General features: G+C 71.2%; 47 protein-coding genes and 8 pseudogenes (2 of these 55 running past the window's edge). 33 read left to right on the forward strand and 22 right to left on the reverse strand.

Going from position 1 to position 57,054, the window contains the following annotated elements; all coding sequences use genetic code 11:
- Positions 1-70: the 3' end of a CBS domain-containing protein gene (locus tag ACIOC0_RS20155; protein ID WP_402156447.1), read on the forward strand. 557 nt of this gene lie to the left of the window's left edge; the window shows 70 of its 627 coding nt (coding positions 558-627); its start codon lies beyond the left edge, outside the window; it ends in the stop codon at positions 68-70.
- A 43-nt stretch (positions 71-113) separates the two neighbouring features.
- Here ACIOC0_RS20155 and ACIOC0_RS20160 read toward each other — a convergent pair whose 3' ends face one another.
- The 4 genes from ACIOC0_RS20160 to ACIOC0_RS20175 form a co-directional block, all read right to left on the reverse strand.
- Positions 114-2,759, reverse strand: a complete 2,646-nt coding sequence (locus ACIOC0_RS20160; protein ID WP_402156449.1) for a cation-translocating P-type ATPase — start codon at positions 2,757-2,759, stop codon at positions 114-116.
- 189 nt (positions 2,760-2,948) lie between these two features.
- Positions 2,949-3,824, reverse strand: a complete 876-nt coding sequence (locus ACIOC0_RS20165) for a potassium channel family protein (protein WP_402156451.1) — start codon at positions 3,822-3,824, stop codon at positions 2,949-2,951.
- Between the two features lie 229 nt (positions 3,825-4,053).
- Positions 4,054-6,453 (reverse strand): glycoside hydrolase family 65 protein, encoded by a 2,400-nt coding sequence (locus ACIOC0_RS20170; RefSeq protein WP_402156453.1) that lies wholly within the window; start codon positions 6,451-6,453, stop codon positions 4,054-4,056.
- 60 nt (positions 6,454-6,513) lie between these two features.
- Positions 6,514-7,389, reverse strand: coding sequence for a universal stress protein (locus tag ACIOC0_RS20175; protein ID WP_402156454.1), 876 nt, complete (start codon positions 7,387-7,389; stop codon positions 6,514-6,516).
- A 406-nt stretch (positions 7,390-7,795) separates the two neighbouring features.
- On the opposite strand from ACIOC0_RS20175, the gene ACIOC0_RS20180 reads away from it, so the two are divergent.
- The gene (locus ACIOC0_RS20180) at positions 7,796-8,197 is read left to right on the forward strand and encodes a Crp/Fnr family transcriptional regulator (RefSeq protein ID WP_402156590.1); all 402 of its coding nucleotides are present in this window, start codon (positions 7,796-7,798) and stop codon (positions 8,195-8,197) included.
- A 24-nt stretch (positions 8,198-8,221) separates the two neighbouring features.
- Positions 8,222-8,899, forward strand: coding sequence for a CBS domain-containing protein (locus ACIOC0_RS20185; protein WP_402156455.1), 678 nt, complete (start codon positions 8,222-8,224; stop codon positions 8,897-8,899).
- A 52-nt stretch (positions 8,900-8,951) separates the two neighbouring features.
- Here ACIOC0_RS20185 and ACIOC0_RS20190 read toward each other — a convergent pair whose 3' ends face one another.
- The gene (locus ACIOC0_RS20190; RefSeq protein WP_402156457.1) at positions 8,952-9,881 is read right to left on the reverse strand and encodes a pyridoxamine 5'-phosphate oxidase family protein; all 930 of its coding nucleotides are present in this window, start codon (positions 9,879-9,881) and stop codon (positions 8,952-8,954) included.
- 153 nt (positions 9,882-10,034) lie between these two features.
- On the opposite strand from ACIOC0_RS20190, the pseudogene ACIOC0_RS20195 reads away from it, so the two are divergent.
- Positions 10,035-10,364: pseudogene (locus ACIOC0_RS20195) on the forward strand (BON domain-containing protein); the annotation flags it as partial.
- 162 nt (positions 10,365-10,526) lie between these two features.
- On the opposite strand, the gene ACIOC0_RS20200 reads toward ACIOC0_RS20195, so the two are convergent.
- The 5 genes and pseudogenes from ACIOC0_RS20200 to ACIOC0_RS20220 form a co-directional block, all read right to left on the reverse strand.
- The gene (locus tag ACIOC0_RS20200; protein ID WP_402156458.1) at positions 10,527-10,991 is read right to left on the reverse strand and encodes an Hsp20/alpha crystallin family protein; all 465 of its coding nucleotides are present in this window, start codon (positions 10,989-10,991) and stop codon (positions 10,527-10,529) included.
- Positions 10,992-10,994: 3 nt separating this feature from the next.
- Positions 10,995-11,306: a DUF1876 domain-containing protein gene (locus tag ACIOC0_RS20205; protein ID WP_402156460.1), complete on the reverse strand. Its 312-nt coding sequence runs from the start codon at positions 11,304-11,306 to the stop codon at positions 10,995-10,997.
- 11 nt (positions 11,307-11,317) lie between these two features.
- Positions 11,318-12,718, reverse strand: coding sequence for a nicotinate phosphoribosyltransferase (locus ACIOC0_RS20210; RefSeq protein ID WP_402156461.1), 1,401 nt, complete (start codon positions 12,716-12,718; stop codon positions 11,318-11,320).
- 40 nt (positions 12,719-12,758) lie between these two features.
- Positions 12,759-13,178, reverse strand: a complete 420-nt coding sequence (locus ACIOC0_RS20215) for a hypothetical protein (RefSeq protein ID WP_402156462.1) — start codon at positions 13,176-13,178, stop codon at positions 12,759-12,761.
- A gap of 343 nt (positions 13,179-13,521) precedes the next feature.
- Positions 13,522-14,339, reverse strand: a pseudogene (locus ACIOC0_RS20220) (universal stress protein).
- Between the two features lie 258 nt (positions 14,340-14,597).
- Here ACIOC0_RS20220 and ACIOC0_RS20225 point away from each other — a divergent pair.
- From ACIOC0_RS20225 to ACIOC0_RS20295, 15 genes and pseudogenes are all read left to right on the forward strand, one after another.
- Positions 14,598-15,473: a universal stress protein gene (locus ACIOC0_RS20225; protein WP_402156463.1), complete on the forward strand. Its 876-nt coding sequence runs from the start codon at positions 14,598-14,600 to the stop codon at positions 15,471-15,473.
- A 78-nt stretch (positions 15,474-15,551) separates the two neighbouring features.
- Positions 15,552-15,758, forward strand: a pseudogene (locus ACIOC0_RS20230) (gluconate kinase); the annotation flags it as partial.
- Positions 15,759-15,853: 95 nt separating this feature from the next.
- Positions 15,854-16,452 (forward strand): annotated as a pseudogene (locus ACIOC0_RS20235) (zinc-binding dehydrogenase); the annotation flags it as partial.
- 276 nt (positions 16,453-16,728) lie between these two features.
- Positions 16,729-18,519 carry an acetate--CoA ligase gene (gene acsA, locus ACIOC0_RS20240; RefSeq protein WP_402156464.1) on the forward strand — a complete coding sequence of 597 codons (1,791 nt, stop codon included), beginning with the start codon at positions 16,729-16,731 and terminating at the stop codon, positions 18,517-18,519.
- Positions 18,516-19,610, forward strand: a complete 1,095-nt coding sequence (gene pdhA, locus ACIOC0_RS20245; protein WP_402156466.1) for a pyruvate dehydrogenase (acetyl-transferring) E1 component subunit alpha — start codon at positions 18,516-18,518, stop codon at positions 19,608-19,610. The genes acsA and pdhA overlap by 4 nt, the downstream gene beginning before the upstream one ends.
- A 2-nt stretch (positions 19,611-19,612) precedes the next feature.
- Complete coding sequence (locus ACIOC0_RS20250; protein WP_402156467.1) at positions 19,613-20,611, forward strand: alpha-ketoacid dehydrogenase subunit beta; 999 nt, start codon at positions 19,613-19,615, stop codon at positions 20,609-20,611.
- A gap of 2 nt (positions 20,612-20,613) precedes the next feature.
- Positions 20,614-22,026 carry a 2-oxo acid dehydrogenase subunit E2 gene (locus tag ACIOC0_RS20255; protein ID WP_402156468.1) on the forward strand — a complete coding sequence of 471 codons (1,413 nt, stop codon included), beginning with the start codon at positions 20,614-20,616 and terminating at the stop codon, positions 22,024-22,026.
- Positions 22,023-22,268, forward strand: coding sequence for an acyl carrier protein (locus ACIOC0_RS20260; protein WP_402156469.1), 246 nt, complete (start codon positions 22,023-22,025; stop codon positions 22,266-22,268). The genes ACIOC0_RS20255 and ACIOC0_RS20260 overlap by 4 nt, the downstream gene beginning before the upstream one ends.
- A 341-nt stretch (positions 22,269-22,609) precedes the next feature.
- Positions 22,610-24,073, forward strand: coding sequence for a PP2C family protein-serine/threonine phosphatase (locus tag ACIOC0_RS20265; protein ID WP_402156470.1), 1,464 nt, complete (start codon positions 22,610-22,612; stop codon positions 24,071-24,073).
- Positions 24,073-24,564 (forward strand): STAS domain-containing protein, encoded by a 492-nt coding sequence (locus tag ACIOC0_RS20270; protein WP_402156471.1) that lies wholly within the window; start codon positions 24,073-24,075, stop codon positions 24,562-24,564. The genes ACIOC0_RS20265 and ACIOC0_RS20270 overlap by 1 nt, the downstream gene beginning before the upstream one ends.
- Before the next feature lie 175 nt (positions 24,565-24,739).
- Positions 24,740-24,943: pseudogene (locus tag ACIOC0_RS20275) on the forward strand (malate synthase A); the annotation flags it as partial.
- Positions 24,940-25,062: pseudogene (locus tag ACIOC0_RS20280) on the forward strand (3-hydroxyacyl-CoA dehydrogenase NAD-binding domain-containing protein); the annotation flags it as partial. The pseudogenes ACIOC0_RS20275 and ACIOC0_RS20280, both read left to right, overlap by 4 nt.
- A 142-nt stretch (positions 25,063-25,204) precedes the next feature.
- Entirely contained in the window at positions 25,205-25,420 is a 216-nt protein-coding gene (locus tag ACIOC0_RS20285; protein WP_402156472.1) for a hypothetical protein, read from the forward strand.
- 161 nt (positions 25,421-25,581) lie between these two features.
- On the forward strand, positions 25,582-26,649 hold the full coding sequence (gene tsaD / locus ACIOC0_RS20290; protein ID WP_402156473.1) for a tRNA (adenosine(37)-N6)-threonylcarbamoyltransferase complex transferase subunit TsaD: 1,068 nt from the start codon (positions 25,582-25,584) through the stop codon (positions 26,647-26,649).
- Complete coding sequence (locus ACIOC0_RS20295; RefSeq protein WP_402156474.1) at positions 26,649-27,221, forward strand: GNAT family N-acetyltransferase; 573 nt, start codon at positions 26,649-26,651, stop codon at positions 27,219-27,221. The genes tsaD and ACIOC0_RS20295 overlap by 1 nt, the downstream gene beginning before the upstream one ends.
- A 70-nt stretch (positions 27,222-27,291) precedes the next feature.
- On the opposite strand, the pseudogene ACIOC0_RS20300 reads toward ACIOC0_RS20295, so the two are convergent.
- A pseudogene (locus ACIOC0_RS20300) lies at positions 27,292-27,426 on the reverse strand (hypothetical protein); the annotation flags it as partial.
- Positions 27,427-27,680: 254 nt separating this feature from the next.
- Here ACIOC0_RS20300 and ACIOC0_RS20305 point away from each other — a divergent pair.
- The 4 genes and pseudogenes from ACIOC0_RS20305 to ACIOC0_RS20320 form a co-directional block, all read left to right on the forward strand.
- Positions 27,681-27,962 (forward strand): annotated as a pseudogene (locus ACIOC0_RS20305) (GNAT family N-acetyltransferase); the annotation flags it as partial.
- An 84-nt stretch (positions 27,963-28,046) separates the two neighbouring features.
- Entirely contained in the window at positions 28,047-29,546 is a 1,500-nt protein-coding gene (locus tag ACIOC0_RS20310; RefSeq protein WP_402156476.1) for an ABC transporter substrate-binding protein, read from the forward strand.
- A 107-nt stretch (positions 29,547-29,653) separates the two neighbouring features.
- Positions 29,654-31,450 carry an ABC transporter permease subunit gene (locus ACIOC0_RS20315; RefSeq protein ID WP_402156478.1) on the forward strand — a complete coding sequence of 599 codons (1,797 nt, stop codon included), beginning with the start codon at positions 29,654-29,656 and terminating at the stop codon, positions 31,448-31,450.
- Positions 31,447-32,775 carry an MDR family MFS transporter gene (locus tag ACIOC0_RS20320; protein ID WP_402156479.1) on the forward strand — a complete coding sequence of 443 codons (1,329 nt, stop codon included), beginning with the start codon at positions 31,447-31,449 and terminating at the stop codon, positions 32,773-32,775. The genes ACIOC0_RS20315 and ACIOC0_RS20320 overlap by 4 nt, the downstream gene beginning before the upstream one ends.
- Positions 32,776-32,797: 22 nt before the next feature.
- Here ACIOC0_RS20320 and ACIOC0_RS20325 read toward each other — a convergent pair whose 3' ends face one another.
- From ACIOC0_RS20325 to ACIOC0_RS20340, 4 genes are all read right to left on the reverse strand, one after another.
- Positions 32,798-33,532 carry a DUF1775 domain-containing protein gene (locus ACIOC0_RS20325; protein WP_402156480.1) on the reverse strand — a complete coding sequence of 245 codons (735 nt, stop codon included), beginning with the start codon at positions 33,530-33,532 and terminating at the stop codon, positions 32,798-32,800.
- A 142-nt stretch (positions 33,533-33,674) separates the two neighbouring features.
- Positions 33,675-33,899 (reverse strand): heavy-metal-associated domain-containing protein, encoded by a 225-nt coding sequence (locus ACIOC0_RS20330; protein ID WP_402156482.1) that lies wholly within the window; start codon positions 33,897-33,899, stop codon positions 33,675-33,677.
- Between the two features lie 237 nt (positions 33,900-34,136).
- Positions 34,137-34,754, reverse strand: a complete 618-nt coding sequence (locus ACIOC0_RS20335) for a sigma-70 family RNA polymerase sigma factor (protein WP_402156483.1) — start codon at positions 34,752-34,754, stop codon at positions 34,137-34,139.
- Positions 34,755-34,940: 186 nt separating this feature from the next.
- The gene (locus tag ACIOC0_RS20340; RefSeq protein WP_402156484.1) at positions 34,941-35,672 is read right to left on the reverse strand and encodes a hypothetical protein; all 732 of its coding nucleotides are present in this window, start codon (positions 35,670-35,672) and stop codon (positions 34,941-34,943) included.
- 258 nt (positions 35,673-35,930) lie between these two features.
- Here ACIOC0_RS20340 and ACIOC0_RS20345 point away from each other — a divergent pair, with 258 nt between their 5' ends.
- Both ACIOC0_RS20345 and ACIOC0_RS20350 read left to right on the forward strand, forming a co-directional pair.
- Positions 35,931-37,073: an MFS transporter gene (locus ACIOC0_RS20345; RefSeq protein ID WP_402156591.1), complete on the forward strand. Its 1,143-nt coding sequence runs from the start codon at positions 35,931-35,933 to the stop codon at positions 37,071-37,073.
- Complete coding sequence (locus ACIOC0_RS20350) at positions 37,070-38,098, forward strand: sugar ABC transporter permease (RefSeq protein ID WP_402156485.1); 1,029 nt, start codon at positions 37,070-37,072, stop codon at positions 38,096-38,098. The genes ACIOC0_RS20345 and ACIOC0_RS20350 overlap by 4 nt, the downstream gene beginning before the upstream one ends.
- Before the next feature lie 213 nt (positions 38,099-38,311).
- On the opposite strand, the gene ACIOC0_RS20355 is transcribed toward ACIOC0_RS20350, so the two are convergent.
- A complete protein-coding gene (locus tag ACIOC0_RS20355) occupies positions 38,312-39,484 on the reverse strand; it encodes an acyl-CoA dehydrogenase family protein (RefSeq protein WP_402156487.1) in 1,173 nt (390 codons plus the stop codon).
- A 124-nt stretch (positions 39,485-39,608) separates the two neighbouring features.
- Here ACIOC0_RS20355 and ACIOC0_RS20360 point away from each other — a divergent pair, with 124 nt between their 5' ends.
- Both ACIOC0_RS20360 and ACIOC0_RS20365 read left to right on the forward strand, forming a co-directional pair.
- Entirely contained in the window at positions 39,609-41,348 is a 1,740-nt protein-coding gene (locus tag ACIOC0_RS20360) for a CoA transferase (RefSeq protein ID WP_402156488.1), read from the forward strand.
- Positions 41,345-43,012, forward strand: coding sequence for a class I adenylate-forming enzyme family protein (locus tag ACIOC0_RS20365; RefSeq protein ID WP_402156489.1), 1,668 nt, complete (start codon positions 41,345-41,347; stop codon positions 43,010-43,012). Before ACIOC0_RS20360 ends, ACIOC0_RS20365 begins: the two co-directional genes overlap by 4 nt.
- A gap of 504 nt (positions 43,013-43,516) precedes the next feature.
- Here the strand turns inward: ACIOC0_RS20365 and ACIOC0_RS20370 are convergent.
- The 6 genes from ACIOC0_RS20370 to ACIOC0_RS20395 form a co-directional block, all read right to left on the reverse strand.
- Positions 43,517-44,341: a metal ABC transporter solute-binding protein, Zn/Mn family gene (locus tag ACIOC0_RS20370; protein ID WP_402156490.1), complete on the reverse strand. Its 825-nt coding sequence runs from the start codon at positions 44,339-44,341 to the stop codon at positions 43,517-43,519.
- On the reverse strand, positions 44,290-45,168 hold the full coding sequence (locus ACIOC0_RS20375; protein WP_402156492.1) for a metal ABC transporter permease: 879 nt from the start codon (positions 45,166-45,168) through the stop codon (positions 44,290-44,292). Before ACIOC0_RS20375 ends, ACIOC0_RS20370 begins: the two co-directional genes overlap by 52 nt.
- Entirely contained in the window at positions 45,165-45,800 is a 636-nt protein-coding gene (locus ACIOC0_RS20380) for an ATP-binding cassette domain-containing protein (protein WP_402156493.1), read from the reverse strand. Before ACIOC0_RS20380 ends, ACIOC0_RS20375 begins: the two co-directional genes overlap by 4 nt.
- 370 nt (positions 45,801-46,170) lie before the next feature.
- Positions 46,171-46,689: a copper chaperone PCu(A)C gene (locus tag ACIOC0_RS20385; protein WP_402156494.1), complete on the reverse strand. Its 519-nt coding sequence runs from the start codon at positions 46,687-46,689 to the stop codon at positions 46,171-46,173.
- Between the two features lie 76 nt (positions 46,690-46,765).
- Positions 46,766-49,057: a heavy metal translocating P-type ATPase gene (locus ACIOC0_RS20390; protein WP_402156495.1), complete on the reverse strand. Its 2,292-nt coding sequence runs from the start codon at positions 49,055-49,057 to the stop codon at positions 46,766-46,768.
- Entirely contained in the window at positions 49,057-49,305 is a 249-nt protein-coding gene (locus ACIOC0_RS20395; protein WP_402156497.1) for a hypothetical protein, read from the reverse strand. The genes ACIOC0_RS20390 and ACIOC0_RS20395 overlap by 1 nt, the downstream gene beginning before the upstream one ends.
- A 541-nt stretch (positions 49,306-49,846) precedes the next feature.
- Between ACIOC0_RS20395 and ACIOC0_RS20400 the strand changes: the two genes are divergently transcribed.
- The 6 genes from ACIOC0_RS20400 to ACIOC0_RS20425 form a co-directional block, all read left to right on the forward strand.
- A complete protein-coding gene (locus ACIOC0_RS20400; protein ID WP_402156498.1) occupies positions 49,847-50,872 on the forward strand; it encodes a permease in 1,026 nt (341 codons plus the stop codon).
- Complete coding sequence (locus tag ACIOC0_RS20405; protein ID WP_402156499.1) at positions 50,869-51,591, forward strand: TIGR03943 family putative permease subunit; 723 nt, start codon at positions 50,869-50,871, stop codon at positions 51,589-51,591. Before ACIOC0_RS20400 ends, ACIOC0_RS20405 begins: the two co-directional genes overlap by 4 nt.
- Before the next feature lie 450 nt (positions 51,592-52,041).
- A complete protein-coding gene (locus ACIOC0_RS20410) occupies positions 52,042-53,442 on the forward strand; it encodes a YibE/F family protein (protein ID WP_402156500.1) in 1,401 nt (466 codons plus the stop codon).
- Positions 53,443-53,636: 194 nt separating this feature from the next.
- The gene (locus ACIOC0_RS20415) at positions 53,637-55,109 is read left to right on the forward strand and encodes a Y4yA family PLP-dependent enzyme (RefSeq protein ID WP_402156501.1); all 1,473 of its coding nucleotides are present in this window, start codon (positions 53,637-53,639) and stop codon (positions 55,107-55,109) included.
- A 7-nt stretch (positions 55,110-55,116) separates the two neighbouring features.
- Positions 55,117-56,436, forward strand: coding sequence for a pyridoxal-phosphate dependent enzyme (locus tag ACIOC0_RS20420; RefSeq protein ID WP_402156503.1), 1,320 nt, complete (start codon positions 55,117-55,119; stop codon positions 56,434-56,436).
- 5 nt (positions 56,437-56,441) lie between these two features.
- A protein-coding gene (locus ACIOC0_RS20425) for an aminotransferase class V-fold PLP-dependent enzyme (RefSeq protein ID WP_402156504.1) crosses the window boundary here: on the forward strand, positions 56,442-57,054 show its 5' portion. 605 nt of this gene lie beyond the right edge of the window; 613 of the gene's 1,218 nt are visible here — the first part of the coding sequence; its start codon is at positions 56,442-56,444; its stop codon lies off the right edge, out of view.

The following is a 57,054-nucleotide window of genomic DNA, read 5'->3' on the forward strand; positions in this document are numbered from 1 at the left end:
AAAGCTGCTCGAGGCAATCCGGGAGACCGACGACGTGGTCGACGTGGTCGACGACCTCAGCCCGAGTTGACCGGGGCTCAGCACAACCGCTCCGCCCAGGCAGAGCGGGAACATCAGCCCCCCGGGCCGCTGGGTTCCACCGAGGCGACGTGCCGTTGTCGCTCCGGCCACAGGCGCGTCTGGACACGCATTACCACATGGCCGAGGCCGGACAACGCGCAGGCGATCGCAAGGTCGGCGAGCGACAGCGGTTCCGTACCCAGCAGTTGCCGCAGCGCGGGCAGATAGACACCGGCCGCCTGCAGGCTCAGGGCCACGCCTACGGCGACCAGCAGGAACGGGTTGGCCAGACTCCCCGGGCGGGCGCGGGAACCGAGTGCCACGCCGAGCTGGGTCGCGCCGAGAACCAGGAAGATCATGGACTGCCAGGGTCGGCCCGTCTCCCGGGCCCACACCCCGGCCACCAGGGTCACCGTGGCGACGAAAGCGCCCATGAACAGGATCCGCGGCCACAGACCGGTGCCCAGCACGCTCTCCTCGGGAGGCCGGGGCGGGTGGCGCATCGCGTCCGGAGCGACAGGCTCCGCACCGAGCGCGACACCGGGCAGGCCGTGCGTGAGCAGGTTGATCCACAGGATCTGCGCGGGGAGCAGCGGCAGCGGCATCCCCAGGAAGGGGCCGAGGAGCATGACCAGGATCTCGGCAGTGCCCCCGGCGAGTGCGTAGAGCAGAAAACGGCGCACATTCGCGTAGACCCGGCGCCCCTCCTCCACAGCCGACACGATCGTGGCCGGGTTGTCGTCGGCCAGCACGAGATCGGCCGCCTGGCGTGCCACCTCGGTGCCGCGCCGCCCCATGGCGACACCGATGTCGGCCCGGCGCAGCGCCGGGCCGTCGTTGACGCCGTCCCCGGTCATCGCCACCACGTGCCCCGCACCGCGCCACGCCTGGACGATGTCCAGCTTCTGTTCGGGCGTGGTGCGGGCGTAGACGCGTACGCCGGTCAGCTCGCCCGCCGTGCCGTCCCGGATCCGCTCGCCGGTGGTGACCTCCTCGTCCCCGGAGGCGATGCCCAGGCGCTCGGCCACGGCCCGTGCGGTCAACGGGTGGTCGCCGGTGATGAGTACGAGAACGATGCCGGCCTCTTTGCAGGCGGCGATGGTCGTCCCCGACGCGCTGCGGGGCGGGTCGAGGATGCCGACGAGCCCGAGCAGCGACAGGCCCGACTCCCACGTCCCGGGCGGTTCCGCTGGTGCGTCATGGTCGGCCGAGGCGACAGCGAGCACTCGGTAACCGCCGCGTGCCAGCACCTCCGCCTGAGCCGCCGCTCGGGCGACCAGGTCCGGGCCGTCGGCCAGAATGTACGGCTTGAGCAGCGATTCCGGCGCTCCCTTGCAGGCGACCCGCACTCCGCCCTCCGGTCGGCGGTGCACGGTTGTCATGCGTTTGCGGCCGCTGTCGAACGGGATCTCCTCCATCCGTGGCAGTTCGCGGTCCAGCGTCGTCCGGTCCAGCCCCAGGCGGGCCCCGGCCGCGAGCAGGGCGGCCTCCGTGGGATCGCCCAGCGCGTGCCACTCCGTGGAGCGGTCCGACGGGGTTTCCAGCGCCGCGTCGTTGCACAGCATCGCGGCACGCAGCAACGCCGCCAGATCGGGCGCATCGCCTGCGGTGACTGGCTCACCGTCGCGGACGACCTGGCCCTCGGGTTCGTAGCCCGTACCCAGGACGGCGGCCTCTCCGCGCGGCGTCCACAGCCGTTCGGCGGCCATCCGGCCTTCGGTCAGGGTGCCGGTCTTGTCGGTGGCGATCACGGTCACGGAGCCCAGGGTCTCCACTGCGGGCAGCCGGCGGACGATGGCGTGCCGGTCCGCCATCCGTCGTGCTCCCAGTGCGAGAGCGAGCGTCACCACGGCGGGCAGGGACTCCGGTACGGCCGCGACGGCAAGGCTGATAGCCGCCACGATCATCGGCTCCACAGGCTGCCCGCGTACCAGCCCGAGTGCGAGGACCAGGGCACACAGCACCACGATGACGGCCGCCAGAACCCGGCCGAACCTCGCCAGCCGACGCTGCAACGGCGTCAGGCCGGGCGCCGCACCCATCAGGGACGCGATCCGCCCGAGCGCGCTGTCCGCCCCGGTGCCGGTGACCACAATGCGGCCCCGCCCCCGGACGATGACCGTCCCGGCCGACACCGTGCCACGCGACGCGTCAGGGTCAAGAGCCTTCTCCACCGGAACCGACTCGCCCGTCAGCGAGGACTCGTCCGCCAGCAGCAACGCGGCGGCCAGTACGTCTCCGTCCGCGGACACGATGTCGCCTTCGGTCACCAGGACCAGATCACCGGGCACCACATCGACAGCCGGGATGGAGCGTTCCTCTCCGTCCCGCACCACCCTGGCCGCAGGCGCACTCATGGCGGACAGGGCCAGGACCGCCTGCTCTGCCCTCACCTCCTGCACCACGCCGACCACGGTGTTCACCGTGATCACGAGCAGGATCACGGCGGCATCGGAGAGATCACCGGTGGCGATCGTCAGAGCGGCGGCCACCAGCAGCACCAGGATCAGCGGATCGCGCAACTGCTGCAGAACCCGCCGCCACACCGGGGCTCGCGGCTCCGGTGGGACCTCGTTGGGCCCGTAGCGTGTCAGCCGATGCGCGGCCTCGGCGGACGACAGCGCGGTCTCGGAACATGTCGTGCCCTGGACTTCGCCGGTGTCCGCGTCAGGCCCCCGGCTGTTCCGCTGCTCGCTCACGCGCCCAGCGGAGCTTGTCCGCTGTCTGCCATCAACCACTCCCGTCGTACGCAGAACCACCGACCCGGAAGACCGGTCTGCTCTTGTCAGAGTGCCACCGCGAAGGCCGACCATCGATGACTGGCGGACCGACGCGCTCACCGGAGCGGACGGAGGGGTGTCGCACAGCTACGGGCACCGGCAAGCTGCTCACTGCGTGAGGCTGCGCCCGTGGTCGGCGGCGTACGCGGCGAAGACTTCCGTCGGCGTTCCGCCGGTGTGCAGAAAACGCTGATCAAGGATGGTGGCAAGGTCGTCGAGCGCGCCGGCGAGCACGTCGCCCGTCAGACGCACATCCGGCCGCCGGGCAGCCTGCCCGCGCTGGGCGAGGTCAGAGGCATAGCCGACCGTGGCCGCCAGGGACGCGCGGTCCTCCCCGTCATGGAAGTAGTACGCCTCGGCGTACTGGGTGAAGTCGCTACGGACCCGCACCACCTCGGTGGCGAGGCTGTCCAGCATCAGAGCCCCTACAGCGCAGTCGAGCTGCCCGGTCGTCGGGTCCGACTGGCGGAGGAGAGCCAGCCGGATCGCCAGGACCCTTCTGCGCGTCAGGGCCGGGTAGATTTCGAGGACCCAGGAGACGGTGGCGGTCAGAAGGGCGAAACCGACGAGGGCTTCCAGCGGCGCAGCGATGCGGAGCCAGCCTTCGGCCGGCACGACGTCCCCCAGTCCGAGGGTGGCGACCGTGACGAGAGACAGGTAGAGGGCGTCGAGCAGGTCCAGCTGCTGCGATGGCTGCGAGCCGCCGGTGAAGGCGAACGCCTCCGGCATGTGGGGCCAGTACACGATGGCCCAGCCCAAGATGATCGTGGCAGCCCACATGCCGACCACCGTCACCATGGCGAGCGGCCCGACGAGCCCGGCCACGCGCCTGCGCGCCCGTAGATGATGGGACAGTCTCCACAGTGCAGTCATGACGAGTCGGCTCAGGCCGCCGTGGCGGGTGGGGTGCCAGAGGGTGTGGAACAGGTCTCGCAGGGCGGCCATGACCAGCCCGGCTCCTACCAGTGAGACCAACCAGTCCATGCATGTCTCCCACGGCCTGTTCCGTGGAGCGGCCTGCGCGGCGCCAGGAGCGAAGGCCACCGCCCTGCCGCCCGAGTCGGCCCTGCTCTCGGAGCCTAGGCCGAAGACCGATACCGCAGAACACCGACTCGCCGCGCTCCCGGGACTGGGTGAAGACGGTCATGGGCGACCTCCCGGCACCCACTCACACAAGACCTCCACGTCCGGCTCGTGTGGCGCGCCGGACGGCTCACCCCTCCGGCAGCAGGAGCGTGCAGGTCTCTCCCGGTGCGACGGTGACGGCCCGGTCGGGCAGGACCACACGGATCGGGGACTCCTCCGAGTCGGGCACACCGATCCCCAGCTGTCCGCTGCTCAGCCGGACGCTGACGCCCCAGTGGCCGCGGTAGCGCAGTGAGAACCCGTACTCCGACAGCGCGGGAAGCGGCACGGGGTCCAGCCGGAGAGCGTCCTCGCGGGTCTCCAGCCCGGTCAGGCCGCGCTGCACCAGATCCAGCGTCCCGGCCATGGCTCCGAGGTGGATGCCTTCACCGGTCGTGCCGCCCTGGAGGTCGGCGACGTCCTGTTCCAGGGCTTCCTGGCAGTACGTCCACGCCTCGGCCTGTCTGACCCGTGCGAGGACCCAGGCGTGGACCAGGCCGCTGAGGGTGGAACCGTGGCTGGTGCGCTTGAGGTAGTAGTCGACGGTCCTGCGCCAGAGCTCGTCGTCCACGTCGTAGCCGAGGCGGCGGAACAGGTCCCGCAGCTCGGCGGGCGAGAAGAGGTATCCGAGCATCAGCACGTCGGCTTGCTTGGAGGCTTGGTAGCGGTTGACGGCGTCGCCCTCGGCCTCGAGGATCCTGTCCAGCCGCCGGATGCTGTCGTAGCGTGCGCGGTAGGCGTCCCAGTCCAGCTCGGCGAGGTCGCCGTAGCCGTCGAACTGGCTGATGACGCCCTGGTGGAACGGAACCCGCAACCGCCGGGAGATCTCCTCCCATTCCGAAAGTTCGCCGCTGTCCAGCTGGATGCGCTCGAACAGTTCCTCTCGGCGCCATGCGGGCAGGCGCCGTACGAGGTCGAGGGCGCGGCCGAGGACCCAGGCGGCGGTGACGTTGGTGTACGCGTTGTCGTCCAGGCCCGGCCGCGCGGCGTCCGGGTAGCTGTCGTGGTATTCGTCGGGGCCGACCACGCCGCGGATGCGGTAGCGGCCGTGTTCGGGGGCGAACTCGGCGCTGTCCGCCCAGAAGCGGGCGATCTGCAGGAGCATCTCCGCGCCCTTGGTGTGAAGGTACTCGGTGTCGCCGGTCGCCTCGCAGTACTGCCACACGTTGTAGGCGACGGCCGAGCCCACGTGGTGCTGGAGACGGGAGTTGTCCGGCAGCCAGCGGCCCGAACGGGGGTTGAGATGCAGCTGCTGGGTCTCCTCACGCCCGTCACTGCCGGACTGCCACGGATACATGGCCCCGGCCCGGCCAGCCGCGCCGGCCGCCCGGCACGCCTGCGGCAGGCGGCGGTGACGGTAGTTCAGCAGCGCCCGCGAGACCTCCGGGAAGTGCAGGTTCAGATACGGCAGTACGAAGAGCTCGTCCCAGAAGACGTGGCCCCGGTACGCCTCGCCGTGCAGGCCCCGGGCCGGCACCCCCACGTCCAGCTCCGCGGTGTGTGGCGACAGTGTCTGCAGCAGGTGGAACAGGTGCAGGCGCAGGACACGGCCCGCTTCCCCGGGCACCTGGATGTCCGCGCGGCGCCACAGCCGCTGCCACGCCGCCACGTGGGAGTGCAGGAGCGCCGGGAAGTCCCCAGCTGTGGTCACCCGGTCGAGCGCCGCGCCGAGCGGGTCACCGATCGCCAGGTCATGTGCGGTGTGCAGGGCCACGGTCTTCTCCACCACGGCGGACCGGCCCGGATCGATCGGTAGCACCAACCGGTGGACGGCACGGTGGCGAGACGGCCGAAGCTCGGACAATGTGGGCACTTGCCCAACGACGACCGTACGCGCCGCCATGCTGATACCGATGTCGGAGCTGCTCGTCCGGCAACGCAGCCACGTCGTATCGGTCCCCGCCTCCCCCGTCCGTACCTGGCCCAGGTGGTTCCGGTTGAGGGACCGGTAACGGTAGACGTTGTTGTTGGTCACGTCGCCGTCGAGGACGGACTCGACCTCGACCTCGCCCGCCCACTCCTCGGACGTGAACACGGTCCGTAGCGCGGCCAGATGAGGATCTGCCATGTCCAGCAGGCGACTCTGCTCCACGCCCAGCATGCCTGCCTCGTCGTCCCGGTACCGGAACGTGCGCGTCAGTGTGGCACGGCGCAGATCCAGGGTGTGCTGGTAGTCGAACAGTTGCCGCGCGTCGGGAGAGAACCACGGGCCCACCGATCCGTCGGCGGAACGGAGACGGAACCGCAGGAGCAGCCAGTTGGGGAGATTCACCAGGTCCTCGTTGACCACCCGTCGCCCCGACACCGTTGACTCCAGGCGGTTGTAGACCCCGGACGCGTAGGTGGCCGGGTAGTGCACCAGGCCCGCCCTGCTCTCTGGCACCGCGCCGCGCGTGGCGAAGTAGCCGTTGCCGAGCGTGCACAGCGATTCGCGCAACCGCTCGGCAGCGGGGTGGTATCCCTCGTACTCCCAGGTCCACTCCGACATCAATCGCCCTCGCCTTCTCCCCTCACTAGATGTGCAGGAGCGTGCGACGCGCGCCGGAATTCAGATCCGTTGCGGGACGACGGCCACCGGGCACTCGGCGTGATGCAAGAGGGCGTGGGCGACCCTGCCGAGCTGCAGACCGACGTGACCGTACCGCCTCACCGCACCCACGACCACCAGGTCGGCGTCGGCCGACACGTCCAGGAGGACCTTGTGGGCGGGGCCTTCAAACGCTTGGCGCAGCACATCCACCTCTGGGTTGTTGCGCACGGCGTCACGCAACGCGTCGGTGAGGAGGGCGGAGGCCCGTTCCTCGTGAGCAACGGCGGAATCGTCCTCGATCAGGGGGCTGTCCACGTGTCTATGGGCGGGTCGGCGCCAGGCCCGTACCGCATGCAGAGCGCAGCCGCGCGCCTCGGCCTCGCGGAAGGCGAACCGCAGGGCGGCCGAGCCCTCGGTGGAGTCACCGACGCCGACCACCACCCGGCCGAAGGAGCCCTGCCGGTTCCGCTCCCCGCCACGGACCACGATGACCGGGCACACGGCGCGGGCTGCCACAGTGAGGCTGACCGACCCCAGCAGCAACCCGGCGACCTCGCCGCGGCCGCGAGAGCCCGTGACCAGGGCAGAGGATTCATGTGCCGCGTGCAGCAGCACAGACACGGCGTCGTCAGGCAGCACCTCGCTCGACACCTTCACCTCTGGATTGCGCAACAGGGCGCGTTCCGCGCAGGACGCGACGATGTGCTCGGCCATGACCTCCTCGGCCGGACGGTCGGTGCTGAAGGACGGGCGGCTTCCCTCGTACCGCTCCCACAGGGAGGCGTACACGAGCCGCAAGGGCAGCCCGAGGCGCGCCGCCTCGTCCACCGCCCAGTCCACGGCCTGCAGGCTGGAATCCGATCCGTCGACACCCACGACCAGCGGGAGCTCCATGGTCCACACCGCCTTCCTGCCCGGCCACCGCGAGAACCCCTGTGAATACCGTCGCACCGCCCCGGATCCATCGCGACACGTGGACGGGCTCTCGGAGGGAGGGCTCGGCCCGGGTTGCACCGTGCCGATTTGCGACGATCGTGGAGTCATGCGCCGGGAACACAGCCCTGGGTGCCACTCGGCATCGCCGCCACGGTCTTCGCACTGGCCTGGGTCCGTCGTCCTGTCGACCGGACGCGAGTCGGGACTCCCGCCGACGAGACCAGGCACCGCGTAGTGAGACGGCTGTGACGGGATACGAGCCCACCTCCGCTTCGAGATTCGAGGTCATGGAGAAGGGAAGGCCATTGTGGTTGCGAGGACCGGCGTCTTCGGCGCCCTGACCAAGGAGCATCGCGAGCAGCTCATGTCACTCGCTCGCGAGGTGTCCTTCGAGATCGACGAGCGCATCTTCAGCGAGGGCGCCACGGCCGACCGCTTCTGGATCATCCACACGGGCACCGTCGCTCTCGACGTGCACGTGCCCGGTCGCCGCGCAGCGGTCGTGGAAACCCTCAGGGCGGGGGATCTGCTGGGCTGGTCGTGGTTCGTCCCTCCCCACCACTGGCACCTGGGGGCCCAGGCCAGCAGCCCGGTGCGCGCCTACGAGTTCGACGCGGTTGCGGTCCGTGAGCTGTGCGGGAAATATCCGGAGCTGCAGCACGAACTGTGTACCTATGTCTCCGGAGTGATCGCGGGCCGGCTCAGGTCCGCCCGGGTGCGACTGCTCGACCTGTACGCGCCCCACGGCGCAGGCGAAGTGCCCTGACAAGGCGAGACGAGGAGGCCCGAAGTGACTGAGACCCCGCACATCGTGAGCGACGTGATGACGCATACGGTCGTGGCCGTCGGACGCCACGCACCCTTCAAGGAGATCGTGCAGACCATGGAGCAGTGGAAGGTCAGTGCCATGCCGGTGCTGGAGGGAGAAGGGCGCGTCATCGGCGTCGTCTCCGAGGCCGATCTGCTGCCCAAGGAGGAGTTCCGCGACAGCGACCCGAGCCTCTTCGAGCAACGCCGGCGCCTGTCCGATGTCGCCAAGGCGGGGGCCGTGACAGCCGGGGAGCTCATGAGCACCCCCGCGATCACGGTCCACCCCGACGCCACCTTGGCCCAAGCGGCCAGGATCATGGCCGTCAGGCACGTCAAGCGACTGCCCGTGGTCGACGACCTGGACATGCTCCAGGGCATCGTCAGCCGTGCCGATCTCCTGAAGGTCTTCCTGCGGTCGGACGAGGACATCGAGGAGGAGGTCCGACGCACCGTGGTGTCCTACCTCTTCCCGGCCTTCAGCCACGCCATCCACGTGAACGTCCACGAAGGCGTCGTCACCCTGCGCGGACACATCCGCGACACCTCGCTCATCTCCGTCGCCGTGCGCCTCGTACGCGCCATTGAGGGCGTCGTGGACGTCGATCCCCAGCTCACCAGCGAGTCCACCACTCCGGCCGGCCCTGGGGGCGGGCAGTAAGGTCGAACCCGGCACGCACGCGGAAGATGAGGAACCGACCAGTGCCCCTCCCTCACCGCTCGGCCGGAGTAATACGGCGCCCGGTGATGCGCGTTGGCTGGATCGACACCCACATCTCGCGTCCACCCCCTGACCATGGCTCGGTGTGGGCACGATCTACCAGCTTCCGCACCTCGTCAGGTTCGGTGACCACCTGCGCGGGTCCGACGACGAGCACGCTCCAGCCCTCGCTCATGGCCTCATCCACATGGTCGACCTCGAAGGCGACCTCCGATCCCACGGCCGCCGCCGGGACCGAGTCCGGCGCGGTCCGGAACGCGATCGCATCGTCGACAACCTCGTAGTTCACCGGCACCACCGCCGGGCCGCGCGGCGTCGACACCGCGACGCGCCCCACCCCGTGTGTGGAAAGCCGGGCACGGCATTCGTCGGGGCCGAGGTCCAGCAGATGAGGATGAAGGAGCGCCTGGCCCTGACCAGGTGGCAGATCGACGCCGCCGCCGCGCAGAGCGACGATAGTGGTGCCCAGCGCGTCGGCCAGGCTGATGAGACTGGCCGTGGTCGGGTTGGCCGGCCGTTCTTCGACATACGCCAGATATGCCGGTGCCATTCCCGCGCGGCGGGCCGTCTCCTCCCGGGTCAGTCCTTGGCGTGTGCGCTCGGTGGCGACGCGGCGCCCGATGTCACCGGGATTGGCCGGCCTGCCCAGCGGGGTTCCGCGGGCCTCGGCACTTCTCTGCCCGCCTGGCTGTTCCGTGCGTGGCCGGGAAGGCTCGTGTGCACTCCCGGGACCGTGCTCGATGTGATGGATGTGTGCGTCGGGCCCGGGAAAGACGAGGGTCACCTCATCCGTGTCCGACCAGCGCACATCGTAGGGAGGCGTTCCGTCCTCGTGGTGGAGTCCGACAATCTCGCCGTCGCGCCTGGTGACGCCGGTGGCAGGGCTCACGACCACGAGTTGATCGCCGAGTTGAGCTCGCATGATCGCCGCCGTTTCCTCAGAATGCTGCTGTAACCCAACGTCCCACGCGCGGCGTGCCGCCGCACGGGGACGAGAACCCTGTGATCCGGCTAGCCGGACGGCCAGTGCGCCGGCCTCATCCCCTCGCCACTGGCTGTCTCCGCCCGGAAGGGAAACGTCAAGCGACTGCCCGTGGTGGACGAGACGGACCGACTGCAGGGCATCGTCAGCCGCGGTGACCTGCTGAGGATCTTCCTGCGTCGTGACGATGCCATCCGCCACGAGATCACGGGGGACGTGCTGCGAGGGACCCTGGGGCCTGTCGCCTCGGACGTGACGGTCGAGGTTCGCGAAGGACGCGTGAACCTCGGTGGATCCGTCGAGGTCAGAACCCTGATCCCGGTGATCGAGCGGCTGTGCCGGAGCGTGGACGGCGTGGTCTCTGTCGCCGAGCACATCGCGTACCGAGCAGACGGCTCCCGGAGTTCCCCCACGGGCACGTGAGGGCAGCACAGGACCCCGGACTCGGAGCGACGAGGTCTCACGCCGGCCTGACCACGTCCCAAGGAGGGTGCCCGGCATCGCCCGGCTGCCCGTCGCGCCCGTAGCACCTGCTACGGAACAGACCCTGAACGCGCACAGCCTCTGACTGTTCCCGCCCCTGACTCAGCCGGCGATCTCGATACGATGCGCTTCGGCCTTCTCGGCCTTCGGAACGCGCACGGTGAGAACCCCGTTGGCCAGCTCGGCGCTGATGTGCTCGGTGTCCGAGTTCAGCGGCAGACTCGTGCGGTAGTCGAACTCCCCGATGTGGCGGGCGCGCCGCCGGGCCACGCCGGTGCGTTCCTTCTCCTTGATCTCGCCGTGGACATCGATCTCGGAGTCGGTGACCTCCACGGTGATGTCGTCCTTGTCCACCCCGGGAACCTCCAGCTCCACCAGGTACGCGTCCTCGGTGTCCTCGATGTCGGCCAGCGGCGCCCATGTCCCGACGGTGCCGAGTTCGGCGCCACCAGGAAAGGCGGACTGCATGAGCCGGTCCATGCGAGTGTGCAGGTCCTCAAGCTCGCGAGAGAGGTCCCATACCGGGAGAGCGCCCCTCCCATGGTGTTGGTGCGCAGGCAGCGTCATCGGTCATCCTCCTTGCATCTGATCCCGCAACGACCAGCCGGTCTCCGGGCGATCCCTCCGCTCGGTCGAGGCCGCGCCCATGCCCTCGATGTCACGCTCAGCAACGTCCACCAGCTGCCGGCCGAGGTCGTGCAGAGCCCTGCCCGCCGCCAGCTCGTCACCGATCTCCGGCACGTCCGTGTCCACGGGGTTCCGGTGCGCTTCCCCGTGCCCGGTGAGCTCCGTGGTCCCGGTGTCCAGCACCACACGTGCCTTGGTCGTTCCCTCCTCCTCGAAGAGGTAGAGGCGAACCTTCCATTCCACGGTATGCGGCATCACTGTCCTCCTCATCTCGGTACAGAGCGCTGTGATCCAGTTGCGCTCCGCTCGTGATTGCGCAGGTCGGCGGATGAGGCCAGGACCTCGTCTTCGATACGGCGCCGGACCTGATCGGCGAGGACGGTCAGCTGTCCGGAGATCGTCGCCCGTGGTGCGAGGGGCGCCCGCATGCGGCGTGCCGCGGGCGGGAGACCGGCCAGGTCGGCAGCGAACCTCTCCCCGCTCTCGTCCAGAGTGGGGCGCTCGACGGTGCGCCTCCCGTTCTGCATCACCGTCTCCAGCAGCGGTACGCCCGCCCCCGGCGGCTGCTCGTCACGGAGCCCGATCACGTCCGCATATCCGGGATGGCGGAACACCTGCTTCCGCCCGGGAGCGGTCACCTTGGCCGAGGAGAGCTTCATCACCGGCCGGCCGTCGTACTCGACCATCTTGTAGGCGGAGTCCAGGAACGGGGCGTCGGCCGACACCCCGACACGGGTGCCGACGGCGTAGACGTCGATCGGTGCTCCGGAGCGGACCAGTTCGTCCACGGCGTACTCGTCGAGACCGCCGCTGGCGATGATCCGTACGTCCGGCAGTCCCGCCGCGTCGAGGAGGGCGCGTGCACGCAGCGCCAGGGCTCCCAGGTCGCCGCTGTCCAGCCGTACGCCCGAACCGGGCCCACGGGCCGCGTCGTCGAGGTCTCGCAGCACGCGGGCCGCGACGTGGACCCCCTCCTCGGTGTCGTAGGTGTCCACCAGGAGCGTCACCGGGCCGGGGTGGGAGCGGGCGAAGGCCCGGAAGGCCGCCTCCTCCGTGCCGAACGCCTCGATGTACGAGTGGGCCATCGTGCCGACGGCCGACAGCCCTTCGGCGGTGGCCGCGGCGACATTGCTCGTCCCGGCGAATCCGACCATCGCACTCAACCGGGCTGCCTGCAAGCCGGCTTGGGGGCCGTGGGTGCGTCGCAGGGAGAAGTCCACGACCGGGTGTCCCGCCGCGGCCAGGACGCATCGTGCGGCCTTCGAGGCGATCGTCGTCTGGTGGTTGACCTGGTTGAGCACGTAGGTCTCCACCAGCTGGGCCTGCGGGAGCGGAGCGGTCACCTCCAGCAGCGGCTCTCCCGCGAGGACGATCCGCCCCTCCGGCACAGCCCGCACCTGACCGGTGAACTCCATGCCCAGCAGCGGGGCCAGATCGCGTGGAGGCCGGTGCAGTGCCGAGGCGAAGGCATCGACGTCCTCGGCGTCGACCCGGAAGCCGGACAGGAAGTCCAGCGACGACTCCAGGCCGGCGGCCACCAGGAAGCCGCGGTCGGGCGGCATCTCGCGGACGAACAGGCTGAACGTCGCCGGGCGCGTCATCCCCTCCCGCAGGTACGACATCGCCATCGTGACCTCGTACAAGTCGGTGGTCGTCGCATCGGACATCTGCGTCACCTCCTGGACGACGCCCCGGAGCCCGGGCCTGTCATCTGCGGAACCGCGTGGACCAGAGGGGCTCCACCCGATCCCATTCGGCGTCCCACTGCGCGTACCTCCTGTGGTCCAGCGCCAAGCGCACGCCTTTGCGCGCGACGACGTAGCCGGCGTACACGCCGACCGCTGTCATGCCGCCCATCAGCCAGCCGCTGGCATTCGCGTTGCTCGCGGACATCGGCGGGTCCTGAACGGTTCCTTCCCGGTCCACCCAGATCCGCACGGTCGAGCCTGCGGTCTTGTCCAGCGGTACGGGGGCGGTTCCCGTCTGCTGTCGGCCGTCCTCGCCGGTCCACCTGAGCTGTACCTTCTGCTTCTCGTCCGCGGCACTGCCCGGTGCTGCTTCGGGGGCCGAGGTCACCCGGGCGGTGACCTGGAACCGCTCTGCGGACTGGGCTTGAACGGTGCGCATTGTCGACTCATGGGCTGCCCGCCCCGCGCTCACCGAAGCCACGGGCACTCCGAGGACAAGGACCGCCAGCAGGAAACCGGAGCACCAGGTCTCGACCCGATCGGACGTGCGCCTCAGTGGGTTCGCGCCCTTGGGCGGGTGCTGCTCCTTGTGCGGTCGGTGGGGACCGGGTGCGTGCGGCGGATCCTGTGCGCTCATGGTCTGGCCTCCAGCTGTTGCTGGTGCGTTCCCCCACCTCGTCTGCTTCCCTCACCACCCTCCAACGGCGGCGGAGTCCGATCACGGGGCCGAAGGTCCCTGCCGACCGGCCACTCGACCCACCTGCTCGTCGCTCGTCACCGGTTCATACCTGCGGAACGACCGCGATCGGACACGGCGCGTGGTGCAGCACCGCGTGGTTCACCAGGCCCAGCTGCAGGCCGGCGTGCCCATGTCGCCTGCGGGCCCCGACTACGAGCAGATCAGCACCGGACGCGGCATCCAGGAGTGCCCGTCGCGCCGAGCTCTCGACCACCTCACTGTTCGCAGGAACGTCCTGGTACTGCTGCGCGGGGTCGCGCAGTGCGTCAGCCAGCACCTGGGCCGGCGGGCGCTGCAGGGCTTGGAGGGCGTATCCGGACACCCCCGGAGGCCCCGGGGTCCCGACTGGGAGGCTCCAGGCGTGCACGGCCACCAGCCGACAGCGCCGCACATGGGCCTCGCGGAACGCGAACCGCACGGCCGTACCGCTGCCCTCCCCGTCCTCGACTCCGACGACGACGCTCCCGGACCGGTCGGCACGGTGCTCCACCCCACCGCGCACGACGCGACCGGGCAGTCGGCATGAGCGGCCACGGCCAGGCTGACCGAGCCCAGGAGCAGTCCGGCGAGATCTCCGAGCCCTCGGGATCCGAGTACCAGCGCGAAGGAGTTGCGCCCTTTGCCGACCAGGGCGGACGCCGCGTCCTCGTGCAGCACCTCACTGGAGAGCCGCACGGTCGGCGCGCCCTTCCGGGCTCGCTCCGAGGCGACGGCGACCAGGTCGGGCACCTCGTCATCCGCTGCGGCCGCGTGCATGAGATGGAGCGGCACCTCGTGCCGGACTGCCTCGTCAGCAGCCCAGTCCACCGCCTCAAGGCTCGCCTCGGACCCGTCGATGCCCACCACCAGGGGAACCGCCACCGCTCCCACCTCCTTTGTTCCGGACTTCCCGCTCGTGCGAGCGCCGCCTCGCCGGGGACCACATGCGCCGCGAGGAGATCTGGGGTACTCCTCGATGCAGAAGCGCCGTGTTCTGTCGGTCGGCGCCGATGTTCGTGCGTCGCATCGAGCACGCCCCGCAGCCGGCCTGCCCGGCCACTGACGCACGGGGCGGCAGCAGCCCGGACAGTGACCACGCTCACCGTCCTTCCAGCTTTGTACGAGATGGAGGCAGTCGCCATGGAACGAGTGCTCACCGTGGGTCTCGACGGCTCACCCGAGAGCCTCGCCGCCGCTCGTTGGGCCGCCGACGAAGCCGAGCGGCGCAATCTCACCCTGCGCCTGCTGCACGCGTGGCCCCTGCTCGCGCCGGAACCGACCCGCATCCCTGCGGAAGTCGACCAGAACTACTGGGCGAAGCGGCTCATGCACAACGCCCAGGCGGAACTTCAGGCGCGCAACCCGGGCCTCACCGTCGTCGGCAACCTGGTCGCCGACGACGCCCAGAACGCGTTGCTCCAAGCGGCGTCGGAGTCCGAGATGCTCGTGCTCGGCTCGCGGGGCCTGACTCCCGTGGAGAGCTACTTCCTCGGCGACATCAGCATGTCCGTCGTGGCACGCGCCGAGCGGCCTGTGGTCTTGGTCCGCGCCGACCGGCGGGAAGAAGGCCACATCTCCGAATCAGGTGCACCAGGCGATGTGGTGGTGGCACTGAAACTACACGGCCCGTGCGACGAGCTGCTCGAATTCGCCTTCACCACCGCCGCGGCGCGGGGCGTACCCGTCCGCGCGGTCCATGGCCGCAGCCTGCCGATCCACGCGTACGCCCCCTGGGGCGTCGACCACACCGTGGCTCAAGAGGAAAGGCAGGACGCGCAGAAGAGCCTGAGCCAGGCCCTCCGCCCCTGGCGTGAGAAGTTCCCGGGCGTGGTTGTGGCTGACACCATCCGCCTCGACAGCCCCGCCAGGGCAGTCGTAGGAGCCGCCGCGGGCGCCGAGTTGCTGATCGTCGGCCGACGAAAGCACCACCCTCCCCTGGCACCACGCCTGGGCCCCGTCGCCCAGGCCGCCGCCCACCACGCACGCTGCCCTGTCGCCGTCGTCCCCCATGACTGAGCCGAGCCACCACGAGGAGCCGATGGCGCCGGTGCGGCGAGCCGCCGCCCCCGCGACCCGCACCTCCCGCGCGCGGAGGTGCGCGAGACCCACACTGCGGTGGTGCTCTTCGTCGGAGACCGCGCCTACAAGGTGAAGAAGCCGGTCGACCTGACGTTCCTGGACTACACGACGGTGACCGCCCGGCGGGCCGCCTGCGAGCGAGAAGTCGTCCTCAACCGCCGCTTCGCCCCCGACGTCCACCTCGGCGTCGGCGAATTCCGCAGCTCGGATCTGCCCTGTCCGACGGTTCTGAGGAGTCCGACAGTCCCAGTTGCCCCGACGTGCTGCGAGGGCGACGGTGGAGGAAGGCAGCCGAGGTAGCCAGGGAGCGGGTGACCATGCGAGCACTGGTCTACCACGGCCCCGAGCAGACCTCCTGGGACACAGTCACGGATCCCGCGATCGAGGACCCGACCCACGCCATCGTGCGCGTCGACGCCACGACCATCTGCGGCATTGATCTGCACATCCACGGAAATCTGATCAACGGGGCACAGGCCGAATTCGTACGGGTGCCCTTCGCCGACCACTCCACCCGACGACTGCCCGACGCCGTGACGCTGGAGGACGCCGTCCTGCTCGCCGAAGTCCTCCCCACCGCCTACGAGGTCGGCGTGCGCAACGGACACGTGAGCCCCGGGGACACCGTCGTCGTGGTGGGCGCCGGCCCCGTAGGGCTTGCCGTGGCCATCACCGCGCGGATCTACTCGCCGCGCAGAATCATCGCCGTGGACCGGTCCCCTTCCCGGCTCTAAGCCGCCACCCGCCTGGGGCCGACTCCGCCGAACTGCCGGGGCGGCTGATCGCCGATCTGGCCGAGGGTCCTGGCGCCGACGTGGCCATCGAAGCCGCCGGAGATCCGGACAGCTTCATCCTGTGCACAAGGGTCGTACGCCCGGGCGGGCATATCGCCAACATCGGCATGCACGGTAAGCCGGCTGTTCAACCGCGCACCGCGCAATCCGGGTCCGCGAGAAGCGGGCAGCCCTCGGCTCCACGATGCCGGAAGGCCGCTGCGGTCGGTCGGACCGGCGGGCTTACGGTGCCGAACGCCCGCACAGTCGCCATTGGCCTCCCCCGCCGGATCTGCACCTCTGTGAACCATCACCGCCCCCACCAAGTCGCGTCCGGGGCCGCTCGGCGTGGCTCGTAGTGCGGCCCGGCCAAGGCCGGGCGACTCTGGAGAGGGGCCGGCGTCGGGAGGAGCGCGCCCATGCACTGGGAGACAATCCCCGAGGACACCTCACCGGGCGTCCCGCCGAATCTCTCCGACTACGACCGGGCTCGTTCCGTGTTCACCTGGTCGCAGGCGCGTACCGAGCTGGCCGGATTGTCCGGCGGCGGGCTGAACATCGCGCACGAGGCGGTCGACCGGCATATGAGTGTGGGCCTCGGGGACAAGATCGCGCTGAGGTGCGTAACCCGTGACAACGCCGTCTCGACCGTCACATACGGCGAGCTGGCCCGCCGTACCGCCCGTTTCGCGAACGTCCTGCGGTCACTCGGCGTCGGCCATGGGGACCGGGTGTTCACTCTGCTCGGCCGCTGTCCCGAGCTCTACACCGCGGTGCTCGGCACGCTGAAGAACACCAGCGTCTTGTGCCCGCTCTTCTCCGCGTTCGGCCCCGACCCGGTGGAACAGCGGCTGCGGCTCGGCGACGCCCGCGTGCTGGTGACCACCGCGGCTCTGTACCGGCGCAAGGTCGCCGACCGGCGGGCGTCGCTACCCGTCCTCGAACATGTCCTCGTCGTCGGCCCCGGCGCCGAGGAGCTTCCCGGCACGCTCTCCTTCGACGAACTGATGTCCGCGGCCTCGGACAGCTTCACCATCCCGCCGACCTCGCCGGAGGACATGGCTCTGCTGCACTTCACCAGCGGAACCACCGGCACCCCCAAGGGCGCCGTCCACGTCCACGAAGCGGTCGTCGCCCACTACGCCACGGCCGCGTACGCGCTCGATCTGCACCCCGAGGACGTGTACTGGTGCACGGCCGACCCCGGCTGGGTCACCGGCATGTCGTACGGCATCGTCGCCCCGCTCGTGCACGGCGTGACAGTCGTCGTCGACGAGGGCGACTACGACGCCCGGCGCTGGTACCGGATCCTCGGCCAGCAGCGGGTCAGCGTCTGGTACACCGCGCCCACGGCCCTGCGCATGCTGATGCGCGCCACACCCCGCGAAGGCCCGTACGATCTGCCGCGCTCCTACGACCTGTCGGCCCTGCGGTTCATCGCCTCCGTCGGCGAGCCTCTCAACCCCGAGGCCGTGGTGTGGGGCCAGGAGGTGCTTGGCCTGCCGGTGCACGACAACTGGTGGCAGACCGAGACCGGCTGCATCATGATCGCGAACTTCGCGGCCTGCGAGATCCGGCCCGGCTCCATGGGGCGGCCGCTGCCGGGTGTCGAGGCGACCGTGCTGAAGCAGGGCGAGGACGGCCTGGCCCTGATCACCGACGGCAGGGTCACGGAGGTGGACGGCCCCGACGTGGAGGGCGAGTTGGCGCTGCGGCCGGGCTGGCCGTCCATGTTCCGCGGCTATCTGCACGACAAGGAGCGCTACGAAGCCGCGTTCGCCGACGACTGGTATCTGACTGGCGACCTGGTCAGGCGGGACGCGGACGGCTGGTACTGGTTCGTGGGGCGCGCGGACGACGTCATCAAGTCGGCGGGGCATCTGATCGGCCCGTTCGAGGTGGAGAGCGCGCTGATGGAGCACGCGGCGGTCGCGGAGGCCGGCGTGATCGGGCGACCGGACCCCGTCGCCGGGAACATCGTCAAGGCGTTCGTGTCACTGCGCCCCGGCGTCGAGGCGACCCCGGAGCTGGAGCGGGAACTGCTGGCCTTCGCCCGTCGCCGACTGGGCCCTGCCGTCACGCCCCGGGAGATCGCCTTCGACCAGAACCTGCCCAAAACCCGGAGCGGCAAGGTCATGCGCCGCCTGCTGCGTGCGCGCGAACTCGGTCTGCCCGCCGGCGACTTGTCGACGTTGGAGGGATGCTCATGAGCGTGGCCCGTAACACCCGTGCCAGGAAGGCCCCGGGAACCCCGAAGCCCGCCAAGTCGGACGCGAAGAAGGCCACGCCGAACAAGAGGAGCGCAAGGCCAGAGGTGTCGGCTGTTGGGCCGGGCACCACGCACAGGATGGATCTGCTGGAGACCATGCTGCGCATCCGGCGCTTCGAGGAACGATGCGTCGAGCTGTACAGCACCGCGAAGATCCGCGGCTTCGTCCACCTCTACATCGGCGAGGAGGCCGTCGCCGTCGGCATCAACCAGGCGCTGACCCCCGAGGACGCGGTGGTCTCCACCTACCGCGAGCACGGCCATGCACTCGCCCGCGGCATCCCCGCCGATGCCGTCATGGCCGAGATGTTCGGCAGAACGACCGGCTGCAGCGGAGGCCACGGCGGGTCCATGCACCTGTTCGACGCGAGCCGGCGCTTCTACGGGGGCAACGCGATCGTCGCCGGCGGTCTCCCACTGGCCGCCGGTCTCGCCCTCGCCGACCGCATGCGCGAACAACCCCGCGTCACCTGCTGCTTCTTCGGCGACGGCGCCTTCGCCGAGGGCGAGTTCCACGAGACGGCGAACCTCGCCGTCCTGTGGAACCTGCCGCTCCTGCTCGTCTGCGAGAACAACCTCTACGCCATGGGCACAGCCCTCGAACGGCACGAGGCACAGACCGACCTGGCCATGCGCGCCGCCTCGTACGGCATGGTCGCCTGGGCCGTCGATGGGATGGACGTCGAGGCCGTGGAGAACGCCGCCCGCCGGGCCACCGAAGCCATCCGGGCCGGCGCAGGCCCCCACTTCCTCGAGGCGCGCACCTACCGCTTCCGCGCCCACTCCATGTACGACCCGGACCGCTACCGCGACAAGGCGGAGATCGAGCACTGGAAGACCCGGGATCCCATCAGCCAGCTCATGGACCGCATGCGCCAGGACGATGAGCTGGGCGACGAGGAACTCACCGGGATCGAACACCGCGCCACCGACGAGATCGACCGTGCCGTCGAAACGGCCGAACAGGCACCGGAGGAACCGGTCGAAGACCTGCTCCTCCATGTCACCAGCGCCCCGGGGGAGGTGAGGTGACCATGAGCGCGGGCGAGCAGCCGGCGGACGCCGAGACGACCTACCGGGAAGCGATGCGCGAAGCGCTGCGGGACGCCCTGAGCGCCGACGACCGCGTTTTCCTCATGGGCGAGGACGTGGGCCGCTACGGCGGATGCTTCGGCGTCAGCCTCGGACTGCTGGAAGAGTTCGGGCCCGAACGAATCCGCGACACACCGCTGTCGGAGTCCGCCTTCGTGGGCGCGGGCATCGGCGCCGCCCTCGCCGGGATGCGGCCCATCGTCGAGATCATGACCGTCAACTTCAGCCTGCTCGCTCTCGACCAGATCCTCAACAACGCCGCCACCCTGCTGCACATGTCGGGCGGCCAGCTCCCCGTACCCCTGGTGATCCGCATGACCACAGGCGCCGGACGACAGCTCGCCGCCCAGCACTCCCACAGCCTGGAGGGCTGGTACGCACACATCCCCGGCATCCGCGTCCTCGCGCCGGCCACCATCGAGGACGCCCGCCACATGCTCGCCCCGGCGCTCGCCGACCCCGACCCCGTGCTGATCTTCGAGCACGGAAGCCTCTACAACGCCTCCGGCGAACTCTCCTCGCCCGCCGCACCCGTGGACATCGATCACGCCACGGTCCGCCGCCCCGGCACCGACATCTCCCTGATCACCTACGGCGGTTCACTGTCCAAGGCGCTGGCGGCGGCGGACGAACTGTCCACCGAGGGCGTGAGCGCCGAAGTCGTCGACCTGCGCACGCTCCGGCCCCTCGACAACGAGGCCATCACCGCCACCGTGGCCCGCACGCACCGCGCGGTGATCGTCGACGAAGCCTGGCGCACCGGCAGCCTCGCCGCCGAGATCTCCGCCCGCATCGCCGAGGAGTCCTTCTACGAACTGGACGCCCCCGTGGAGCGGGTGTGCAGCGCGGAAGTCCCCATCCCGTACGCCCGGCGCCTCGAGGAGGCCGCTCTGCCGCAGACCGCCGACATCGTCGCGGCGGCACACCGGGCGGTGGGCTGACCATGGCCGAGTTCACCATGCCGTCTTTGGGCGCCGACATGGACGAGGGCACGCTCCTGGAGTGGCTGGTCCGGCCCGGCGACCAGGTCCGCAAAGGCGATCCCGTCGCGGTCGTCGAGACCGCCAAGTCCACTATCGAGGTGGAGTGCTTCGACACCGGGACGATCGGGAAGCTGCTCGTCGAGCCGGGCACGACAGTACCCGTCGGCACGGCCCTCGCACTGATCCGACCGACCGCGGGAAAGTCCCAGAAAGCAGAAAAGCCCCGGAAGCGCGAGAAGCCCAGAAAGCCCGAAAAGACTGAGGCCAAGCAACCAACCCGGCGGGCGCCACAACGCACGCCGGCCCCCACCCGGCCAGAAACCAGCGCAGGCCGCCCCGAGCCGCCCGCCGCCCACGAACACGAGCGCGAGCACATCGAAGCCGGCCCCTTGCTCCGGCACCTCGCCGAACGCCGCGGTATCGAACTGGAGACACTCAAAGGATCCGGGCCGGGAGGGCGCGTCACACGGACCGATGTCGAACAGGCAGCCGCGGCCGCCGAGGCTGCCGCTGCGCCATCACGCCTACGAGCCACCCCGCTTGCCCGCCGACTCGCCGCCGAACTGGACGTCGACCTGACGACAGTGACGGGAACCGGCAAGCACGGCGCCGTCCAGGCGACCGACGTGCGCGAGGCGGCCCCGGGACCGGCAACCACGGCCCCGCCCACCCGCCACGTCACCGCCCCGGTGCGTCCCTCGGATGACCGGTCAGCCGCGATGCGCCAGGCGATCGCCGAACTGATGGCCCGCGCCAACCGGGACATCCCGCACTACTACCTGTCCACGACCGTCGACATGGCCACTGCCATGGACTGGCTGCACGAGCACAACCGGCGCACATCGGTCCGCGAGCGGCTGCTTCCCGCTGCCCTGCTTCTGAAGGCCGCAGCCCTCGCGGCCCGGGAGGTTCCCGAGCTCAACGGCTTGTGGACCGACGACCACTTCACCGCAGGCGACGGCGTCCACCTCGGTGTGGCTGTGTCGCTGCGGGGCGGCGGGCTCGTCGCCCCCGCCCTGCGCGACGCCGACACGCTCGAACTCCCCCAGCTGATGACCAACTTGAAGGACCTGGTCGCCCGCGCCCGCACCGGCAGGCTCCGCGGCTCGGAAGTGTCCGGCTCGACCATCACGGTCACCAATCTCGGTGATCAGGGCGTGGAAGCCGTCTTCGGTGTCATCTACCCGCCACAGGTGGCCCTGGTCGGCTTCGGACGGGTCGTGGACCGTCCCTGGGCCGTCGACGGCCTGCTCGGCATACGGCCCGTCGTCACCACAACCCTGTCGGCGGACCACCGGGCAACCGACGGCGCAGTCGGAGCCCACTACCTGACCGTGGTCGACCGCCTCCTGCAGAACCCGGAGCAGCTGTGAAGCGTACCGAAGCACTGGACATCGTCAAGGAATCGATCACACGGGTCATCCCTGACGCCGACTTCACCGCCCTGGGGCCCGACGACCCGTTCCGCGACGCCCTCGAAATGGACTCGCTGGACTTCCTGAGTTTCGTCGAGACGCTGAGTGAGCGGACCGGGGTCCGTATCGACGACGAGGACACCCCACAGCTCACCACGCTGTCCGCGAGCACCGACTTCCTCGTCGCCCGCTCGAAGTGAGCGGGTCCGGCCCGCGGCACACAACCGAAGCCAGGCGGCGCCTTACTCCTCCTCTCTCGTAACGGCCCGCCAGGCGGCAGCCGACCTGCACCCCGGCCTATCGTGGAGACGACGGCATGCCGCGCATCTGCGCACCAGTTCCTCGGCTCCCGAAGGGAGGCGCGAGGTGCAGCACCACCCATTCGACGCGAAGCCCACCGTTCGACGGGGGGCGGCAGGCGCGGGCCGCCGCTGCCGGAAGCCCGGTTGACGACGGCATTGGCGTTCGGGCGTGTGGGCGATTTAGGCTGCGTCGGTTCGTGCCGTTCACGGCGGCAGCCCATCGACGGAGAGGCAAGCCGATGATGCAGCAGGCATCGGCCACCGACCCGGCTCCCGGGCGCCGCCCCGAGCTGGTCCCCGACCCGGATGCGGAGGCGGCCCGGATTGCGGCGGTGCGCCGCTACGACATCCTCGACACCCCGCCCGACGGGGCGTTCGACCGGGTGGCGGCGATGGCCGCCCGGCTCTTCGACGTGCCGGTGGCGACCGTCACGATCGTGGACACCGACCGCATCTGGTTCAAGGCCGCCCACGGCCTGGAGGGTGTCGCGGAGATCGGCCGTGATCCGGGCCTGTGCGGCTCGGCGATCCTGCGCGATGACACCATGGTCATCCCCGACACCCTCAAGGACCCCGTCGCGGCGGACAATCCGCTGGTCGCCGGAGAAATGGGCGTGCGCTTCTACGCCGCCGCGCCGATCGTCACCCCCGACGGGCACAAGCTGGGCACGGTCAACGTCCTCGACACCCGGCCGCGCTCGATCACCGAGGAGGACACCGCCACCCTGGCCGATCTCGCCGCGATCGTGCTGGACGAGATGGAGCTGCGGCTGTCGGCGCTGCGCGCCCTGCGCGACGAGCAGGCCCGCCGGGAAGCGGAGCGGCGGCACGCCGAAGCGGAACGGGCGGCGCGGGAGAAGGCGGAGCAGGACAAGGCCGCCATCGCCGCGTTCGCCTCCACCCTCCAGCGCACCCTGCTGCCCCCGGCCCTTCCCGTGGTGCCGGGCCTGGAACTGGCCTGCCACTACCGCACCGCCTCCGCCCACGACGTGGGCGGCGACTTCTACGACGTCTTCCCCCTCGACGGCGACCGGTGGGCGTTCTTCCTCGGTGACGTGTGCGGCAAGGGCCCCGAGGCGGCGACCGTCACGGCCCTGGCCCGCCACACCCTGCGCACCGCGGCACAGATCAACGCCGACCCCGTCACCGTGCTGAGCTCGCTCAACACCATGCTGCTCACCGACGTCACCGCCGGCCGCCGCTTCTGCACCGTCGTCTTCGGCCTCCTGGAGCCCCGGGAGGAAGGCGGCTTCACCGTCACCCTCGCCGCCGGCGGCCACCCGCCGGCCTACCACGTGCGGCCCGACGACAGCGGCGCCGTCTGGGTGCGGGCCGTACGCCCCAAGGGCGGCATGCTCGTCGGCGCCTTTTCCCAGGCGCCCTTCGCGCAGACCACCTTCTCCCTGACGGCCGGGGAAAGCCTGTTCCTTTACACGGACGGGCTGACCGAAGCCCGCACCACCGAGGGCGCCATGCTCGGTGAGGACGGCCTGACCGGTTTTCTTCACCAGCGCACCGCGCCCGTCACCGCCGCCTCCCTGGTCGAGGACAGCATCACCCTGTTGGCCTCACTGCCCGACGGAGCCGGCGACGACGTGGCTCTGCTGGCCCTGTCCGTCCCGCACCCCCACGCCACACCCGACGGCGGTGTCGCTGCCACCGCACACACCGCCGCCGCGCCCGAACACTTCGGCCAGGAGTGATGACCGACGTGACCGACACGCTGCACCTGACCGTCCAGCACCCACGTCCCGACCTCGCGATCGCCACGGTCGCCGGTGACGTGGACATGGACACCGCGGACACCCTGCGCCGAAAAGCCTCGGAAATCGTCCAGCAGAGGTGTCCGCACCTGGTTCTGGACCTGTCACAGGTCAGTTTTTGCGACTCCGCCGGTCTGAGCGCGCTCATCGGTCTCTGGCACGCCGCCCAGGCGGTGGGCGGTGCACTCAGACTCGCCAACGTCCCCGACCGCCTGATGCGGATGCTCGTCCTCACCGGTGTCGACACAATCCTGCCGGTGCATGCCACCACCAGCGAAGCAGTCGCCACCATGATCGCCGACAAGCCCGCCGGCGCAGGGCCGCAGGGCTCCGTCGACCGTGTGACCACCGCCGGCGGAGCTGGTGAGCCGGCCGAAGGGGAACACATGGCCTGCGACAGCCCTCATACCCCCTCCGCGAACCTGAGCTGATCGCGTCGACGCGTCACCATGGGGCGTCTGCAGGAGCGATCGAGCCCGGCGCTCTTACCGCAATACCCCCCGTGCCGGCCGCCCCGTTCCCCCGGCGCCCCGGCGGCCCACGAGCGGTGGGCAGCATCGGCGCCTTGGAGACGCAACCGTCGTTCTTCTTCCTTGGGTGTGACCGCGCCATCGGGTGATCGACCGGGAGACGGTCCTCGGGCTGCTCGACGACGAGGCCGCCACGCTCGGCGCCGCATACCCCTGGGCAGATGTCCAAGCGTCCGCACGCTGTTCGAACGAACCGCTCCGGCAGCCGAGTTGCCGCTCTTCTTCACCCCCTGACGCCTACACCCGGCGCCTCGTGCGCCGGACGGAGGCCAGGGCGTGAGCGGGGGCATCCGGCGCATCGGCGTCGTGGGCGGCGGTCAGATGGGCGCCGGTATCGCCGAGGTCTGCGCACGAGCAGGGCTGGACACCGTGGTGTGCGAAGTCGACGCCGTCGCGGCCGGCACCCGGACGCCCAGCACCGTGGACGACAGGGGCGGCACGGCGAACCGCTTGTTCTTGATGGCGGGTACGTGCTTGAGCGCTGCCGGCGACTGCACTCGGCACCGGGTGCGCCCGAGGGCACACCCGCGGCACGGAAACGGTGCACGTCCAGACCGAGCGCGACGGCGGCTTCCTCCCCCGCCAGGAGCAGGTTGAGGGGCCGGCAGACGCCGAGCAGGACGGCCGTGCCGAGCATGCGCCGGCCCGCGAACATCTGACGGAAACGGCGGGGCGGATCGAGGAGCTGACCGGGCTGCGACCCGACGCATCGGGATCGCTGCTCGTCCACGGCCGGTGCGCGCCATGCGCCGCCTGAACGAATGGACGTGACGCAGAGCCGGAAGGGTGCGGAGCTGCGTCCGAGGACGGGACGTGTCAGGCAAGACGGCGCCCCGCACCCTCTTTGAGTCTTGCGCAGGCCGGTATCTTCTTGCAAGGGTTTCGTTATTGCAGTCATGTTGCAATTGGAGGTGGGCGATGGGCTCTCCGATCGTTCTCGGCATCGAGTCGTCCTGCGACGAGACCGGTGCGGGCCTGGTCCGGGACGGGCGGCTGCTGGGGCACGCGGTGGCGTCGAGCATGGACGAGCACGCCCGCTTCGGCGGGGTCGTCCCCGAGATCGCCGCCCGGGCACACGTCCACTCCGTCCGCCCGGTGGTCCGGCGGGCGTTGGACGAGGCCGGCATGAGACTGTCCGACATCGGCGCCGTCGCCGTCACCACCGGGCCCGGCCTGTCCGGCGCACTCCAAGTGGGCCTCGCGGGGGCGAAGGGAATCGCGTACGCGCTGGGCGTCCCGCTGTACGGCGTCCACCACCTCGCCGGTCACGTCGCCGCCGACCCCCTGGAGCACGGGCCGCTGCCGAATCCCTGCATGGTGCTGATCGTCTCCGGTGGCCATACGTCCTTGCTGTTGGTCCGCGAGCTGGCCCGCGACCCGATCCTCCATCTCGGCGACACCCTCGACGACGCCGCCGGGGAGTGCTTCGACAAGGTCGCGCGGGTCTTCGGGCTGCCGTATCCCGGCGGTCCGGCCATCGACCTGGCAGCGCGCGCAGGGGATCCGCGCGCTGTCCCTTTCCCCCGCCCGCTGACCGGCCCGCGCGACGAGCCGTACGCCTTCTCCTTCTCGGGCCTGAAGACCGCCGCCGCCCGCTGGGCCGAGGGTCACGCCGGCCGGGAGCTGCCCGTGGCCGACGGGGCGGCCTCGCTCCAGGAGGCGGTTGCGGACGTACTCACCCGCAAGGCGGTCGCTGCCTGTGAGGAGTACGGCGTCGGCACGCTGGTCGTGGTCGGAGGCGTTGCCGCGAACTCGCGGGTGCGGTCGCTCGCCGAGGAGCGCTGCCAGGCCGCGGGCATCCGACTGCGCGTACCGCCGCTGCGGTTGTGCACGGACAACGGCGCCATGATCGCCGCCGTCGGCGACCTCCTGGTGCGGGCCGGAGCCGAACCCGCCCCGCTCGATGTGTCGGTCGATCCGTCGGCACCGCTGGAGTACGCGGCCCTGCACCCGATCGCGGCGCCGACGGGGGCGGTGGCGGCTTGATGAGCATCGCCATCCGCGCCTTCAAGGGCGCCGAACTGCTCGCCCACGCGGACGAGTTGCGCTCCGTGTACGTCGACGCCTTCTGCGCCCCGCCCTGGGACGAGGACGAGGAGAAGGCAACGGAGTTCGTGGACCGACTTCCGGCGAACGTACGTCGGCCGGGCTTCACCGCCGTGACCGCCGTACAGAGCGGGGAGATCGTCGGGTTCGCCACCGCCTGGACGACCCTCGCCCCCTTTCCCACCGATCGCTGCTATCCCCAGGCGGCCGCCGGTCTCGGCGCCGACCAGACCGCCGACTGGCTCATCGGGGCCCGCGAGACGGACGAGCTCGCGGTCCGCGCCGACGCCCGGGGCACCGGCCTCGCGGGCAAGCTCCTGAAGGCCGTGACCGCAGACGCCCCCGAGGGCCGCTCCTGGCTGCTGACGTCCGTCCAGTCGCCACGGGCCATGTCCTTCTACCGCCGCCAGGGTTGGACCCAGGCCACCCACCCCTCCCCCGACGGCAAGGGCATCGTCGTCTTCCTCGGCCCCCGCCACCCCGCCCGTTCCCTGGCCCCCCGACCCCTGTAACCACCGGCCCGTCCGGCGCGTCGCCGCCGCGGTCGAGACGACGGACCTGCCGGCGTCCCGAGGAACGCTCGACGGGACTGACCCTGCACAGCGCGGCGAAGGACGCCTGGTTGTCCAACCGTTCCGGGTTGTCCCCCCACCGTGATCGGCAAAGTGACGGCCCTGTCCGGACCGATCCCGACCACGTCGAGCAGCTGCGGGACATGACCTTCCACAAGCCGGGCCGTACGAGCGTCCACTCGCGTCGGTGAACCGCACACAGGCGCGGAGGAGTTCTGCTGTACCGGTCTGCGAGAACCTCGGCCAGATCGGCGAAGCCATGGACATGGAAGCGTGCCGGCCAAGGGCTCCGGCCCACTGCTGCCGACCCACGAGGCCGTGGCCACTCCTGCCTATACTATGCAAGTGCGTATCTACTGCATCAGGGAGGCGCGGCAGCGGACCTCGACGGGGCGCGGGTGGCTGGCCGAGCGGCATCCCTCAGGGGAGACCGCGCAATTGCGGCGGGTGCACCTGCGGCCCGAGCACCGGCGGCGCGGACCGGCCCGGCCACTTGTGCAGGACCTGCTGGAGTGCGCGAGGGCGAACGGCGGCTACCGGCACGTGTATCTCCAAACGTATCCGCACTCACCCGGCGCGATGGGCCTGTGGCGGGCCCTGGGCAAGGTCGTCCTCGACGAGCGGGAGGCAGTGCCCGGCGGCGGGAGCGGCGTCGTGCACTTCGAGATCCCCGTTGTCTAAGCGAAAATGATATTCATATACTTCGCTTCGGTGCCGGACCGGGAAAGACCGCACACAGAACCACACCACAGAACGACGAGGACCATGAGAACTCCCCGCCGTCGGCTGATAGCCGGCCTGCTGCTCACCCCCCTGCTCTCCGGCTGCTTCGCCTCCTCCGGCGACGCCTCCTCGTCCCCGGGCTCCGCCGACGGCGCACGCCTGCGCGTCGCCCTCGCCTTCGGCCCCACCGAGAACTACTCGCCGTTCGGGCAGGACGCCGTGCTCCTTGCCCGGCTGGGCGTCACCGAGGGGTTGACCAAGCTGGACGCCAACGGCACCGCGGTCCCCGCACTCGCCGAGTCGTGGAGCCGCGAGAGCGGCGGCAAGAGCTGGGTGTTCACCCTGCGGGAGGCGAAGTTCCAGGACGGCGAGGCCGTCACCGCGAAGGCCGTCGCCGCCGCCCTCACCGCCGTCGGCAAGGCCGACCCTGCCCCCTCCGCGATCTCCGGTGTGAAGCTCACCGCCGAGGCCGTCGGCGAGAAGCGTGTCCGTGTCGACACCGCCGAGGCCGACCCCGTACTGCCGCTACGGCTGTCCAACCCGTCCCTCGCGGTGTTCGCCCCCAAGGCGTACGGGAAGAACGGCACGGTGAAGGTGATCGGTACCGCCACCGGCCCCTTCGAACTCACCAAACTCACCGGTGACACGGCGGCCACCCTGGACCGGTACGACGACTACTGGGGCGGACGCGCCCAGGCGTCCGGCATCGACGCGAAGTTCGTCTCGGACGGCACCGCCCGCGTCAACGCCCTGCGCACCGGTGACGTCGACATCGCCGAGTCCCTCCCCGTCTCCCAGATCGCCTCCCTGGACAAGGGCACCGTCCACGAGGTCAACACCGCCCGCAACACAAGCCTGTACCTCAACACCAAGTCCGGCGCCTTCACGGACGCGGGGCTGCGGGCCGCCGCACGCGAGGCGCTCGACACCTCGGTCATCGCCAAGGGCGCCTACGAGGGGTACGCCGTGCCGGCCCAGGGCCTCTACGGGCCGGCCCTGCCTTGGGCAGCCGACAAGCGGACCGAGCCGACCGGGCGGGCGAAGCCGACCGACCCCAGGGGCAAGAGCATCACCATCGCCACCTACACCGACCGGCCCGAGATGCCGGAGGTAGCCCAAATCCTCCAGCAGCAGCTGCAGAAGGCCGGTTTCAAGGTGAAGTTGGAGGTGCGTACCTACGCACGCCTCGAAGCCGACATGATGGGCGGGAAGTTCGACGCCGTCGTCTACGGCCGCAACATGATGCTGGACACCGGCGACCCTGTCACCGTCCTGGCCGGCGACTACACCTGCGACGGCTCCAACAACCTGTCGTTCCTGTGTGACAAGAACGTGGACAAGCTGGTCGCCGCCGCCCAGGCCGAGTCCGACACCGCCAAGCGGCAGGACGCCGCGCTGAAGGCGGAGGCCGCCGTCCTCGGCACCGACTCGGTGATCCCGCTGGTGCATCTCAAGCTCGTCACGGGCATCTCCAAGTCCGTGCAAGGCGCGCTGCTCGACCCGTACGAGCGCTCCCTCATCGGGACGGGGACCCGGCGCTGAACAGCTCGGACGCCACCCTGACCAGGGGGATCGGCGCCGCCCTGCGCGCCCTCGCGCGCGGCGGCGGCCCGGCACTGCTGTGGCGGGCCGCGCTCACGGCCGCCCTCGTGTGCGGGATCGGTCTGCTGCCCTGGCTGTCCCGCACCGACCCGGCACTGACCGTGCTCAGAGCCCGGTCCGCCGAGCGTGACCCCACGCCCGAGACGCTGCGGGCCATCCGTGCGCAACTCGGTTTGAGTGACGGCCCGTTGCCGCTGCTCGGGCGCTGGCTGGGCGGACTGCTGCACGGGAACGCGGGCACGTCGTGGGTCTCCGGCAGCGAGGTGCTGCCTGCCGCCGCGCAGGCCCTCGGTGTCTCCCTGATGCTGATGGCCGGAGCCCTCTCGGTGGCCGTCGCCACGGCCGCGGCGGTGTGTGCGCGCACCCTGCGGCTCGGCTCTCGCCGACGCCTCGGCGACCGCGCACCCGGAGGTACCGCGACGGCCGTCCTGGCCGCGCTGCCCGAGTTCCTCCTCGCCTCCGTGCTGGCCTCGGTGATCGGCGTGCAGCTGGGCTGGCTGCCGGCGCTGGGCTGGTACGGGCCGCAGTGGATGGTGCTGCCCTCGCTCGCCCTCGGCCTGCCCGCCGGAGCCGTGCTGGGGCGGATGCTGGACGACCTGCTGCCCTGCGCGTTCGCCGAGCCGTGGGCACTGGCCGCCGCCGCCCGCGGTGTACAGCCCAAGTCCGTGGCCCGGCAGGCCCTGCGCCGGTGTGTGCCCGGACTGCTGCCCAACCTGGGGTTGTTCGTGGTCGGCCTGACCGGCGGATCGGTCACCGTCGAGCAGATCTTCGACATCCCGGGGCTCGGCCGGCTCACGCTGCAGGCCGCCCTCGCCCAGGACCTGCCCGTGTTGCAGACCGGTACGCTCGCCCTGGTGCTCCTCGCTGCGGCCGCCGGGTTCCTCGCCCGGCTCGCAGCCCGGTGGCTGATCGGACCGGCGCTGCGCGACGGCGCCCTGCACTCCCTGCACCGGCCCACCCCGCCCGCGGCCCGGATCCTGCCCCTGCTGTACGGGGCACTGCTCCTCGCAGTCATCGGCCTCGGCCTGTCGCGCAACCCGCTCGCCCTCGACACCGACGCCCGGCTCCAGGCCCCGTCCGCCGTGCACCCCTTCGGCACCGACGCCCTCGGCCGAGATCTGCTGGCCCGCATCGCGCACGGGGCACTGAACACCCTCGCCATCGCACTGGCGGTGAGTGTGGCCGCGCTCGTGGCCGGCGTGCTGCTGGGCCTGCTGCCCCGGCTGTCCGCCCCGCTCGCCGACACCGTCAACGCCGTACCCGCCGTGCTGGCCGCTCTCCTCGTCACCGGCATCGCGGGCAGCGGCCCGTGGACCCCGGCGTTCGCGGTGGCCGTCGTCGCCTGGTCCCCGCTGGCCACCCACACTTCCGCCCTCCTCCAGCAGGAGCGCGCCACCATCCACCTGACCGCCACCCGGGCTCTCGGCGCAGGACGCTGGTACCTCCTCTGGCACGAACTGCTGCCCGCCGTCCTGCCACCGGTCACCCGGCACGCCCTGCTCCGGCTGCCCGGCACCGCCCTGTCCCTGGCCGCCCTCGGCTTCCTCGGTCTCGGCTCCCAGCCGCCCTCCCCCGAGTGGGGCCTGCTGCTCGCCGAGAACCAGCCCTACGCCGAACGCGCCCCGTGGGCGGTCCTCTTCCCGGCCGCCGTCCTCGCCCTGCTGGGCGCCCTCGCGGTGACCGCCGCGGGCGGCATCCGTCTGCCCCGGCGACGCAAGCGGCCCGCACACCCGTCCGGAACAACCGGCGAGGCCGACAGGGCCGTGCCTGAGCCGGAGCGGCAGCCGAACCGCCCGGACGCCCTCCTTACGCCCCTGCCCGCCTCACCCTCAGAAACCTCATGACGGATCTCATCTCCCGCGCCCTGGCCCACCGAGCCGCCCGCACCCCCAAGAACGGAACATCCGAAGGCCGCACGCCCAAAGCCCCGCGCGAGCGGACGTGGAAACTCTGGAAGGAACTCTCCTCGCTGCTGCGGCTGCTGATCCTCACCCAGGCCGCCTTCAACATCGGTTTCTACGCCGTACTGCCGTTCCTCGCCGAGCACCTCGGCACCGCGATCGGCATGGCGGGCTGGCTGGTCGGCTTCGTCCTCGGTCTGCGCACCTTCAGCCAGCAGGGCCTGTTCGTGGTCGGCGGCTGGCTCGTCGACCGGTACGGCGTGCGCCCGGTCGTCCTGGCCGGCTGCGTGCTGCGGATCACCGGGTTCGCCTGGCTGGGGTACGCGGAGGCGACCTGGGCGGTGATCGGCGCGGTGCTGGTGATCGGTTTCGCCGCCGCGTTGTTCTCACCCGCCGTGGAGTCCGAGGTGGCCCGCCAGGCAGTGGTCTGGGAGCAGGAGGGCCGTGGCTCGCGCACCCGGGTCCTGGCGCTGTTCACCGTGGCGGGCCAGGCAGGCGCCTTCGTCGGCCCGCTGCTCGGCGCGCTGCTGCTCGCCGCGGACTTCCGCACCGCCTGCCTCGCCGGGGCCGGGGTCTTCGTCCTGGTTCTGGCCGGACACGCGTGGCTGATGCCGCAGCACATCCCCGGCAGGGTCCGGACGCGAGAGCGCGGCGGGGTGCGCGTACTGCTGCGCAACCGCCGCTTCCTCGCCCTGTGCTGCGCCTACGGCACCTACCTGCTCGCCTACAACCAGCTGTACCTCGCCCTCCCGGACGAGGTACAGCGCGCGGCGGGCTCCCAGGCGCCCCTGTCCTGGCTGTTCGCCCTCTCCTCGCTGCTGGTCGTCTTCGCCCAGCTTCCGGTCACCCGCTGGACGGGCGACCGGCTCGGCCTGCGTCGTTCCATGACCGCCGGGCTGCTGCTCATCACCGCCGGTTTCGCGGTCGTGGCCGCCGCGCGCCCCGCCGGCTGGACGGGCCTCGCCGGGTTGCTGCCTGCGGCGGGCTTCGTCGTCCTGCTCACCGTCGGGCAGATGCTGGTGGTGCCCGCCGCCCGCTCCTGGGTGCCCGACCTCGCCGAGGAAGGCCGCATCGGCCTCTACACCGGCGCGCTGTCCTCCGTCAGCGGCTTGATCGTCCTCATCGGCAGCGCAGCCACCGGCTCCCTGCTCGACCTGGGCCTCCCGGCCGCCGCTCCCTGGCTTCTCCTGGCCATGGTTTCGGCGCTGGCGGTGGCGTTCGTGCCGCGCCACCCGAACCAAACCCGGGACACGGACACGGCACGCTGACCATCCGCCGGGCAAACTCCCATCAGGAAGCCCCGGTGCCGCGACGCTTGAGCCACCATGCCCCGCCGCCAAGGGCGAGTACGGCTGCGCCGATACCGACGGGCACGGCGAGGGGCATGCCGTCGTCGTCCTCGCTGCTGTCGGCCGCAGATTTCGCCGAGGAGGTCGGTGTGGGTGACTGGGCCGTCGGCTCACTGGAGGCGGTGGTGGGTTCCTCGGCGGGTGTGGGGCTGACCACCTTGGCGCCGGGTTCGGCGGCTCCCAGCTCAAGGCGGGGGGCGGGATGGCCGTGTCCGTGGCCGTCCCCGCTCTCCTCGTCGTCCAGTTCGATCCAGCGGTCGACCTTGCCGTCGCTGTAGGTCTGCAGGGTCTTGAAGACGAGGGACTCGGCATCGGGCAGCTGCCGTACGGTGACGATGTACTCGGCGTCCTCCCCCACGGCGAGCTTGGGTCCCGAAACGGTGTAGCCCCGGCTGGTGGGGGCGAGCTTCCAGCCGTCCGGGCCTTCCTTGTAGGTGATGTCGCCGGGTGTGATGCCCCTGGGCAGGATCACTTCAAGCTTCGTGATTCCGGCGGAGTCGGACTCCGACTCCGCTGAGAAGGTCAGTGCGACGTTCTGGTCGAGGGCCCGGGCGCCTTTCGCCTCGACCTCGGCGTGGGCCGCGGCGGGCCCCGCGGTGGCAACAGTGACCGCCAACGCGACTGCTGTGAGGGCGCCAAGTCGGTGCAGGCTACGTGCCAGGGTTGGGCGATGCACGGGAAACTCCCTCGTTCCGATGGTGTAGGGGGCTGCATTCAAGCGCAGGGCAATCCCTGCGGCCAGGCGGGGCCCGCGGACGGCGCTCCCCGGCCAGCCTGAGGGCACGCGCCGGCCGAGGCGATCGGCCGGCGCGTACGGCTCAGGCCGCGGCGTCGTGCACGGCTGCGGTCACCTCGTAGCCCGCCTCGGTGATCGCTGCCCGTACGGCGTCGTCGTCGACCGACTCTCCGTGTACCGTCACCCGCCCTGTCGGGACGTCGACATCGACCTCGGTCACGCCGGGTACTTCCACCACCTCTTCGGTGATGCTCGCGGCGCAGTGGCCGCAGCTCATGCCGAACACGGTGTAGGTCTTCTCAGCCATGGCGGGTGCTCCTGATTCTCTGTTCTCCGGCGGTTGTGGCTTCGGGGAGGTGTACGGGGTTCCGGTGCCGCGCGGCACCGGGTACGGCGCGAAACCTCCCCGTGTTCAGGGCTGATCGGGGTTGATGTCGGGGCTGTCGTGCAGGTCCGGTTCCGTCCGCGAGGAGGCGGATCGGGTCCGTTGCCGCCGCCCGGTCGGGTAGGACGAACCGGGCGGCCGCACACGTACGCGGCCCCGTCAGGCCGCGACGGCCACCGGCGTGCAGCGCTCGGCCTCGTCCAGCCACTCGATCAGCGAGGTGCGGGCGCGGGCGACCCGTGAGCGCACGGTGCCCACCGGGCAGTCGCTGACACTGGCCGCCTCCGCGTACGGAAGTCCGACGAGCTGGGTCAGGACGAAAGCTTCGCGGCGGTCGTCCGGGAGCGCGTCCAGCAGCGCGGCGAGGGCGACGCTGTCGTCGACGCCAGGCATGTCACGCGGCTGGGCGCGTTCGGCGGCCGACTGCCAGTCGTCGGTATCCGACAGGCGGGGGCGGGAGGAGTTGTGGCGGATGCTGTCGATCACGGCACGGCGGGCGATGGACAGCAGCCAAGTTCGGGCCGAGGAGCGGCCTTCGAACCGGTGCAGGCTGCCCAGGGCCCGCAGGAAAGTGTCCTGGGTCAGGTCGTCGGCGCTCTGGGGGTCGACACCGAGAAAGGTCACGTACCGGCGGACGTCTCGGTGCAGGGCGCGGACGAAGAGGTCGACGGCCTCGGGGTCGCCGCCGCGGGCGGCGAGTGCCCAGGCCGTGATCGACTCGTCTCTCGACGCTTCTTTCGAGTCTTCGCGCGTTGAAGACAGGACAGGAGTGAGCACCTGGTGTCTCTCTTTCTCGGGAATCCAGGGGAGCGGTGTCCGGGTCGGCGCGCGCAGAGCAGCGAGCGGGACGGCGGAACCGGTGAAAGGGGTGAACGGTCGGGCGCGCATGCGCGCGGCCGACGCCCGAGGCGGGGAGCCGACGGATCGTCGTCCCTGTGTGCGGCCTCGGGAAACCGGCTGTCGTCAGGCGACAGCGACCCCCGTGGGTGGACCCCGAGAAGTGATCGCGTAGGTGAGGAGGAGTCGCCGCGGCTTGCGATCCGAACGGCCCCTGAAGGCGCGGACACGTGGCCGGTGCGGCGACGCGGGCAGCCGGAGGATCAGGCGCAGCGGAGCGACGAGCCATCCAGCGAAAGCCCGCAGGATGCGGAACGCGGCGCGCTCGCCGTGGGCGAGCCACAGGCCGCACAGCAACGCGGCGAGAAGGTGGACGACGAGCATGCCGGTCGAGGACATGCCGCCCATGCCGTGGTCCACGGAGTGCGTGGCGATGTGGTCCATCGACCCCATGGAGTGCATGGTGCCCATCGTGTGGTGCATGGAAGCCATGGACGTCGACATGGCGTCGTGCTCCGCGCCCGGACCCGACGGCGAACCGCACAGCAGGTAGCCCAGCCACTGCTGGACGAGCGAACTGCCGCTGGATGTCTGCGGGTGTACGACGGCCTGGGCGAACGCGAACGACGAGTGGAGTACCGCCTGGGTGGCCACCACGACGGAGCTGACCAGAATCGGCCCTCGTTCCCGGCCGGCCAGCCACCACGCTGTGCCGCCGGTCGCCAGCGCCGCCGCAACCATGGCCCACCAGGACACCGTGGTCCCCGACATCATGACGTGACCCAGGGAGGCGAGCAGCACACAGACGGCCGCGAACACAGCGGCCCTGAGCGTGCGAGAACACCACCCGACAGTCATGGCGCCTCATCCTCGCAGTCCAGGTCTCACGCGTCACGAGAGGGTACGGAAATGCCCCTGGCGTCCGACTCAATCATGTCGCTGTGATCCACGCCACAGCAATGGGCGGGAACTCAGGGGCCGTTCGTGCCGACTCCTGCCGAGGACCCGGGAAGTACCGCCGGGTGGAGCGCGGGTTGAGGAGGGGCGCCGGTGGCGGCGGAGCAGAGTGAGATCCGGGCCGCGGCCGACGTCCGCCCGGCGCGGGCGGCAACAGCCATGACCGCCCTGCTGACGTGCGCCATGGCCTTCTCGATGATGCAACTGTTCCTGCTCGGCGCCCTCGGACCGCGACTCGTGGACGACCTGGATGTGTCGCCCACCGTGCTGGGGCTGACCACGACGGTGGGCTTCGGGGCGGCCGCCGTGCTCTCACCGGCCGGCGGGCGCGTGGTGGATCGCCTCGGGCCGCGCCGCTGCCTCGTCGCGCTGCTGCTGGTGTCGGCAGTGGCCCTGGCACTGATCGGCTCAGCGCCAGGCACCGGTTTCCTCCTCGCAGCGGTCGCGCTGGGCGGACTGCCGCAGGCGCTGGCGAACCCCGCCACGAACAAGACGATCCTGGCGACGGTTCCCGCCGAGCGCCGCGGCGCGGTGACCGGGATGAAACAGTCGGGCGTGCAGTTGGGCGCGTTCGCCGCCGGGCTCCCGCTGGCCGCGCTGGCCGGAATCGTCGGCTGGCGGGGCGCGGTGTGGGCGGCTGCCGGGACGGCCGTGGTGGCCGCGGTCTGGGCGGCGCGAACGCTGCCCGCCGATCCGCCCCCGAAGTACGCGCCCGCCTTCTGGATCCCACGCGGCGCCATCGCCTGGCTGGCCGCCTTCTCGCTGCTTCTGGGCTGCGGCATCGCCTCCGTGAACACCTACCTCGCCCTGTACGGCGTGCGGCGGCTCGACCTCGGCCCGACGGCGGCCGGCGCGCTGGTGGCGGTGCTGGGCGTCGCGGGGATCGCCGGGCGGGTGGGCTGGTCGAAGGTCGCCGGTCAGCCGGGGCGCGCGCTGTGGCTGCCGGGTGGACTGGCGGCCGGGGCGGTGGGCGCGGCACTGCTGCTCGCGGCCTCGGCGCACGCACACCCACTGGCCTGGGTCGCAGCTGTCACCGTGGGCATCTTCGCCGTCTCCGCGAACGCGGTCTCCATGGTGCTGGTGATGCAGCGTGCCGCGCCCGGTCAGGCGGGCCAGGACTCGGCTCTGGTCTCGGCCGGCTTCTTCGCCGGGTTCGCGATCGGTCCGCCCCTGTTCGGCCTGCTGGCCGACGCCGACCGCTACGGGGCGGGGTGGTTGCTGGTCGCCGGTGAGTTCGTGGGCGCGGGCGTGGTGGCGCTGATCTGGGCGGTGCGGGAGCGGCGATCGGTCGTACGGCGATGAGTACGGCGCGTAGGGCCAAGGGCGCGGTCCACTCGTCCCCTGGCGCCCCTGAGTGGGTGCGCCCCGCGCTGGAGTCCGTCCTCGGCCGGGTGGCTGTCACCCTGACCGAAGTTGGCGACCGTTTCCCGCTGTTCGCGGACCACGGCGACGGCCGGTGGACGACGACCGGGCGGGGCTCATGGACAGGCGGCTTCTGGGCAGGTCTGTTGTGGCTCCGCGCCCGGCACACAGGGCAGGAAACCGACCGCGAGGCCGCCGCGCGGTTCACAGCCCGGCTCACCGGCTGGGTGGACACCAACACCGCCACGCGCGGACTGATCTTCTGGTACGGCACGGCGCTCGCCGACTCGCCTGAGGCCGCCGCTCTGCGCGTGCGGGCGGCCAACGCCTGCCGGGGCGCGTACGACACCGAACTCGGCCTGGTTCCCTGGGGCTCGGCGTTCGGCGGGCCCCGCCTCCTGGCCCGTGTGGACGGCGTACCGGGCATGGTTCCGCTGCTGGCCTCGGTGGACCCGCAGGCGGCAAGGTCCCATCTGCGCCGCCACCTCGAACTCTCCCTGAGCGAAGGGCCCTCGTGCTGGTCCTGGCGGTACGAGCAGCCTGCCGGCTGGGCTCCCTGCGACGATCCACCGCCTGGCTGGAGCCGAGGCCGCGCCTGGCTGCTGCTGGCTGTCGCCGACGCCGCACACCGTCTCGAAACCGACGACCACGTGAAATCCATAAGCCGCTTGCTTCCGAAGGTGACTGTGCCGCCGGCCGACGAGGCACACTCCGAAGGCCCTCTCGACACCTCCGCCGCCGCCATCACCGCGGTGGCCCTGCTCAAGCTCGGCCGCTGCGAGCAGGCCGTCGCACTGCTCGACGAACTGGTCAGCACCCATGTCACGGAGGACGGCCGTCTCCTGAACGGCTGCTACGACCTCGCCTCGGGGACGGCGACGCAACACGAGCTGGTCTGGGGTGACTTCTACCTCGCGTATGCGCTCGCCGCACTCGCGGGCCTCGTCGCCCTTCACGACGCCTAGCCAGCACCGCATCGGGCTTCGCTCACTGAGTTTCGCCACGCCGAGCAGCGTGGGAACTCCTTTGCCTCCCGAAGCGGCTGAGGAGTCCGGGCCGGGCGGGTGGCTGAGCCGCCCGGCCCGGGCACCGGGACCTGGAACCGCACACGATCGTCGCCTCCCGCGACGTGGGACGGCGTGCCGCGGCCTACAGGATGAACGGCTCCCGATGGAGTATCAGGTGGTGCGCAGGACCCGGCGTGCGACCGACGTGATGTGCAGCTCGTCCGGGCCGTCGAGGATCCGGGCCGCTCTGCCGGTGCGGAACAGGGCGGGCAGCGCGGTGTCCGGGCCGAGACCCGCGGCTCCGTACACCTGGATCGCCGCGTCGGCCACCTGCTGCAGGGCGCGCGCGGCGGCCACCTTGGCCAGGCCCACTTCCACGTGCGCATCCAGCCCGGCGTCGAGGCGGGCCACCGCTTCGTACACCAGCGGACGGGTCGTCCGCAGGGCGAGCAGCGACTCGAAGACGTGGCGCTGGACGAGCTGGAGGTCACCGAGCGGACCTCGGGAGCGAGTACGGGTCACCGCGCGCTGTCGCATCAGGTCGAAGGCCCGGCGTGCCTGCCCCAGCCAGCGCAGGCACCGCAGGGTGCGGCCCAGTTGGAGCCGTTCGCCCGCGACGGCCAGGGCCTTGCCGCGCTCGCCGATCAGGTGGTCACCGTCGACCACGACCTCGTCCAGGTCGATCTCCCACTGCCCGCTCGCTCCGAACACCGGCAGCTCCCGCACCACGCGGAAGCCGGGTGAGCCGGTGGGCACGAGGAGCAACGACAGGCCGTCTCGATCCGCCGGTTCGCCATCGGTGCGGGCGAGCACCGTGACCAGGTCGGCGTCGGCCGCCCCGCTGGTGAACCACTTCCGCCCAGTCACCCTCCAGGCGCCGTTCTCCCCCGGCACCGCGCGAGCGGCAGTGAGGAAGGGATCCGTACCCGGTACTTCCGGCTCGGTCATCGCGTAGCAGGCCCGTATCCCACCGGCGACCAGCCGCTCGGCATACCGGTCACGGACGCCGGGGCTTCCGTGCCGCCAGAGCATCAGCGTGTCGAGCAGAGGCGCCGAACCGAGGACGGCAGGCCCGTGGTCGCTGGCTCCCTCGGCTTCGGCGACATGGGCGTACGAGCGCAGAGGCAGCCCCTGGCCGCCGAGTTCGGAGGGAAGCGGCAGCGCCCACAGCCCCTCGGCCCTGGCCTCCTCCTGCAGTCCGCGCACGACGGTGGCTGCCTCTGATCCGCCGGCGTCCAGCGCCGACTCGTGGGGCACCACCCGGTCGCGTACGAACGCTGCGACGCGATCTCTCAACTCTGCTGTCTCCGCCGGGCATTGGGGCGCACCGGTGATGTCCTCCATGCAGATTCCTCACTTTTCTCCGGAGTCGCGGGAACCCCGGCCCCCGGCCGTCCGACTCCCTCTTCCGTGGAACTGGTCGGAGGCGATCGCCTCCGGGTTCCCGCGCGTCAGGAAAGGGGGAGGCATGACTACTCCAGCCATATCGGCAACCTCGCGGACGGCCGGACCGCTCGACGGGCTCCGCTTCGAGGGTTCAGGACCACCGGGCGCAGCGGACACCCTGGTCGCGGAGCACCTGCAGCTGCTCGGCGCCCAGCCTGACGGCATCGTCGGGGGCCGGTTCACCGTCACCGGGAACGAGGTCGGCGAGGTCTCCACCCGCACGATCTGGGGTGAGGCCGCGACCGACGAGGCCACCGCGCAGGCGGCCACCGGCATCATGGCGGTGCACGGCCGGCGCGACGGCACCCCGCGGGGCCTCGCCATCGACTACGCCGCCACCGCGACCGGCGTTCTCGCCGTGCAGGGCCTGTTGGCCGGGCTGCTGGCGCGGACCCGTGGTGGCGGGCACATCACGCAGGTGGAGGTGAGTGCCGAGCGGGCTGGTCTGCTCACGGTCTCTCAGTACCTGGCCGCCGAGGGCGCCGACGAGGGTGAGGCGGCCGAACTCGCCCCGGGCGGACCGCCGTTCACGTCCGCCGACGGAACGGTCTTCGAGTTGGAGACGCTCGACCCAGGCGTGTGGGCGGCGTTCTGGCGGGCCCTGGACGCTCCCGAGGAGGCGATACGCAGGGGATGGAAGCCCTTCCAGTTCCGGTACGCCACCGCTTGCGCGCCCTTCCCCCGAGTCCTGCACGAGGCGGTGCGGGCGAGCGGCTGGGAGCGGATCCGTCATGCCGCGGTCTCGTCCGGCGCCGATGTGTGTCCGCTGGTGTCACTGGCCGACCGGACGGCCGAGTACGACGGGGCCGCGCCCTGGGAGCTGACCCCGCACGACGCCGCGTACGTCCCACGCGGAGCCCCCGAAGGCGGACCGCTGGCCGGGTTCACCGTCCTGGAGGCCGGCCGCCGTATCCAGGCCCCTCTCGCAGCCCACGTCCTCGGTCTGCTGGGGGCGGAGGTGATCCGGATCGAGCCGCCGGGCGGCGACCCGTTGCGCGGTATGCCGCCCGCCTGTTCCGGCATCTCGGCGCGGTGGCTCGCGCTGAACCGGGGCAAGAAGGCCGTCGAGGTGGACATCAAGTCCCCGTCCGACCGGGAGCGGCTGCGTGAGATGGCCGCCGACGCCGACGTGTTCCTGCACAACTGGGCGCCGGGCAAGGCCGCCCAGCTCGGCCTGGACCACGAGCACCTCGCTGTCGCCAACCCTGCGCTCGTCTACGCGTACACCAGCGGCTGGGCCGACCGGCTGCCCGACGCCCCCATGGGCACCGACTTCATGGTCCAGGCCCGCACCGGCGTGGGCGAGGCCGTACGACCCGCCGGCGAACCGCCCGCGCCGTCCCTGATGACTCTGCTCGACGTGCTCGGCGGGCTGCTCGGCGCCGAGGCCGTCCTGGCGGGCCTCCTGCTGCGCGAACGCACCGGCCGTGGAGTGCGCGTGGACTCGTCCCTGCTCGGCGCCGCCGACGTGCTGACCGCCCCCGCCCGGGCCCGGGCCGCGCAGGAACTCGACCCGCGTCGGCCTGCCGGGTTCCGCCGTCCCCTGCGCACCGCCGACGGCTGGATCGCCCTCGTGGACCACGCTGCCGTCCCGTACGAAGTGAGCGAGCTGTCCACCGAGCGGGCACTGAAGCGGCTGCGCGACCGCGGCCTGCCCGCCGTCCCGGTCGTCACCGACCTCGCCGATCTGCTGTCCTCCGGCTCGATCAGCCGCGACGCACACGGTGCCCCCGCCGTCCCGACCCCCTGGAGCTTCGCATGACCGTGGACCTGCACGACCTGCTGCCCGCCGAGCTGCGCCGCACCTGGGCCCTCGACGGCACCTGCCCCGACCTCGACCTGTACAGCCTCTTCCGCGCCCGCCAGATCGCCGACCTGCACCGCACCGCGGTCCTCGACGCCAAGGGGAAGCTCTGTTACACCGCCCTCGACCGCAAGGTGCGATGTCTGGCCGCCGGGCTGTCCGGGCTCGGCATACGCGCCGGTGACGTGGTCGGCACACAACTCCCCAACGGCCGAAACGCCGTCATCGCCGACCTCGCGCTGGCCGCGCTGGGCGCCGTCGCGCTGCCCTTCCCGGTCGGCCGGGGCGGACGGGAGGCGGCCTCGCTGCTGCGCAGAGCGGAGGCGGTCGCCGTCATCGCCGCCACCGAGCACCGCGGCAACCATCACGCCGCCGACCTGCTCGCACTGACCTGTGAGCTGCCCGCGCTGCACACCGTGATCGCCGCCGGGCCCGGTACGGCCCCGGACGACGCCGTCGCGTTCTCCGCGCTGCTGCGCACCGACCCGAAGTCCTTCACCGCGGCCCGCCCCGACCCCGACTCCGCCGCCCGCATCCTCGTCTCCTCCGGCTCCGAGGCCGAGCCCAAGATGGTGGCGTACTCACACAACGCCCTGGCCGGCGGCCGCGGCAACTTCCTCGCCTCCCTCATCCCCGACGACGAGCCGCCACGCTGCCTCTTCCTCGTCCCGCTGGCCTCCGCCTTCGGCAGCAACGGCACCGCCGTCACCCTCGCCCGGCACGGTGGAACGCTCGTCCTGCTCGACCACTTCACACCCGAGGCCGCCCTGGACGCGCTCGCCGAGCACGAGCCCACCCACGTCCTGGGCGTGCCCACCATGATCCGGATGATGCTCGACCGGATCGCGGAAGGCGACCACCCGGCGTTCAGCCCGCCCACGGCCATCATCGTCGGCGGCTCACCACTCGAAGAGGCCACCGCCGAGGAAGCCCGCCGCGTCTTCGGCTGCCCCGTCGTGAACCTCTACGGCTCCGCCGACGGCGTCAACTGCCACACCGGACTGGGCGACGAACCCCTGCGCGGGGACAGACCCGGCATCCTCGTCGGGCACCCGGACCCGCGCGTCGCCGACATACGCATCGCCGTCCCCGACGCACCGGAGTTCACGGAGGCGCCGAGGGGCTCCGTCGGCGAGATCGTCGCCCGCGGCCCCATGACCCCGCTGTGCTACGTCGCCGCCCCCGACCTCGACGCCCGCTACCGCACCGCCGACGGCTGGGTACGCACCGGCGACCTCGGCCTCATCGAGGAGGACGGCAACCTGCGGGTCGTCGGCCGCCTGAAGGACGTCGTCGTCCGAGGCGGGGCGAACATCAGCCCGGCCGAGGTGGAGATCGAGCTCGCCACCCACCCGCTCGTACGCGACGTGGTGTGCGTCGGGGTGCCAGATCCGCTGATGGGCGAGCGGCTCGCGGCTTGCGTCGTCCCACGGGGCGAGGCACCCACACCGCAGGACCTGTCCGCACATCTGGACGCCCGCGGCCTGGAGCGCCGCAAGCACCCCGAACACCTGCTGATCGTCATGGAATTGCCGCTCACACCGGCAGGCAAGCCGGACCGGGCCCTGCTCCGTGAGCGGTTCTCCGCACAGGCGCCGGGGTCCCTCGCCAAGGCCATCTGACCCATACGGCCCTGTAGTCCCGTGTGCCGGCGGAGTCAACGACGTGGGGCCGAAGCAACCTCTTGCGGCTTCGGCCCCGTGTCGTTGACTCCGGCTCTCGTCTCACAGGCAACGGGCTGCGGTGTCGGTGCTCGCAGAGCGGTCAGCCGTAGCCTCTCCGTCGGCGAGGCGTGGTGGCGTACATGATGCGGATGACGCCGTCGGCGTGCCGTTCCGTGCGTGCGTGGACGCCGACGGCGTCGCCGAGTCTCCTTGATCAGCAGATCGCCGCCGCCCGGCACGATCAGCGGATCGGCATCCGTGGGCTCCCAAGGCCGTCGGCACGATGACCTTGGTGTCGAAGAAGCATGTCACCTCGCCAGGAGCCGACGGTCGCACCAGTGTCGTCTCCTGTCGGTGAGTTGCTTGCTCCCTGGTCCGAGCCGAAACTACTGGCCCTGTACGAGTGCCGGGCAGCCGGCGATCTCCCGGCGGCCCCGCACTCGCATCGACGGGAGCCCTTCGCTAGGAGGCCATGGCGTTCTTGATCGTGTCCGCCGCGTTCTTGTAGACCGCCAGCAGGTCCAGGTCCTTGCCGGGGTAGTTGACGATCTCCACCTGCTTCGCCCCCGAGTCCGGCAGCACCTTGCCCGTCGTCATGTGCACGTTGTCGAAGACGTACGCGGGCTTCTTCTTCGCCAGGTCGGACAGCTTCTTGGCGGTCACGGCCTCAGGACCGTACGTGGCGCTGACCTCGGCGCCCGCCATCTTCGCCGACCAGACGGAGAAGACCTGGGCGACGACGGCCGGGGCCTTGCCGTCCGGCCACGCCTCCTTCAGCTCCTTCTGCAGCGTGCCGTACTCGCTCTTGAAGGACGTGCCCCACTTCGCGGCGGCGTCCTCGGTGCCGAACAGCTTGCCCAGACGGGCGACTTCGGCACTCGCCTTGTCAGCGTCGTTGTCGAGGCCGACCTCGACCAGCTTCGCGCCCGACCCGGCCGCTTCCTTGATCTTCTCCGCGTACGGCTCGAAGGGCGCGTAGAGCACGAAGTCGGCGCCCGCGATGGCCGTGAGGTCGGACGGCTTGGGGTCGTAGTCCGGGGCGTGCTGCGCCGACGACGGGACGATGACCTTCACGTCCTTCGCGCCGGCGGCCTTGGCGAAGGCGCCCTCCCAGGTGGTGGTGGCCACGACGACAGGGGCGTCGTCGTTCTTCTTCCCACTCGTGCTCGTGTCCGCGCTGTCGGTCTTGCCGGAATCGCACGCGGTGGCGGTCAGGACGAGCGCCGTGCTCAGGCTCAATGCGAGGACGGAAGGGACACGGGCGATGCGGACGCGGATGCGCGCCATGAGCTGATTCTCCGTTCGGGGATGAGGTGGACGGCCAGGACGACGATCCCGGCCGTCAGGACGAGCACGGGCCCGGGCGGCCAGTCGAGCTTCAGCGCGACGAGGAACCCGGTGAGGTTCACGACGACGCCGATGCCGACCGCCCAGGCGGTGATGGACTTCAGGGAGGTGCCCAGCCGCCGTGCGGCCAGCGCGGGCAGCAGGGTCAGCGCGTCGACGAGCAGCGCGCCGGTCAGTTTGATGGCGCCGGCCACGGAGACCGCGACCAGGACGAGGAGAAGGAGGGTGAGCAGGTCGACGCGTACCCCGGAGGAGAGGGCGAGTTCTCGGTCGTGGAGCAGGAGGGCGAGGTCGCGGCGGCGCCACCGGAACAGGGCCGGTACGACGGCGGCAAGCGTGCCGAGCAGCCACAGGTCGGCCGTGCCCACGGACAGGATCGAGCCCCACAGCAGCGCGAAGGCGCCCTGTGCGTTGACTCCGGAGACGGCCAGGACGAGCAGCGCGGCGGCTATCGCCAGACTCATCAGCAGGCCCATCGCGCCCGACAGCCCGTCCGGCGTGCGGGCGAGCGGCGCGACCCCGGCCCCGGCGAGAGCGCAGGCGACCAGCGCGCACAGCATGGGGTCGAGCCCGGTCAGCAACCCGACCGCTATGCCCAGCAGGGCGACGTGCATCATCGCGAACCGCACCGGCATGATGTCCAGGCCGACGATGACGACACCGATCACGGGCAGGCCGATCGCGGCCAACAGCAGGGCGGCACCGGCCCGTTGGACGGGTACGAGCTGGAGGAGCGGCCCGAGGTCGGCGGCGGCGAGGGTGTTCACCGGACCTCCCTCAGCTGGCCGGCGGCCATCTCCAGCACCCGGTCGCAGCGGTCGGCCAGCGCCCGGTCGTGCGTGACCACCACGACGGTCACCGGCAGGGACAGCAGGACGTCGGCGGCCTCCTCCTGCCCGGCGAAGTCGAGTGCCGCCGTGGGCTCGTCGGCCAGCAGCACCCCCGCCCCGGCGGAGACGCAGCCGACCGCACGGGCCAGATACATGCGCTGCAACTGTCCCCCGGACAGCGTGTGCAGTGGCCGTCCGGTCAACGCTCCGACACCCAGCTTCTCCGCCGCCTCAACGGCTTCGGCCCGTGCCCGGCTGCTGGCCAGCAACTCGTGTGCCAGCAGTGGGAATCGCCCCACCGCGGGTTTCTGCGGAATCCAGGCACACGCCCGGCGCCGCCACGCCCACTCGGCCGCCGTGCCGGTGCCCCGGCCTCCGACCAGGATCTGCCCTGCGGCCTGGCGGTGCAGGCCCAGCACCGCGCGGATCAGCGTGGTCTTGCCCGACCCGTTGGTGCCGGTCAGCGCGACCCGCTCGCCCGCCCCGATGTCGAGATCCACACCGCGTACGGCCTCCACGCGGCCGTGTCGGCAGGCGACTTCACGCATCCGCACATCCAGACCGTCCATCCCACCTCCTGCTCGTTCCCCGAAAGGAGTCGGAGAGGGAGGCCGGTGAGTTCCCGACGAGCCGGGCGAATTCACGAAGCCTCGCGGCGTCGTCTGCGCGGGTCTGCCTCCGGGCAGGAGCCCGAGTCGTCCGGCGACGACCAGGCTCGTCCCCACCAGGACGACGACCGGAGGAAAGGGAACGGTCAGAGAAGGCGTGGCCTCACCGCGAGGTGGACCTCGGGCGCGGCAGGCCGGCCCCTCGGTGGCGCACCCATCGTGGGCCCGACATCGCACGGAACCGGAGCTGAGCGCCGCGATCAGCCTGAGCCCGGACGGCCACGACCCGCCTCGTCCGCCACGGCAAGGTGAGGGCCGCAGTGCCGCGCAGTCACACCCCGAACCTGCCGGGGCGGACCACGATCGCCAGCGCTTTGACCGGTCCGCTGTGCTGGAAGTACAGCGTGAACGGCACGAAGTCGAACTCGCGCCACCCCGGCTTCGCACGCAGCGTCACATCCAGACCGGTCGGGGACATGGCAAGGCTGTCGCCGGCCCGAACCTCGGCCGAGTCCACCGTCTCCGCGTACGCCGCACGGCCACTGGTCATGCGGTGACGGCTGAGCGCGGTCTCTCCGTCCGCGCCGGACACGGTCACCTTCAGCAACCGGTCGTCGGCGCCTCCGGAGTTGGTGATCCGGAAGAAGGCGGCGGTGTCCCGGGTGTTCCCGTACGGCATGAAGACGTGCGCGTCGGTGACCGCGATCCGCGCGGGGGTACCCGCGTTGCCGGAGGAGGTCCAGGCGGTCAGGCCGCCCAGGGCGACACTGCACACGGCGACGGGCGCGAGCGCGGAAAGCAGGGTGTCGGCGAGCCGACGGCGGGTCGGGCGCCAGGGGTGCACGGTCATCGGCCGCCTCGGATCGTCGTCGCCACGGCATGGCGAGGCGGCAGGGCTCGCCTCCGAGCAGGCGGGAGGAAAGGGATCATCGCTCACCGCTCCGAGCGGGCGAGGGCCGGTGTTTCCGCGCGGTGGAGGGCTGCCATGCCCGCAACCGCAGGCTGTTGCCCACCACCAGCAGCGAGCTCACCGACATCGCCGCCGCGGCCACCATCGGGTTGAGCAGGCCCACCATGGCGAGCGGCACCGTCACGACGTTGTAGCCGAAGGCCCACACCAGGTTGACGCGGATCGTGCCCAGGGTGCGCCTGGCCAGCAGCACCGCGTCCCCAAGGGCCTCGATGTCGCCGCGCACGAGGGTCACGTCGGCGGCCCCGATCGCCGCGTCCGTGCCCGTACCCATGGCGATGCCCAGGTCGGCGCAGGCCAGTGCGGCGGCGTCGTTCACCCCGTCGCCGATGACGGCGACCCGGTAGCCCTGTTCCTCCCGGAGCTCGCGTACGAGTTCGGCTTTGCCCTCGGGCGTGCAGCGGACGTGCCTTTCGTCGATGCCGAGAGCGGCGGCGACGGCCCGGGCCGGCGCCTCACGGTCTCCGGTGGCCAGCACCGGCCGCACGCCGAGACGCCGCAGCCGATGCACGGCCCGGTAGCTTCCCGGTCGTACGACGTCACCGACCTCGATCAGCGCCTCGGCCACCCCGTCGACCTTCACCAGGACGGGGGTGTGCGCCGCGGTCTCCACCGCCGGCAGTGCTTCCGCCAACGCCGGGGGCAACTCGTCGTCCGGCGCGACCACTTCGACCAGACGCCCCTCGACACGCCCCCGCACTCCGCGGCCTGTCGCGGCGCGGAAGTCGCGCACGTCCGGCAACGGCTGCTCGGGCAGGGTCCGGCGGGCGTACGAGACGATCGCTCGGCCCAGCGGATGTTCCGAGCCCTGCTCGACCGCCCCGGCCAGCCTCAGCGCCGTTTCCTTCCCCAGGCCGTCCGGCACCGCGGTGACCCGGGCGACGCTCATGTGCCCGGAGGTGAGGGTGCCGGTCTTGTCGAGCACCACGGTGTCGAGGTGCTCGAGCCCCTCCAGCGCCTGCGGCCCCCTGACCAGCACACCCAGCTGGGCGCCCCGGCCGGTCGCCGCCATCAACGCGGTCGGCGTCGCCAGCCCCAGCGCGCACGGGCAGGCCACGACCAGCACCGCAACGCACGCCGTGATCGCCGCCTGCGGATCGGCCCCGGCGCCGAGCCAGAACCCGAGCACCGTCACCGCCAGTGCCAGCACCACCGGGACGAAGACCCCGGCCACCGCGTCGGCCAGCCGCTGCGCCTTCGCCTTCCCGGCCTGTGCCTCGGTCACCAGCCGGGTGATGCGGGCGAGCTGCGTTTGCGCACCCACGGCCGTGGCCCGCACCAGCAGCAGTCCGCCCGCGTTGACGGCCCCGCCGATCACCGCGGAGCCCGGCTGGACTTCGACCGGCTCGCTCTCTCCGGTGACCAGGGACAGGTCCACGGCTGAGCTGCCTTCCACCACCTCCCCGTCGGTGGCCACCCGCTCACCGGGCCGCACGACGAATACCTGCCCGACCCACAACTCCTCGATCGGAACGAGCCGTTCTGCGCTGCCTTCGCGCACCGACACTTCTCTGGTGGCGAGTTGGGCCAACGACCGCAGCGCGGCACCGGTCCCATGCCGGGCCCGCGTCTCCAGGAACCGCCCGGCCAGCACGAACAGCGGCACACCCACGGCCGCTTCGAGGTAGATGTGCGCGATGCCGTCCGAGGCGGAGGGCACCGGACTGAACGGCATCCGCATCCCCGGCTCGCCCGCGCCCCCGAGGAACAACGCGTACGCCGACCACGAGAAGGACGCCACCACACCCAGCGACACGAGGGTGTCCATGGTCGCCGCCGAGTGCCGCAGCCCCCGCGCGGCCCGCACATGGAACGGCCACGCCCCCCATACGGCGACCGGCGCAGCGAGCACGAAACACAGCCACTGCCAGTTCCGGAACTGCCAGGCGGGCACCATCGACAGCACGAGCACCGGCACCGCCAGCAGCGCGGTGATCACCAACCGGTCCCGCTCCTGCCGGGCCTCCCCCGTCTCCCCCTCGCCCTGGTCGTCCTTGCTTTGCCGCTTCTCGGGAGGCTCGGGGATCGCGGCCGTGTAGCCGGCCTTCTCGACCGTCGCGACGAGATCCCCGGGACGGATCGCCCCCGGATGGCTCACCCGGGCCCGCCCGGTGGCCAGATTGACGGTCGCCGTGACGCCGTCCAGCTTGGCGAGCTTCTTCTCGACCCGCCGCACACAGGCCGCGCACGTCATCCCGCCGACGGTCAGGTCCGTGGTCACCAGAGCAAGCGCAGGTTCCGTGCTCATCAGCCGCCGCTCCCAGGCATGTCGTGCCCGTCCTGCATGTCTCCCATATCCGTGCCCCCGCCGCCGCCACCGTTCTGCGTGGTGCCCTGCATGCCGGGCGCGACCGGTCCGGCAGCCGCGCCGACGGCGTACGACACCGCGAACATCAGCACCAGCAGCAGGAGGAAGCCGCACAGCGCGGGCGGTGGCACCGGCTTCCGCAGCGCCGTACCCGCGCCGCGGGAGGTGGTTCGTCGGGACTCGCCCATACCTGGTCTCCAGATCGCCTCGTACGGCGTCGGTCAGGTCGTGCCGTACCGCATCAGCAGTCGGGCCCACCGAGGGACGAGTTCCAGAGCCGGCGTGTGGCGTGCACCACATGACCGATGTCCAGGCGCGCCGGGACCTGCGTGCGTATGCCCCGTCGACGGCAGGTGCCGCCGACGGGGCACCTGCTCTACCGCGTCCGAGCCCTGCTGGAGCGGCACCGTACGAGCGCGAACACCGCGGCGCCCAGCCCCAGACCGACATCCCATCACGAGGTCCCCCGTGGGCAGCCACCTGCCGGGGCCGTCCCCCACGCAGCCGCCCAGCGACGGCGTGCCTCCGGGAGTCCTGCCTCGCAGGGGTTCCTGTGGTATGTGCTGTCGTTTTGGACGGAGTTCCGCCTGTTGACACGGTGAGTGCCCTAGTCTGGCTCCGGCGCAGCCTTGACCCTGACAGCTTCCTGCGGGGTGGGGCCCGGTCGGCACACAGCCTCCGTCGCTCGTGTGCGGCGCGTCCATGGTGTCGTACAGCGAAGCGAGTGGCGTGAGCGATCAGGAGTACGCGGAGGGCCGGGCCGGGCTCGCCGACGTGGTGCGCCTCGTCGTGCGGACGCTCCTGTACGTCGTCCTCGGAGCTGCCGCGCTCGCCGTGATCGCCACTGTCGCCAGCGTCCTGGGGCCGGCGATCGCGCTCGACCTTTACACGCCGCCTGTCGCCGCCTGGTGGACGGTCTTCACGGCCGTCGTCGTCCAGGGCGTCCCGTTCCTGCTACTGGGCGCGGTCGTTTCCGCGGCTATCGGTGCCTTCGTGCCCGAGCGCGTCTTCAGCCGGCTGCTGCCGCGCAATCCGGCACTCGCCGTGCCCATCGCGGGCGCGGCCGGTGTGGTGCTGCCCGGGTGCGAGTGCGCGTCCGTGCCGGTGGCCGGAAGCCTGATGCGGCGCGGGGTGGCCCCCGCCGCCGCCTTGGCTTTTCTGCTCTCCGCGCCTGCGATCAACCCGGTCGTCCTGGTCGCCACGTCGATCGCGTTCCCCGGGCAGTCGCTGATGGTGGTGGCCCGTCTCGTGGCCTCCCTCGCCGTGGCCGTCGTGATGGGCTGGCTGTGGGCGCGCTTCGGGCGGGAGGAGTGGCTGCGGCTGCCGACGGCGCGTACGACCGGATCCGGCACCTCCCGCTCGGGAGCCTTCGTGGGCGGGCTGCAGCACGATTTCCTTCACGCCGGCGGCTTCCTCGTGCTCGGCTCGGCAGCTGCAGCGACCTTCAACATCACGGTGCCGCGCTCGGTCCTCGACGTCTTCACGGGATCGGCCTGGCTGGCCGTCCCGCTTTTGGCGCTGCTCGCCGTGGTGCTGTGTGTGTGCAGCGAGGCCGACGCGTTCGTGGCCGCATCGCTCAGCGGGTTCTCACCGACCGCGCGGCTTGCGTTCATGGTGGTGGGGCCGATGGTCGACCTGAAGCTGATGGCGCTTCAGGCGGGCACGTTCGGCCGGGCCTTCGCCGTCCGGTTCTCGTCGGTGACCTGGGTGGTTGCACTGGTGAGCAGTGTGCTCGTGGGGTGGTGGCTGCTGTGAGGCGGTACGGACCAGGCGTGCTGTTGCTGCTGGTGGGCGCCTCGGTGCTGAAGATCTCGCTGTTCAGTGCCCTTTGTCTGCGGTACGTGCAGCCCGGACTGAGGCCGTGTCTGATCGCGTCCGGGGCGCTGCTGGTGCTGCTGGGTTTGGCAGCGGGCGTGAGGGCCTTTCGGGCGGCGCCGGACGAGGACGCGCAGGACGACGGGCATGGTCACACCCACACGACCGGCCCGCGCCTCGCCTCGCTGCTCGCCCTTCCCGCCACCGCGCTGCTGCTCTTCCCGCCGCCCGCGCTCGGCTCCTACAGCGCGGCACGGGAGGACGCGCGGCGCGCGGCGCAGGGCATCGGCACATTCCCGGCGCTGCCCGCCGGTGACCCGGTGGACCTGAGCGTGGCCCAGTTCAGCTCCCGCGCGGTCTACGACAGCGGACGCTCACTGACGAGCCGTACGGTCCGGCTGACCGGCTTCGTCACGCACGGGGACGGCGGCACCTGGTACGTCACCCGGCTGCTGGTGTCGTGCTGCGCGGCCGACGCGACGACGAGCAAGGTGCAGGTCCGCGGCGCGGGCGCCCCGGCGGTGGACACGTGGGTGACGGTCACGGGCACCTGGCACCCCGGGGGCAGGCTGGGCTCATCGGCGGCCTGGCCTCCGGTGCTGGACGCGAGGACGGTCAGGCAGGTCGAAGAGCCGTCGAACCCGTACGAAAAGCGTTGACCGGATCGACGCGGCCTGGTCCCGTCCAGGGGACCCATGGGTGCAGTCGCCGACGTTGTCCGTACGGCTGTATGGGTCACCGGGAGCTGTAGGGCGGGAGCGCCTGGATCACGCGGCCTGATCAAGAGGCCCATGGTCCACGCCCGGTGGACGCGGGGCCCCTGTTCCCGTGCGGGCTGAGACCAGGCCCGGCCGTTCCCGTACTCTTCCTCAGAGCGGCCGCGCAGGTCCGGCTCGAGAGGGGGCAGGGACAACCGCGAGGGAGACGGCATGGGAGCCGCTGACCGGCAGGGTGCCGGACACTGGGACGGGGTCGGCGACCGGCCGCCCACCAGAGGTGGTCGTGCGAGCGAGTACGGCCACGACCACGCGTACGGGGATCCTCCCGAGCCGGCACCTCAACCCGGCTGCGAACCCGATGCGGGCCGAGGCCATCCCCCCTCTCCGGCCATGGGCGACGGCCTCGTGACGGGCAACGGTCGCGCCACAGCGACCGGCACCGGACATGGCCCCGACCACGGCCCCCCGGTGTCTGTCGGCGGCCACGGACACAGCCACAGCCACGCCCCCGCCGCGCCGGTCTCCCGGCACCTGCGCAAAGTCATCGCGGCGATCCTCATCCCCTTCACCGTCGCCGTCGTCGTGGGGCTCGTGGTGCTGTGGCCGGGCGGGGCGCCGCCGCACAAGCGCACAGGGGTCGGCTTCGATCGTCAGACACAACAAGCGACGGTCACCATGGTCGTCGAGGTGAGCTGCGCGTCGGTGAACGCCTCGGGCGAGACCCCGACCGGCGACACCTCCACAGCCGAGGGCTCATCGGCGCAACAGGAGGCGGGCGGCACCTGCAAGAAGGCCACGATCCGCGTGGACACCGGCAAGGACAAGGGCCGTACGTTCACCGAGATCGTACAGCCGGATCAGTCACGGCAGCTGCACCAGGGCGAGAAGGTCGTCGCCACCTACGAGCCTTCCGCGCCCGAGGACCTGCAGTACTCGGTCGCCGACGTGGACCGCCGATTCCCGATGGGCCTGCTGGCCGGCATCTTCGCGCTCGTCGTTGTGGTGGTCGGCCGACTACGCGGCGTGATGGCGCTGGTCGCTCTGGCCATCAGCTTCGGGATGCTGAACTTCTTCATCCTTCCGGCCATCCTGCAGGGCTCGAACCCGCTGCTTGTCGCCGTGGTCGGGTCGAGCGCCATCATGCTGATCGCCCTGTACATGTGCCACGGCCTGTCGGCCCGAACGTCCGTGGCGGTGCTCGGCACACTGGTCTCGCTCCTGCTGATCGGCGTCCTGGGCTCGGAGTTCATCGGGTGGGCGGCGCTGACGGGCAACACGGACGACAACACCGGCCTCATCCACGGCCTGTATCCGTCGATCGACATGAGCGGCCTGCTGCTCGCCGGCATCATCATCGGCTCCCTCGGCGTCCTCGACGACGTCACGGTGACGCAGACGTCGGCTGTCTGGGAGCTGCACGAGGCCAACCCGACCATGGGCTGGCGCGGGCTCTACCGGGCGGGCATCCGCATCGGTCGCGACCACATCGCCTCCGTGGTGAACACGCTCGTCCTCGCCTACGCCGGCGCCGCACTGCCGCTGCTGCTGCTCTTCTCCATCGCGCAGAGCAGCGTCGGCACGGTCGCCAACAGTGAACTGGTCGCCGAGGAGATCGTCCGCACGCTGGTCGGCTCGATCGGCCTGGTCGCCTCGGTGCCGATCACCACAGCCCTTGCGGCTCTGGTCGTCTCGGCGGACCGGCCCGGTCCGCAGAGGCAGACGGCGACAGCGGGCGCGGTGGCGGCGGACGGAGCGACCGCGGGCCGGGGCGGGCGCCGGCGCAAGCGTTGAGAGCGATCTCCCCGAGGCAGGCCCCGGCCACTCAGCCCCTTGCGTGGTCGGTCCAAAGCGCTGTCGCGGCGCAGGAGAGGCGCTACCGGGCGTAAAGCGACCGAGGATTGGAAAGGGGCTATACGGCGAACTCGGGATCGGTCGGGCGTAACCCGGGGCCGCCGGGTCTGACATGCGAGCGGAGGGGGCTGGGCATGGGCGGGCGTCCCTTGTATCTCGAGCCGCGGCTGGGCCCGCGGCTCGGCTCATTGCTGGGATCTCCCGAGGTGCTGCACATGCTCACCGATGCCCTCGGGTCTCCCCTGCACGTCGTGGTCCCCGACCAGATCGCCGCGAACCTGGAGGAGTTCCGGTCGGTATACGGCAGCCATCACCTGTCCGGCCAGGTGTTCTTCGCTCACAAGGCCAGCCGGTCCAGTGCCCTGCTGCGGCGGCTGGCTGCCACGGACGCCGGCGTGGACGTCGCATCGCTGGGTGAGCTGCAGCACGCGCTCGGCGCCGGCTTCACTCCTGACCGGATCCTCGCCACCGGCCCGAAGAACCCGGAGTTCCTGTGGCTGGCCGCCCGCACGTCGGTCACCGTCAGCGTCGACTCGTGCGGTGAGCTGGAGCAACTGGCCGGGCTGATACGCACGTACGCACTGTCCAAGATCCGGGTCCTGCTGCGCCTGTCGGGCTTCGAGACGCCCGGCGTCCGGGTGCTGAGCCGGCGCAGCCGTTTCGGTACTCCAGCAGGAGAGCTGGGGCCTCTGCTGGATGCCGTCGGGCGGCACAACGATGCGGTCGACCTGGTGGGGGTGGCGTATCACCTGGACACGACGAGCCTCGATGAGAAGGCCGTCGCGCTCGAAGGCTGTCTGCGGGCTCTGGAGGAGTGCCGCAGCCGGGGACTGCAGCCCCGGGCCGTGGACATCGGTGGCGGATTCGGGGTCAAATACCTCGCGAACGGCGAACAGTGGGAGCAGTACACGACGGAGCTCACCGGCGCCGTCCTGGGCAACCGCCCGTCCCTGACCTGGGGCGGACACGGCTACGGCCTGCGCAACGAGAGCGGTACGCTGCGCGGCAGTCTTGGGCTCTACCCGGCCCACCGGCCGGTCGCCGGAGCCCGGTACCTCGACCAGTTGCTTTCCCACCCGGCCGCGTCCCTGGGCGATCGTCCGCTGGGGGCGTTGCTGGTGGAGCACCTGTACGACGTGCATACGGAACCCGGGCGAGCGCTGCTGGACCAGTGCGGGCTGACCCTGGCGAAGGTGCTGGAGGTGCGCGACCAGGAAGCCGGCGGTGAGCTCCTCGTGCGGGTGGCGGCGAAGGCCGACGATATTGCGCTGGAGGAGCACGGTGTGCTGATGGACCCCGTGGTCGTCCCCCGGAGCGGCGCGGACTCCGGGACCGACGGCCGGCCGGTCGCCGTCCACCTCTTCGGCAGCCTGTGCCTGGAGACCGATCTCATCACGCGCCGCACGGTCTTCCTGCCCCGTCGACCCGAGCCGGGCGACCTGCTGGCCTTCCCGAACACCGCCGCCTACTGCATGGATTTCCACACCACCCGCGCTCAGCGGCAGCCCGGCGCACGGAAGGTCGCCGCCTGGCAGGACGGCGGCTCATGGCGCTGGTGCCTGGACGATCAGTACTGGCCGACCATCCCGGTGGGAGAAGCAGAGTGAGGGCAGAGTGAGGTACGACAGCATCACCGAGGCCATCGGCAACACCCCGCTGGTGCGCATCGACCCTGCCGTGCACGGTCTGACGCAGATCGACCTGTACGCCAAGCTGGAGCTGCTGAACCCGTTCGGGTCGGTCAAGGACCGGGCCGCCTGGAACATGGCACGCCCCGACCTGGCCGACGCGGCCGAGCGCGGCAGCCAGCTCGTCGAGTTGTCCAGCGGCAACACCGCCAAGGCCCTCGCCGTGATCGCGGGCATGCACGGCCTGACCTTCAAGAGCGTCACCAACCGCATGCGCGTCCCGGAGATCAAGGACCTGCTGCTGTTGCTCGGCGCGGAGATCGAGGAACTGCCGGGACAGAGCGAATGCCTGGACCCGACCGCCACCGACGATCCGCTGACCCTCTTCCACCGGACGATCTCCGAGCAGGGCAGCGCCTACCTGCACACCGACCAGTACTTCAACCCGCGCAACACCGAGGCCCACCTCACCGGCACCGGCCCCGAGATCGTCAAGGACCTGGACGGCCGGGCCCCGGACTGGTTCATCGCCTGCGTCGGCACCGCAGGCTCCTCCACGGGCGTCGCTCGCGTCCTGCGCGAGAACGATCCCGCGGTGCGGGTCGTCGGGCTGGTCGCGGCCAAGTCGGACTTCATCCCCGGCATCCGCACCATCGACGAGGCGCAGGAGGTGGGCCTGTTCGACCCCGGTACGTACGACACGATGGAGGCGGTCAGCGCCGACGAGGCGATCGAGGGGATGCTGACCCTCAACCGCCGGTGCGGCATCCTGGCCGGCCCCACCGGCGGGGCCGCCTTCTTCGGCGCCGTCCGCCATCTGCGCTCCGTCGACAGCGAGCTGACCGAGCGCCAGTCAGCGGTGTTCATCGTCTGCGACCGGGTCGAGAGCTACCTGAGCTACGTCCGGCAGCGGCGTCCCGACCTGTTCGGGCGCCCCAGCCGCACGAACTCCCCCTCCGACGTGACCGACGGCGAGATACACACGGCCCCGAGCGTGGGCGTGGCCGACGCCCGGACATGGATCGCCACCGGGCGGCCACTCGTGGTCGACCTGCGCAGCCCCTTCGCCTACGCCGCGCTGCACATCGACGGCTCGGTCAACATCGTCGACGAGGTCTTCGAGGAACTCCTGCGCAGCGGCCTGCCCTTCAGCCGCAGCCGGCCGGTCCTGCTGGCCTGCCCGGTCGGCGAGAAGTCCGCCCGCTACGCCGCCCTGCTGACCCGGATGGGCCACCCCGACGTCCGCAGCCTGGCCGGCGGCATCATCGCCTGGCGCGACGCCGGCGCACCCCTGGTACGGGACTGATCGCCATGACCGCACCCGGCATACGTACCGAACGTCTCTCCGCGTTCGAGGAGTTGGCGGAGTGGCAGCGTGCGCTGCGCGCCCAGTTCCCGATCATCGCCACGCATCCGGACCTGGCCTACCTGGACAGCGCGGCCACCGCGCAGAAGCCGCAGGCCGTCCTCGACGCCGTCCAGACCTACCTCACCACCGCCAACGCCAACGCCGGACGCGGAACCTACACCTGGGCCAACCTGACCACGGATCTGGTCGAGGAGACCCGCGACAGGGTCCGACGGTTCCTCGGCGACCCGGACGCGGAACAGTCGGCTGTCCACTTCACCAGTGGCGCCACCGAGGGGCTGCGCACCATCGCCCGCGACTGGCTCCCGGCGTTTCTCGCCGACGGCGACGAGATCATCGTCCCTGCCGGCGACCACCAGGCCAACATCGTGCCCTGGCTGGACGCCCAGCAAGCGCTGGCCCGCCAGGGCGTCCACATTCGCGTCCGCCAGATGCCCTACCAGCAAGCTTCCGGCGACTACGACCACACCGCCCTCGCGGACCTGGCCGGGCCGCGCACCCGGTTCGTCGCCGTCACCCACGTCCACCACGTGTACGGCGGGAACATGAACATCC

This window comes from Streptomyces sp. NPDC088254, assembly GCF_044740925.1.
Classification (GTDB): domain Bacteria; phylum Actinomycetota; class Actinomycetes; order Streptomycetales; family Streptomycetaceae; genus Streptomyces.

Excerpts from the sequence above, each read along its gene's own strand:
- ACIOC0_RS20255 (WP_402156468.1), top strand. The coding sequence starts at position 20,614 with ATGGCCGAGTTCACCATGCCGTCTTTGGGCGCCGACATGGACGAGGGC.
- ACIOC0_RS20170 (WP_402156453.1), bottom strand. The coding sequence starts at position 6,453 with ATGTCGGAGTGGACCTGGGAGTACGAGGGATACCACCCCGCTGCCGAG.
- ACIOC0_RS20250 (WP_402156467.1), top strand. The coding sequence starts at position 19,613 with ATGAGCGCGGGCGAGCAGCCGGCGGACGCCGAGACGACCTACCGGGAA.
- ACIOC0_RS20390 (WP_402156495.1), bottom strand. The coding sequence starts at position 49,057 with ATGAGCACGGAACCTGCGCTTGCTCTGGTGACCACGGACCTGACCGTC.
- ACIOC0_RS20365 (WP_402156489.1), top strand. The coding sequence starts at position 41,345 with ATGACCGTGGACCTGCACGACCTGCTGCCCGCCGAGCTGCGCCGCACC.
- ACIOC0_RS20295 (WP_402156474.1), top strand. The coding sequence starts at position 26,649 with ATGAGCATCGCCATCCGCGCCTTCAAGGGCGCCGAACTGCTCGCCCAC.
- ACIOC0_RS20370 (WP_402156490.1), bottom strand. The coding sequence starts at position 44,341 with ATGGCGCGCATCCGCGTCCGCATCGCCCGTGTCCCTTCCGTCCTCGCA.
- pdhA (WP_402156466.1), top strand. The coding sequence starts at position 18,516 with ATGAGCGTGGCCCGTAACACCCGTGCCAGGAAGGCCCCGGGAACCCCG.
- ACIOC0_RS20175 (WP_402156454.1), bottom strand. The coding sequence starts at position 7,389 with ATGGAGCTCCCGCTGGTCGTGGGTGTCGACGGATCGGATTCCAGCCTG.
- ACIOC0_RS20395 (WP_402156497.1), bottom strand. The coding sequence starts at position 49,305 with ATGGGCGAGTCCCGACGAACCACCTCCCGCGGCGCGGGTACGGCGCTG.
- ACIOC0_RS20410 (WP_402156500.1), top strand. The coding sequence starts at position 52,042 with ATGGGCGACGGCCTCGTGACGGGCAACGGTCGCGCCACAGCGACCGGC.
- ACIOC0_RS20210 (WP_402156461.1), bottom strand. The coding sequence starts at position 12,718 with ATGTCCGATGCGACGACCACCGACTTGTACGAGGTCACGATGGCGATG.
- ACIOC0_RS20415 (WP_402156501.1), top strand. The coding sequence starts at position 53,637 with ATGGGCGGGCGTCCCTTGTATCTCGAGCCGCGGCTGGGCCCGCGGCTC.
- ACIOC0_RS20345 (WP_402156591.1), top strand. The coding sequence starts at position 35,931 with ATGACCGCCCTGCTGACGTGCGCCATGGCCTTCTCGATGATGCAACTG.
- ACIOC0_RS20350 (WP_402156485.1), top strand. The coding sequence starts at position 37,070 with ATGAGTACGGCGCGTAGGGCCAAGGGCGCGGTCCACTCGTCCCCTGGC.
- tsaD (WP_402156473.1), top strand. The coding sequence starts at position 25,582 with ATGGGCTCTCCGATCGTTCTCGGCATCGAGTCGTCCTGCGACGAGACC.
- ACIOC0_RS20360 (WP_402156488.1), top strand. The coding sequence starts at position 39,609 with ATGACTACTCCAGCCATATCGGCAACCTCGCGGACGGCCGGACCGCTC.
- ACIOC0_RS20215 (WP_402156462.1), bottom strand. The coding sequence starts at position 13,178 with ATGCGCACCGTTCAAGCCCAGTCCGCAGAGCGGTTCCAGGTCACCGCC.
- ACIOC0_RS20385 (WP_402156494.1), bottom strand. The coding sequence starts at position 46,689 with ATGACCGTGCACCCCTGGCGCCCGACCCGCCGTCGGCTCGCCGACACC.
- ACIOC0_RS20320 (WP_402156479.1), top strand. The coding sequence starts at position 31,447 with ATGACGGATCTCATCTCCCGCGCCCTGGCCCACCGAGCCGCCCGCACC.
- ACIOC0_RS20355 (WP_402156487.1), bottom strand. The coding sequence starts at position 39,484 with ATGGAGGACATCACCGGTGCGCCCCAATGCCCGGCGGAGACAGCAGAG.
- ACIOC0_RS20330 (WP_402156482.1), bottom strand. The coding sequence starts at position 33,899 with ATGGCTGAGAAGACCTACACCGTGTTCGGCATGAGCTGCGGCCACTGC.
- ACIOC0_RS20340 (WP_402156484.1), bottom strand. The coding sequence starts at position 35,672 with ATGACTGTCGGGTGGTGTTCTCGCACGCTCAGGGCCGCTGTGTTCGCG.
- ACIOC0_RS20380 (WP_402156493.1), bottom strand. The coding sequence starts at position 45,800 with ATGGACGGTCTGGATGTGCGGATGCGTGAAGTCGCCTGCCGACACGGC.
- ACIOC0_RS20265 (WP_402156470.1), top strand. The coding sequence starts at position 22,610 with ATGATGCAGCAGGCATCGGCCACCGACCCGGCTCCCGGGCGCCGCCCC.
- ACIOC0_RS20200 (WP_402156458.1), bottom strand. The coding sequence starts at position 10,991 with ATGACGCTGCCTGCGCACCAACACCATGGGAGGGGCGCTCTCCCGGTA.
- ACIOC0_RS20225 (WP_402156463.1), top strand. The coding sequence starts at position 14,598 with ATGGAACGAGTGCTCACCGTGGGTCTCGACGGCTCACCCGAGAGCCTC.
- ACIOC0_RS20270 (WP_402156471.1), top strand. The coding sequence starts at position 24,073 with ATGACCGACGTGACCGACACGCTGCACCTGACCGTCCAGCACCCACGT.
- ACIOC0_RS20190 (WP_402156457.1), bottom strand. The coding sequence starts at position 9,881 with ATGCGAGCTCAACTCGGCGATCAACTCGTGGTCGTGAGCCCTGCCACC.
- ACIOC0_RS20180 (WP_402156590.1), top strand. The coding sequence starts at position 7,796 with ATGTCACTCGCTCGCGAGGTGTCCTTCGAGATCGACGAGCGCATCTTC.
- ACIOC0_RS20205 (WP_402156460.1), bottom strand. The coding sequence starts at position 11,306 with ATGCCGCATACCGTGGAATGGAAGGTTCGCCTCTACCTCTTCGAGGAG.
- ACIOC0_RS20310 (WP_402156476.1), top strand. The coding sequence starts at position 28,047 with ATGAGAACTCCCCGCCGTCGGCTGATAGCCGGCCTGCTGCTCACCCCC.
- acsA (WP_402156464.1), top strand. The coding sequence starts at position 16,729 with ATGCACTGGGAGACAATCCCCGAGGACACCTCACCGGGCGTCCCGCCG.
- ACIOC0_RS20165 (WP_402156451.1), bottom strand. The coding sequence starts at position 3,824 with ATGGACTGGTTGGTCTCACTGGTAGGAGCCGGGCTGGTCATGGCCGCC.